We start from the raw sequence: 56,310 nt of genomic DNA, 5'->3' as shown, positions 1-56,310 counted from the left end.
CGGGATCGCCGCGCCCGCGAGCCGGTCGTCCTCGTTATAGAGCACCCCGACATGCCACGGCCGCGCCTGATCGGGATGCGCCGCGAGCGACGGGGTGAAGCTGTGCAGCGACAGGATCGTCGCGGGCCGCGCCGCCGCGATCGTCGCCGCGATATGGTCGTGATAGGGCCGAAAGAAGCGCGCCAGCCGCGCCTCGCGCGCATCGTCGTTCAGCGCATTGCCCGGCACCGCATGGCCGTCGCTCGCGATCGGGAGCACCCCCGGCGCATCCTCCTCGCGGTTGCAGTCGACGACGAGCCGCGACACGCCGCCAAGGATCGCCGCATCGACCGCGCCCGCTTCGACGAGCCGCGCCGCGACCTCGGCAACGCCGATGTCGATCGCGATATGGTTCGACAGCAGCGCCGGCTCGATACCCAGATCGATATCCTCGGGCACGAACGCCGAAGCATGATCGGCGATAAGCAAGATACCGCCCGCGCGCGCTTCGCCGATCTGCCGCCACGCTTCGCTCACCTTAATGCTCCCGCCATCGTCCACCAGCCCGGATGCCGCTCCGCGAGCAAGGCGGCCGCCGCGTCGCGCTCGGCCGCCGCATCGAACAGCGCGAAGCAGGTCGCCCCCGAACCCGACATGCGCGCCAGCCAGGGCCTGAGCGCGCCGAGTTCGAGCAATATGTCCGCAATCGCCGGGCACTGGGCGATCGCCGGGCGCTGCAAATCGTTGCGCGCGCTGAGCAACCCCGCGCGCGGCTCGGCGCCCGTGAACAGCGGCCCACGATCGATCCCGTCCCATGCGGCGAACACCGGCCCCGTCGCGACCGGCTGGCGCGGATTGACCAGCAGCACCGGCGTTCCGCCGAGCCGCAGTCCGGGCACGACGCTCAATTCTTCGCCCGTGCCGACACCGAGGCAGGTCTCGCTCGCCACGCAAGCGGCGACATCGGCGCCGAGCGGGCTCATAATCCGCGCCAGCGCCCTATCGCCGATCTCGCGCAGAAAGTGACGCCGCACCAGCCGCGCCATCGCCGCGGCATCGGCCGACCCGCCGCCGATCCCCGCCGCAACGGGCAGCGCCTTGGTCAGCGTCACCGCGAGCGGTGGCACGCGGTCCGCGCCATGGCGGTCGCGAAGCAGCGCCAGCGCCCGCATCACCAGATTGTCGCCGTCAGCGCTCAATCCTTCGGCGAACTCGCCGTCGATCGTCAGGCTGTCGGCATCGGCGAACTCCGCCGCGATCGCATCGCCGCCGTCGACAAAGGCGAACAGTGTCTCGATCGCATGATAGCCGTCGGGACGCCGCGCCCGGACATGCAGCGCGAGGTTGATTTTGGCCCAGCCGGTCTCGCGAAACGCCGTCACGGCGCCGTCGTGGCGGGAGTCAACCCGTCGCGCAGCTTTGCCGTCAGCCGCGTCGCCATCTCGGCCTCGGCGAGCAGCGCCGCGGCGCGCCAATTATAGCGCGCGCGAAACTTCTGTCCCGCCTTCCAATAGGCGTCGCCCAGATGTTCGACGATCACCGGATTGTCAGGTTCGCCGCGCTGGGCTTTTTCGAGCAGATCCACGGCATCGCCGGTGCGTCCGGTCAGGAAATAGGCCCAGCCGAGCGAATCGCTGATGCTCGCATTCCGCGGCTCGCGGCGCCATGCCGCCTCGATCCGCGCCAGCGATTGCGTGATATCCTTGCGCCGTTCGAGCGCCGAATAACCGGCGAAATTCAATATCGACGCGTCGCCGGGCCGCAGCGCAACCGCTCGCTCCATCAGCGCTTGCGCCTCGTCCCACCGCCCCGACTGCAATAGCAATTCCGCCCGCGCAATCAGCAAGGTGCCGCGTAAAGCCCGGTCGTTTTCGCCGTCGCCGAGCGATGCCTCGAGCCGCTCATAGGCGCGCGCTGCCGCCGCGGGGTCGCCCGATCGCCGCGCGATGTCGGCAAGCCGGACGAGCAGACCGCGCGCAGGGCTGGCATTGGCGGCGGCTTCGGCAAGCTGCGCTGCGCCCGCGAGATCGCCCGCGTCGGCCATCAGTTCGGCGCGCCGCATCGTCAGCGCGGCGGGCAGTTCCTGACGCCCGCTATCGAGCAAGGCCATCGCGTCCCGGGACTGGCCGTTGCGGTCGAGGGCCTCCACCAGCGTCGCCCGCACTGCCCAATCGTCCTCGTTGAGCCAATAGGCCGCACGCGCGAACAGCAACGGCAGCTTCGCGCTGCCGTTCGGCGTCCGGGCAAGACCGTCGGCCAAAATGCCGAGCCATTGCGCCACGCCCGCGCGCGGTGTCGAAACCGGCTGGTCGGGAAGCAGCAGCATGGGATCTTCGCGTTGCCCCGACGCAAGTGCGATCCGCCCTCGCAGACGCTCGGCCGCGTCGCTTTTACCCGCCTTGTCCAGCGTCGCAGCAACCCGCACTCCCATGAGCTGGCTCGTCCGGTCGGTCAGTGTGATGCTGTCGGTCAGCGACGCGGCCGAATCGGCGCGCTTCGCCGCGATCTGGACGAGCACGACCTGCAGCGTCAGCGCCGGCTCGGGCCGGGTCGCGCTGTTCACCGCGAGCAGATGCTGTTCGGGAAATTTCTTGCGCGCGCCGATGTCGATCCACGCACTCACCGTCGGCAGGATCAACCGCGCGATCGTGTCGGCGCCCGTCTTGTCCGCCCGCCCCGCCATATAGGTACGGGCGGCGTTCCAATCCGACCGGCGCATCGCGTCGACCATCAGCACCAGCTGCGCATCGAAACGCCGGTCGCCCGCCGTCCACAGGCTCTGCGCGGCGGAGCGCGCGGCATCGAGATCGCCCGCCTCGATCGCCTGTTCGAGCATCCGTCCGCGGATACCGGGCAGCCCAGGCGCCGCGCTCGCCACCGCAGCCAGCGCCGACAGCGCCGCCGCCGGCGCTCCGCCCTCTTCCGCCAATCGCGCCCGTACGAGCGCATTGAGGACTTCGCCGCTGTCCTCGGCGGCATGCACGGGCGCCGCCGCCGCAACGGCGGCGGAGATCAAAAGGAAGCGCGCGGGCTTACATGTTCGGATAATTGGGGCCTCCGCCGCCTTCGGGGGTGACCCAGTTGATGTTCTGGGTCGGGTCCTTGATATCGCACGTCTTGCAGTGAACGCAATTCTGCGCGTTGATCACGAATTTCGGATCGCCTTCTTCCTCGCCGACGATCTCGTAAACCCCCGCAGGGCAATAACGCTGCGCGGGCTCGTCATAGAGCGGCAGATTATAGGCGACCGGGATCGACGGATCCTTGAGCTGGAGGTGAACCGGCTGATCTTCCTCGTGATTTGTGTTCGAAATGAACACCGACGACAGGCGGTCGAAGGTCAGCACACCGTCGGGTTTGGGATAGTCCGGTTTCGGCATGATGTCGGCGCGATAGAGGCTCTCATTGTCGGGATGATGCTTCATCGTGAACGGGACTTTGATCTTGAACGTTTCGAGCCACATCGTCATGCCCGACAGGATCGTGCCCGCAAGGTCGCCATATTTCTCGACGAGCGGCAGCACGTTGCGCACGACGCTGAGTTCCTTCTTGACCCAGCTGCCGTCATAGGCCGCTTGATAGGCGTCGAGCGTGTCGCTCGACCGGCCAGCGGTCACCGCCGCGAAGGCCGCTTCGGCCGCCATCATCCCCGATTTCATCGAGGTGTGCGTGCCCTTGATGCGCGGTACGTTGAGAAAACCGGCGCTGTCGCCGATCAGCGCGCCGCCCGGGAAGGCGAGCTTCGGCACCGACTGGAGCCCGCCATCGCTGATCGCGCGCGCGCCATAGGAGACGCGCTTGCCGCCCTTCAGGATTTTAGCGATCTCGGGATGCGTCTTCCACTTCTGCATCTCCTGAAAGGGGGAGATGTGCGGGTTGCGATAGTTGAGCCAGGTCACGAAGCCGAGCGCCACCTGTCCGTTCGCCTGATGATAGAGGAAGCCGCCGCCATTGGCGTTCTGGTCGAGCGGCCAGCCCTGCGTATGAATGACGCGGCCCGCGGCATGGTTCGCGGGGTCGATATCCCACAATTCCTTGACGCCGAGGCCATAGACCTGCGGCTCGCAATCGGCGTCGAGCGCGAATTGCGGCTTGAGCATCTTGGTCAGATGGCCGCGCACGCCTTCGGCGAAGAAAGTGTATTTCGCGTGGAGTTCGAGCCCCGGTGCGTAATCGGCCTTGTGGCTGCCGTCGCGCGCGACGCCCATGTCGCCGGTCGCGACGCCTTTGACCGAACCATCCTCATTGTAGAGGATTTCCGCAGCCGGAAATCCGGGGAAGATTTCGACGCCCAGCCCTTCGGCCTGCTCGGCGAGCCAGCGGCAAAGATTGCCGAGGCTGCCCGTATAGGTGCCCTCATTGTGCATGAAACCGGGCGAGATGAATTCGGGAAGGCCGAATTTCTTGTTCTTGGTCAAAATCCAGTGCTGATTGTCGTTCACCGGCACTTCGGCGAGCGGGCAGCCCTGATCGCGCCATTCGGGCAAAAGTTCGTCGAGCGCCCTGGGATCGATGACCGCGCCCGACAGGATGTGCGCGCCGACTTCGGACCCCTTTTCGAGGATGCACACCGATAATTCGCTGCCGGCCTCATTCGCCATCTGTTTCAGGCGGATCGCCGCCGAAAGCCCCGCCGGACCCGCGCCGACGATGACCACGTCATAGGGCATCGATTCCCGTTCGCTCACCGCAAATACCTTTCTGCCGTCCCCGCGCCGATCATTCATCGTGTCCGGCGCTCATTCTGTCACGAATTGCGATGCCCGCCAATTGACGCGCCCGTCAACTGTCTGTTTCAAACAATTTCATGGGAGGGCAAAACTCTGCGTTGCTGGCGGAAAGCATCCGCGACTGGTGGTCGCTGGCGGGTGTCGATGCGCTCGTCGGCGAGGAACCTGCGGGCTGGCTCGTCGTGCCGCCGGCGAATGACGCTGCGGCCGCCAAGGCGAAACGCGCCCCCGATAACGATCCCGAGCCGCTCCCGCTCCCCGCTGCGCTCCAGCGGCAGGAAGCGCCCGAGGCACTCGAACCGAAGGGCCCGGTCGTATTTCCCGACGACTGGACCGAATTTCAAAACTGGCTGGCGACCGGCGCCGACGTGCCCGGCAGCCAATGGGACGCGCGCCGCGTGCTTCCCGTCGGCGAAGCGGGCGCGCCGCTGATGCTGCTCACCGCCTGGCCCGAAATCGACGATCAGCAGGACGGCACGCTCTTTGCCGGACCCGCCGGAAAATTGCTCGACGCGATGCTGCGCGCGATCGGCGTGGCGCGCGGCGACTGCTACACCGCGAGCCTTGCCGTGACGCGCCCCGCGGGCGGTCGCTGCGACGGCCCGGATGCGGCCGAACTCGACCGTCTGCTATGGCATCATTTGCGGCTCGCCAAACCCGAACGCTTGCTGCTGATCGGAAGCGACATCACGCGCATGGCCGCCGCGACGGCGCTTCCCGACGCGCGCGGAAGGTTACTGAATATTAACCAAGATGGCGCCAAGATGGACGCGGTGGCTGTGGCGCATCCCGCGATGTTGCTGGCCCGGCCCGCCCAGAAAGCGGCGGCTTGGGATAGCCTGAAACTGTTCAACCGGGGACGTTGACAGATGGAAAATATGACCAGAATCCTCCTCTCCGGCGCCGCTCTGGCGCTTTCGCTCGCCGCCGCCGCGCCGGCGGTCGCCGCCGATGCCGGCGACCGCGATTTCGCCTCGGCGCCGCAAACGGTGCCCGATATCCTGTCATCGAAGCAAAAGCAGCTTTACACGCAGGTCCTCACAGCGATCCGCGGCCAGCGTTGGGCCGAAGCCAAATCCCTGCTCGACGGTTCCGATAACGGCCCGCTCACCGATTTCCTGCGCGCCGAACTGCTGACCGCGGCGAACAGCCCGCGCGCCGAAGTCGCCGACATCATGCCGATCCTTTCGCGCTCGCCCTGGTTGCCGCAAGCCGCGCAGCTCGGCCGCCTCGCGACCAGGCGCGGCGCGACCGATCTGCCGACGCTTCCCTTCGAGGCGCGTCTCGCCTGGGCCGGCAGCGCGCCGCGCCGGCTCGGCGCCGACAGCGTCAGCGACCCCGCGGCGGCGCGCCTCGCGGCGACGATCCCCGACCGGATCAAGAATGACGACCCCGCAGGCGCCGAAGCCCTGCTCAACGCCGTCATCGACCAGCTGAGCCCCCCGGCACGCGCCGAATGGACGCAAAAGGTCGCATGGTCCTATTATATAGAAAATGACGATCAGAATGCGCTGCGCCTGTCGCTCGCCTGCACGGCCGCCGGCGGAGCCTGGGCGACGCAGGGCGCCTGGGTTCAGGGTCTCGCTTCGTGGCGGCTTCGCGATTACCGCACCGCGCTCGCCGCGTTCGACCGCGTCGCCAAGGAAGCGCCCGACAGCGAACAGCGTGCCGCCGCTTATTATTGGGCATCGCGCGCCGCCGTCGCCGCGGGCCAGCCCGCCCTCGTACAGCCGCGCCTGCGCGCTGCGGCCGCCAATCAGGAAACCTTCTACGGCCTGCTCGCCGCCGAATCGCTCGGCGTCGAGGCGGCGGTCCAGCGCGAAAATATCCGCGCCGACCGGAGCGCGTGGCGCGCGCTCGAGAAGCTGCCCAACGTCCGCATCGCGATGGCGCTCGCCGAGATCGGCGAGGATGTCTACGCGGGTCAGGCGCTGCGCCATCAGGCCCAGATCGGCAATTCCGACCAGCATGCGCAGCTGATCGCGATGGCGGGCGCGCTCAGCCTGCCCGAAACCCAGCTCTATCTCGCGCACAATACGCCGCACGGCCGCAAGCCCGCTGTGCAGGCCCGCTATCCGCAACCCAAATGGGAACCGAATGGTGGCTGGCGTGTCGATCCGGCGCTCGTCTTCGCCCACACCTTGCAGGAATCCCGCTTCCAGCGCGGCGTCGTGAGCCCCGCGGGCGCGACCGGGCTGATGCAGGTGCGCCCGGGCACCGCGCGCGACATTGTGCGCTGGGAAGGCGCGGTCGCGGCGCTCGGCGATCTCAAGACGCCCGCGGTGAACATGGATCTCGGCCAGCGTTATCTGCAATATCTGAGCCGCGATCCCGCGACGGGCGGCCAGCTGCCCAAGGTCATCGCCGCCTATAACGCCGGCCCCGCGCCGATCGCGCGCTGGCAGACCGAGATCCGCGACAATGGCGACCCGCTGCTCTATATGGAATCGATCCCCTATTGGGAAACGCGCGGCTATGTCGGCATCGTGCTGCGCAACTACTGGATGTACGAAGCGCAGCAGGGCAAGCCGTCGGTCAGCCGCGCCGCGCTCGCGCAGGGGAAATGGCCGCGCTTCCCCGACGGGAAGGACCGCACGCGCCTGACCTATGCCGGCGATTTCGCGAATGCCGATTGACGAGAGCCTGGCGTTCAGGCCCGTCCGCATCGCGCTCCTGACGATTTCGGACAGCCGCAGCGCCGCCGACGACCGGTCGGGCGACAAGCTCGAGGACCTCTTGACCGGCGCCGGCCATATCCTCGCCGCGCGCGCGCTCATCAAGGACGAGACCGACCTGATCGTCTCGCGCCTCCACAACTGGATCGACGACCCCGAGGTCGATGTCGTCATCACCACCGGCGGCACCGGCCTCACGGGCCGCGACGTCACGCCCGAAGCGCTGCACCGGCTCGACGGCAAGGATATTCCGGGTTTCGGCGAGCTGTTCCGCTGGCTCAGCTATAAGACGATCGGCACCTCGACGATCCAGTCGCGCGCCTGCGCCGTGGTTGCGCGCGGCACCTATATCTTCGCGCTCCCCGGTTCGACCGGCGCGGTGACCGACGCGTGGGAAGGCATTCTCTCGACCCAGCTCGACAGCCGCCACAAGCCGTGCAACTTCGTCGAGCTGATGCCGCGGCTGACCGAATAGTCATTTCGTCATCCCGGCGAAGGCCGGGATCTCGCCTTATCGCTTTCACGCCGAGATCGGGATTCCGGCCTTCGCCGGAATGACGAAACTAGATTTGTTCTTTATATGTTCTCATTGCCGAGCTAAGCTCGACCAATGGACTCACCGAAGCCCCTGCCCCCGATTGCGGGCCGCGGAGCCCCGACCAACTTGCGCCCGACCCGCACCGGATCGCTCGACCGCGAGGCCGATGGCGACTGGCTCGACGCTGCTAATGAAATCGATGGCGAAGCGCCCAAATTGCGTACGACGGTGACCGTCGAGCATCCCAGGACCATCATTGCGCGCAACAAATCTCCCGACATCAGCTTCGATCGCTCGATCAACCCTTATCGCGGCTGCGAGCACGGCTGCATCTACTGCTTCGCACGCCCGACCCACGCCTTTCACGACCTCTCGCCTGGGCTCGACTTCGAAAGCAGGCTCTTCGCCAAGCCCGACGCCGCGAAGCTGCTCCGCGCCGAACTCGCGAAACGCAATTACAAGGTCGCGCCGCTCGCGATCGGCACCAACACCGACGGTTACCAACCGATCGAACGCGAATGGGGCATCACCCGCTCGGTCGTCGAGGTCCTCGCCGAAACGCGCCATCCGCTGATCATTACCACCAAGTCCGACCGCGTGCTGCGCGACATCGACCTGCTCGCCGACATGGCGCGCGACAATCTGGTCGGTGTTGCGGTGTCGGTGACCTCGCTCGATCCCGCCATCGCGCGCACGCTCGAGCCCCGCGCGCCGCACCCCAAACGCCGCCTCGCCGCGATCGCCAGGCTGATCGAAGCGGGCGTGCCGACACAGGTCAACATCTCGCCGATCATTCCCGCGATCACCGACCACGAAATCGAGGCGATCATGGCCGCGGCCGCCGAAGCAGGGGCGATCCGTGCGTCCTACATATTGATGCGCCTCCCCTATGAGGTCGCACCGCTGTTCCGCGCCTGGCTCGACGCGCACTATCCCGACCGCGCCGACAAGGTCATGCACATGGTGCAGGACATTCGCGGCGGTCGCGACAACGACGCCCAGTTCTTTACGCGCATGCGCGGCCACGGCGTCTGGGCGCAGCTCATCCGCACCCGCGTCAAGCGCGCCGCGCGCGAACATGGCATGGACAAAAGCTTCCCGCCGATCCGCAGCGACCTGTTCCGCCCGCCCGAACGCGACGGCCAGATGGAGCTGTTCTAAACACCGTCGCCCCCGCGAAGGCGGGGGCCGCTGGCGTCATGGAGAGACGATGGATGAGGAAGGCCTATGTCTACATCATGACCAACAAGCCGATGGGAATCCTCTACATCGGCGTGACAGACAATTTGCCAGCTCGGATTTTTGCACACCGATCGGGAACGGGATCGGAATTTTGCAAAAGGTGGAGCTTGACCCGGCTAGTGTATGCCGAGCCTTCCGATCGTATCGACGAAGCGATTGTTCGAGAGAAAGCGTTGAAGAAATGGAATCGCGTATGGAAATTGCGGCTGATTTCCGAGGGTAACCCCGAATGGGCCGATCTGTTTGACAGCATCAACGCCTGAGCCAGGGCGCCAGCGGCCCCCGCCTTCGCGGGGGCGATCCCTTTTCTCTCGCCTCACGCTTCCGCCAGCGACTTCAACCTGTAATCCTTGTAATCATCCCGAATTTGCCGCTTCAAAATCTTGCCCGTCGCCGTGTGCGGCAGCTCGTCGACGAAGACGATCTCGTCGGGCAGCCACCATTTGGCGACCTTGTCCGAAAGGTAATCGAGCACGCTCGCCTCGCTCACCTCGGCGCCCGGCTTCTTCACGATCAGCAGGATCGGCCGCTCGTCCCATTTGGGATGATAGACGCCCACCGCTGCGGCTTCCTGCACCCCTGGCGCGCCGACGGCGGCGTTTTCGAGCTCGATCGAGCTGATCCATTCGCCGCCCGACTTGATCACATCCTTGGCGCGGTCGGTGATCTGCATGACCCCGTCGGGGTGCAGCACCGCGACATCGCCGGTATCGAACCAGCCGTCGGCATCGGCGGCGTCGGTATCGGCCTTGAAATAGCGCTGGATGATCCACGGTCCGCGGCATTGCAGCCGCCCGCTCGTCTCGCCGTCGCGCGGCAGTTCCTTGTCCTCGTCGTCGACGACGCGCAGCTCGACCCCGAACGGCGGGCAGCCCTGCCGCGCGACGATGTCGACGCGCTCGTCGAAACTCATTTCGTCCCAATTCCACGGCCGCTTGCCCATCGTCCCGATCGGCGAGGTTTCGGTCATCCCCCAAGCATGGCCGACGTCGATCCCCGCCGTCATGAACCGCTCGATCATCGCGCGCGGGCACGCCGACCCGCCGATGATCACGCGGTGCAGCTTGCCATAGCCGATCCCCGTCGCGTCCATATGCGCGAACATCGCGATCCACACCGTCGGCACGCCCGCGCTGTGGGTGACGCCCTCGTCGTGCATCAGGTCGCACAGTATCTGCGCGTCGTTGGTTGCGGAAAATACCAGCTTCGCGCCGACGGTCGCGGCGGCGAAGGGAATGCCCCAGCTGTTCGCGTGGAACATCGGCACGATCGGCAGGACCACGCTGCGGTTCGACATGTCGAACACGTCGGGCTGGATTTCGGTGATCGCGTGGATGACGTTCGAGCGATGCTCGTAAAGCACGCCCTTCGGATTGCCCGTCGTCCCGCTGGTATAGCAAAGCCCGACTGGATCGCGCTCGTCGAGGGAAACCCACTCGAAGCCGCCGTCTTCGGCATCGATCAGGTCGCGATAGGAAAGATAGCCCTCGCGTGCCGGGGCGTCGAACAGGATGAAATGCTCGACGGCCGGCAATTGCGGGCGCAGCCGTTCGACGATCGGCAGGAACATCGCGTCGAACAGCAGCACGCGGTCCTCGGCATGGTTGATAATGTAGATCAGCTGTTCGTCGAACAGCCGCGGGTTCACGGTGTGCAGCACCCCGCCCATGCCGGCGGTGCCGTACCAGCTGACGAGATGGTGGCCATGGTTCATCGCCAGCGTCGCGATGCGGTCGCCCTTTTTCATCCCGAGCTTCACCATCGCGGCAGCGAAACGGCGCGCGTCGGCGCCGACTTCTCCCCAGTTCGATCGCGTCATGCTGCCGTCGGCCCATCGCGACACAATCTCGCGCCCCGCATGTTCGCGTGCGGCGTGATCGATCAGGCTGGTGACGAGCAGCGGCTGGCCCTGCATTCCCATGGTGCGGCATCCTCAAATATATATCGTTGCCGGCAATGGATAGGGGCGGAAACCTCCGATACGCAAGCGGGAAGGAAGGTCAGCGCACCCGGAACTCGCGCGGCGCGACGAGCGACAGCGCGGGCTCGGTCACGCCCGCGATCATGTCGAGCCGCGATACCGTGTCGGGGCCGAGCGCGAAACCGCGGCCAAGTTCGATGCGGATCTCGTCATCGGTCAGCGGATCGATCGTGGTGACGACCACGCGGCCCTTCGCGTCGTCGCGCTTGACGAGCAGCCGCGCCATGTCCTCGATCGCCGCCGGCGTGTCGACGCGGCAGGTCAGCTGGAGCGCGGCCGTCGCCGCCATATCGGCCAGCGACTGCGCACCGCGCACGGTGACCCGCGGCGTTTCCTCGCCTTCGAGCAGATCGAGTTCGACCGACAGCATCGCGCAGCCGCCCTCGGCCGCCAGCGCCTCGAGCGTCTTGCCGGCGATTTCGTCGAAACAGCTCGACTGGAACTGGCCGCTGCGGTCCGACAGGGTGAGGTTGAGGAAACGGTTGCCGCGCTGCGACACGCGCGGGCGCGCGCTTTCGACCATCGCCGCCATCACCATCGGGATGCGCGTTCCCGCCGTCATTTCGACATTGTCGCAGATGTCGCCATAGGAGCGCGCGCCGCGCGCCGAGACGATCGCTTCATATTGCTCGACCGGATGCGACGAGAAATAGAAGCCGAAGGCGTCCTTCTCGCGCGTCATCCGCTCGGCGAGCGTCCAGGGTTCGGCGGCGGGCAGTTGCAGCGCGGGCGCGATCGCGATGTCGCCGCCGAACAGACCGCCCTGCCCCGTCGAGCGTTCGTGCGCCGAGCTGTTCGCGCAGGCGAGCAGGCTCTCGGCCCCGGCAAAGGCGCGCGGGCGGTCGGGCTCGATACAGTCGAACGCCCCCGCCGCCGCCAGCGCCTCGATCTGGCGCCGGTTGAGCAGCTTGGGGTCGATGCGGCTCGCGAAATCGTCAAGGCTGACGAAATCGCCCTTCGCCCGCTCGGCGACGAGCGCCTCCATCGCCTTCTCACCCACGCCCTTGAGCGCGCCGAGCGCGTAACGGACGGTCAGTCCGTCATCGCCGCGTCCGACCGAAAAATCGGCCTCGCTGTCGTTGACCGAGGGCGGCGCGATGGCGACGTCGAGCCGGCGCATGTCGTCGATGAAGATCGAGAGCTTGTCGGTCTGGTGGCTGTCGAACGACATCGACGCCGCGAAAAATTCGTGCGGATAATGCGCCTTCAGCCACGCGGTCTGGTACGACAGCAGCGCATAGGCCGCGGCGTGGCTCTTGTTGAAGCCGTAGCCCGCGAATTTGTCGATCAAGTCGAACAGCTCGTTCGCGGCCTTCGCGTCGATGCCATTATGCTCGCCGCAGCCCTTGACGAAGGTGTCGCGCTGGGCGTCCATTTCGGCCTGGACCTTCTTGCCCATCGCGCGGCGCAAGAGGTCGGCGCCGCCGAGGCTGTAGCCGGCGAGGATCTGCGCCGCCTGCATCACCTGTTCCTGATAGACGAAGATGCCATAGGTTTCGGCAAGGATGCCTTCGAGCAAAGGGTGCGGATAGGCGATCTTCTCGCGCCCGTTCTTGCGCGCGCCGAACAGCGGGATATTGTCCATCGGCCCCGGCCGATAGAGCGCGACGAGCGCGATGATGTCGCCGAAATTGGTCGGCTTCACCGCCGACAGCGTGCGCCGCATGCCTTCGGATTCCAGCTGGAACACCCCGACGGTCTCGCCGCGCTGGAGCAGCGCATAGACTTCCTCATCGTCCCACGCGAGCGCGTCGAGATCGACGTCGACTCCGCGCAGCGCGAGCAGGCGCCGTGCTTCCTTCAACACCGACAGCGTCTTGAGGCCAAGAAAGTCGAATTTCACGAGGCCCGCGGTCTCGACATATTTCATGTCGAACTGCGTTACCGGCATGTCCGAGCGCGGGTCGCGATAGAGCGGGACGAGCTGGTCGAGGGGGCGGTCGCCGATCACCACGCCCGCGGCGTGGGTCGAGCTGTGCCGCGGCAGGCCTTCCAACTGCCGCGCCATGTCGAACAGGCGCCGCACCCCGTCGTCCTGCTTATACTCGGTCATCAGCTCGGCGACGCCGTTCAGCGCGCGTTCGAGCGTCCAGGGATCGGTCGGATGGTTCGGCACCAGCTTCGCGAGCCGGTCGACCTGACCGTAGCTCATCTGGAGCACGCGGCCCGTGTCCTTGAGCACCGCGCGCGCCTTCAGCTTACCGAAGGTGATGATCTGCGCGACGGTGTCGCGGCCGTATTTCTCCTGCACATAACGGATCACCTCGCCCCGCCGCGTTTCGCAGAAGTCGATGTCGAAGTCGGGCATCGACACGCGTTCGGGATTGAGGAAGCGTTCGAACAGCAGGCCCAGTTTGAGCGGGTCAAGATCGGTGATCGTCAGCGCCCAGGCGACGACGCTGCCCGCGCCCGAACCGCGCCCCGGCCCCACCGGAATGTCATGCGCCTTCGCCCATTTGATGAAGTCGGCAACGATCAGGAAATAGCCGGGGAAACCCATCTGGGTGATGACGTCGACTTCGAAATCGAGCCGCGTGACATAGGCTTCGCGGTCTTCGTCGGAGAGGTCGGGATAATGGGCAAGCCGCGCCGCCAGCCCCGCGTGCGCGTCGGCCTTGAGCTGCGCCGCTTCGCCCTCGCGGTCGCCCGCAAGGCTCGGCAGGATCGGCTTGCGTTTAGGCGCCATGAAGGCGCAGCGCTGCGCGACGACCAGCGTATTGCGGATCGCCTCGGGCAGGTCCGAGAAAGCATCCTCCATCGCCTCGGCGGGCTTCAACCACGCCTCGGGGCTCGATACGCGCCGGTCCTCGCTCTCGACATAGGCCGATTGCGCGATGCACAGCATCGCATCGTGCGCGGGATGGAATTGCGGCTCGACGAAGTTCGCCGGGTTGGTCGCGACGATCGGCAGCGCGCGTGCGTAAGCCAGATCGATCAGCGCATCCTCGGCCGCCTTCTCGACCTCATCGCCGCGCCGCGACAGCTCGATATAGAGCCGCCCGCCGAATAGCGCCTCCAACTGCTCGACATAATCGTCGGCGGCGCTTTTCTGCTCGCCCGCGAGCAGCCGCGCGAGCGCGCCCTCGCCGCCGCCGGTCAGGCAGATCAGCCCGTCGGTCTTGCCCGCTATGTCGGACAGCAGCACGTGCGGATCCTGCTCGACCGGACGGCCGAGATGCGCCGCCGACACCAGCGCGCACAGATTGTCGTATCCCGTGTCGTCCTGCGCATAGAGCGCGAGCCAGTCGATCTGCGGCGCGCCGTTCGCCAGCCGCTGCCCGGGCCGCGCAACGCTGAGCAGCGTGCCGACGATCGGCTGCACCCCCGCCGCCTTGCACGCCTCGCCGAATGCCATGACGCCATAGAGCCCGTTGCGATCGGCCACCGCGATCGCCGGAAACCCGCGCTCGCGCGCGGCTTTCGCAATCGCCTTGGGCTCGATCGCTCCCTCCAGCATGGTGAAACTGGAAAAGACGCGCAGGGGAACGAAGGGGCTGTAGGCCATTGGATGACGCTACAGTGACAGCGGTGATTCTGCCAAGGCTTAACCCAGCAGCGCCTCAATCTCTTTGCGCAATTGTTCGGGCTTCGTCGTCGGCGCGTGCCGCGACACGGTCTTGCCGTCGCGATCGACGAGGAATTTGGTGAAGTTCCACTTGATCCCGCTGCCGAGCAGCCCCGATTTTTCCTTCTTCAAATGCTTGAAGATCGGATCGGCATCGTCGCCGTTGACGTCGATCTTGGCCATCAGAGGGAAGGAAACATCATAGGTCAGCGAGCAGAAATTCTTGATTTCCTCGGCATCGCCCGGCTCCTGCGCGCCGAACTGGTTGCACGGGAAAGCGAGGATTTCGAACCCGCGATCCTTATAATCGCGATACAGTTCCTCCAGCCCTTCATATTGCGGGGTGAAACCGCATTTCGATGCGGTGTTGACGATCAGCAGCACCTTGCCGCGATAGTCCGCAAGCGACTGCGTCCCGCCGCCGGGCAATTTCGCCGAAAGATCGTAAAGCGCCATCGTTGGTCCCCTTTTTTGCCGGCGTCAGCCTACGCCTCGATATGCCCTTCGTGCAAGCGAAGCACGCGGTCCATCTTGGCCGCCAGCCGCTCGTTATGCGTCGCGACCAGCGCCGCCGAACCATGATCGCGCACGAGGCCGACGAACTGGTCGAACACCCGGTCCGCCGTCGCCTCATCCAGATTGCCCGTCGGCTCGTCCGCGAGCACGAGCAGAGGCCGGTTCGCGAGCGCGCGCGCCACCGCGACGCGCTGCTGCTCGCCGCCCGATAGCTTGCTCGGCTTGTGGTGCAATCGCTCGCCCAGCCCCAGCCGTCCGAGCAGATCGGCCGCCCGCTCCTCCGCCTCCGCCTGCCCCGCGCCGCGAATCAACTGCGGCAGCACGACATTCTCGATCGCGTTGAAATCGGGCAGCAAATGATGGAATTGATAGACGAAGCCGATCTTCTCGCGCCGCGTCTTCGTCCGCTCGCCCTGCTCAAAGCGCGTAACGTCCTCGCCGTCGATGCGGATGACGCCCTCGAACCCGCCTTCGAGCAGGCCCACCGCCTGCAGCATCGTCGACTTGCCCGATCCCGAAGGCCCGAGCAGCGCGACGATCTCGCCGCGCCGCAGCGACGCGTTGACGCCGCGCAGCACTTCGATCGTGACGTCGCCTTGGCGGAAGCTGCGCTTCAGCCCGACCAGTTCCAGCGCGACATCATTCATAACGCAGCACCTGTACGGGGTCGGTATTCGCGGCCTTGTACGCCGGATAGAGCGTCGCGAGGAAGCTGAACACGATCACCATGATGACGATAGCGGTGATCTCGACCGGATCGGGCTTCGACGGCAATTCGGTGAGGAAGCGGATCGACGGATCCCACAGCGGCTGGCCGGTCAGAAACTCGACCCCGCGCAGCACACCCTGCCGGAAATAGAGCAAGGAGAAACCGACGATCATCCCGGCGATCGTTCCGGCAACACCGATCGACAGCCCGATCGCCATGAAAATACGCATAACCGCGTCGCGCGGCGCCCCCATCGTGCGCAAAATCGCCATGTCGCGCGTCTTCGCGCGCACGAGCATGATCAGCGAAGAGATGATGTTGAACGAGGCGACAAGGATGATCAGCGACAGGATCACGAACATCGCGACGCGTTCGATCGACAACGCCTCGAACAGGCTCGCGTTCATCGATCGCCAGTCGGAGACGACCGCGCGCGCCGCGAGCTTTTCGGCGAGCGGCTGCATGATCTCGCCGACGCGGTCGGGGTCCTCGGTCTTGACCTCGATCATCTGCACAGCATCGCCGGTGAGCAGCAGCAGCTGCGCATCCTCCATCGGCATCACGATATAGGCCTTGTCGAAATCATAGACGCCGATCTCGAAAATCGCGGAGACGCGGTAGCTGATCTCGCGCGGCACCGTCCCGAACGGCGTCGAGCGGCCCTGCGGGTTGATGATCGTGACGTTCGACCCGACCTGCGCGCCCAGATTGCGCGCCAGCTCGCTGCCGATAGCGACATTGCCCGAACCCGCGGTCAGCGTCGTGAGGCTGCCCTGCAGCACCTTTCCGCCCAGCGTCTTGTTGCTGCGGATGTCGGGAACGGTCATGCCGCGCACCAGCACGCCTTCGACCCGCCCGCTGAAGGTTGCGAGCAAGGGCTGTTCGATCAGCGGCGTCGCCGAAACGACCCCCGGCGTCGCCTTCGCCTCTTTCAACACGCCCTGCCAATCGTCGATCCGCCCGCCGAATCCCTGAACGACCGCGTGGCCGTTCAGCCCGACGATCTTGTCGAACAGGTCGCTGCGCACGCCGTTCATCACGCTCATCACCACGACCAGCGCCGCGACCCCCAGCATCACCGCGGTGAAGCTGAACGCCGCCGCGACGAAGATGAACCCCTCGCCGCGCTGCGGAAGCAAATAGCGTTTGAAAATGGTGCGCTCGTACGGACGCAGGATCATGAAGCGATCGGCCTTTGCGGCGCATGTATAGTGACACGCATACCGCCGCTTTAGGCAGGTCAAACACCGCTGGCAATGGGCGCCAGCAAAGCGCCAAACCCCAAATGATTATAGGAATGTGTTGCCCATAGGTCACAGCGGCCCGCAAAATCGGGGCCAACGGGCCGTGAGAGGGTGACAAAGCGGCCCCCAAGACCTACCCCAAGGCTTCTGGTTCAACGCGGCCCAAAGGCCCGGCTCCAGGGAGTGCAGGCCTTTCGCCAGGCCTGCAACAAGGGGGATGGCGATGTTCGTCACAGGCGCCCGGGTCTCGCAAAACGAGGCCCGGGCGTTGTGATTCTCCCGCAACGTTGCGGAAACGACAGCTTAGGGGTGGGGAGCGGACGTTTAGTCCTCCCTGTCGCGAAGCGATGGGGAGGGGGACCACCGCCGCAGGCGGCGGTGGAGGGGCCGCGACGTTGCTCCATTAGCCCCTCCGTCAGCGCTTCGCGCTGCCACCTCCCCATGCCTGCGGCACTGGGAGGATCCAACGGCAACTAACGGTCGGAAGCCGCCTATCCCTCGCTCTCGCTGATATCCTCGAGCATCTCCGCATCGAGCACGCGCACCCGCCCCTGCTCGAGCGAGATCACGCCCGACTCCTCCCAGCTTTTCAGCTGGCGGTTGATATGCTCGCGGCTCATTCCGGCGAAATTGCCCAGTTCGGTCTGGCTCAGCTCGACACGCTGTGATGCGTCGACATCCTTGCGAATCAGCCGTTTCAGATAGCGCGCGAGCCGCGGGCCCGAGGCATAGGCGCGGTCACTCTCGATCGTCTGGTCGGCGGTGCGCAAGCGCCGCGCGAGCTGCTGCATCAGCGACCAGGCGAATTCGGGATGGCTCGCGGCGAAATCCTTGAGCGCGTTGCGGCCGAGCTGGAGCGCGCTCCCCGCGCTCGTCGCGGTCACCGACGCGGTGCGCTCGCCGCCATCGAGGAGCGCGATCTCGCCGAGCACCGCGCCCGGTTCGGCATAAGCGAGCACGATTTCGCGGCCGCCCGAGGTCAGCATCGATACCCGCGCGGTGCCTTCGGTCAGGATCAGCATCATGTCGCCCGGGTCGCCCTGGACGAGCAATTCCTTGCCCTTGACGAAATTGACCTGCACCGCGCGCCGCGCGATTTCGGCCCAATCCTCGATCGTCAGGCCGGAAAAGATGCTGTCGGGGCCCTGCAATTCGGCGAGTTTCGCGTGATCCATCTGCCCCTGCACCCCTTTTACGTCGTTCTAAACCAGCCGGCTCTGCTTCACCGCCGCTTCGATGAATCCCGCGAACAAAGGATGCGGGTCGAACGGCTTCGATTTGAGTTCCGGGTGGAACTGCACCCCGATAAACCACGGATGGTCCGGGCGCTCAACGATTTCCGGCAACATGCCGTCGGGCGACATGCCCGAAAAGACGAGCCCGCCCTTTTCGAGTTGCTCGCGATAGGCGCCGTTGACCTCGTAACGATGACGGTGGCGCTCGCTGATGTCGTTGGCGCCATAGACGCTCGCGACATGGCTGTTCGGCGACAGCTTCGCTTCATAGGCGCCGAGCCGCATCGTGCCGCCCAGATCGGTGTCGGCGCCGCGCTTCTGCAGGCCTTCGTCGCTCATCCATTCAGTGATCATCCCGACGACGGGCTCGTCCGTTGGCCCGAATTCGGTGCTCGACGCGTCCTTGATGCCGCTCGTGTTCCGCGCGCCCTCGATGCACGCCATCTGCATGCCGAGGCAGATGCCGAAGAAGGGCACGCCGCGTTCGCGCGCGAAGCGCACGCTCGAAATCTTGCCTTCGGACCCGCGCTCGCCAAAACCGCCGGGGACGAGAATGCCGTGCATCGGTTCGAGATTGGCGGCGAGATCCTCGTCACGCTCGAACATTTCGGCGTCGAGCCAGCGGATGTTGACCTTGACCCGGTGCGCCATGCCGCCATGGACCAGTGCTTCGTTGAGCGATTTATAGGCGTCGGGCAGCGACACATATTTGCCTACGACGCCGATCGTGACCTCGCCCTCGGGATGCTGCTTGCGGTCCATGATGTCGTACCAGCGCGTCAGATCGGGCGCGGGCGCGTCGTGGATACCGAAGGCGTGCAGTACCTCGGAATCGAGGCCCTCGCCATGATATTGGACGGGCACCGAATAGATGCTGTCAGCGTCGAGGGCGGGGATCACCGCTTCCTTGCGGACGTTGCAGAATTGCGCGATTTTCGCGCGTTCGGTCTCGGGCAGCGGCTTTTCGCAGCGGCAGAGCAGGATGTCGGGCTGGACGCCCAAGGACGCGAGCTCGCGCACGCTGTGCTGCGTCGGCTTGGTCTTCAGTTCGCCAGCGGCGGCGATGTACGGCACCAGCGTGACGTGGACCGAGATCGCATTTTCGCGCCCGACCTCGTTCTTGAGCTGGCGGATCGCCTCGATGAAGGGAAGCGATTCGATGTCGCCGACCGTGCCGCCGATTTCGCACAGCACGAAGTCCAGGTCGTCGGTCTCGGCGCGCGCGAATTCCTTGATCGCGTCGGTGACGTGCGGGACGACCTGCACCGTCGCGCCCAGATAGTCGCCGCGGCGTTCCTTGGCGATGATGCCCTGATAGATGCGGCCCGAGGTGACATTGTCGCTCTGCCGCGCCGCAACGCCCGTAAAACGCTCGTAATGGCCGAGGTCGAGGTCGGTCTCGGCCCCGTCGTCGGTCACATAGACCTCGCCGTGCTGATAGGGCGACATCGTGCCCGGGTCGACGTTCAGATAGGGATCGAACTTGCGAATACGGACGCGATAGCCGCGCGCCTGCAACAAGGCTGCGAGGCTAGCCGCCATCAAACCTTTGCCAAGCGAGGAGACCACGCCGCCGGTGATAAAAATGAACCGCGCCATGGGAGGAAAGACTTACTCAACGGGAGGGGGACGGCGCAAGCCGTCGAATCGCTTGCCGCGGAAAATATTTCCGCCGGGCGGGTCTGGTCGGAGGCCGAAGCCGCCGGTTATTTCTTGGCGGGGGGCGCCTGCGCGGGAGCCGGAGCGGCTTCCTGACTTGCCGCCGCGGCGGCCGCAGCCGCCAGCGGATCGTCGCTCGCCGGGGCCGGCGCCGCATTTGCGGGCGCAGTGCCTTGGGCGGACTGCGCCGGGCCGGTCAGCGACGAGGACGGCGCCGCGCCGCTCGTCTGCGCCGATTTCGACAGTGAGGTGTCGATCGTCGAACCGCTGCGGCCGACCGAGGCCATCGCCGCGAGCAGGATCGACAGTGCGACAAAGGCGGTCGCAAGGACCGTCGTCGCACGGGTCATGAAGTCCGCCGCGCCGCGCGCCGACAGCAGGCCCGCCGGGCTGCCGCCGACACCCAGACCGCCACCTTCCGACTTCTGCATCAGGATGACGCCGATCATCGCCGCGGCAACGAGCGCCTGGACGACAAGCAGGAAGGTGAAAAGGCTGGACATCATGATTTCCCGAACTCGCACGGCCTCACACGGACCGCGCCCGCGGCGCACATAGAGACGAAGCGGCTTCGCTTCAACCCATACCTAATCGTCGCCCCCGCGAAGGCGGGGGCCGCTGGAGAGGTTGCGCTAGGTCGATTGCGGCCCCCGCCGTCGCGGGGGCGACGGAATTGATCAACCCAACTCCGTTGCAGCCGCCACGATCGGCACGAACTTCGCCGCCGTCAGGCTCGCTCCACCGACCAGCGCGCCGTCGACATCGCCCGCGCCGAGCAGTTCGGCCGCATTGTCGCCGTTGACCGATCCGCCATAAAGAATGCGCATTTGTCCGGCGGCGCCGCCGAACCGCGCCGCGAGTGCAACGCGGATCGCGCCGTGCATCGCCGCCACATCGGCCACGGTGGGAACAAGCCCCGTTCCGATCGCCCAGATCGGCTCATAAGCGATGGCAAGGCGCTGCGCATCGAAAGCGTCGGGCACCGAGCCCGCGATCTGCGCCAGCACATAGTCGATCGCCCCGCCCGATTCGCGCACTTCGCGCGGCTCACCGACGCAAAGGATCACCGACAATCCGGCAGCCAGCCCGGCTTCGGCCTTGGCGCGCACGTCGGCGTCGCTTTCGCCGAAGCCTTCGCGCCGCTCGCTATGCCCGACGATCACGACGCGCGCGCCGATGTCTGCGAGCATCGGCGCCGCGACCGATCCGGTGAAGGCGCCCGAGGCCGCGCTGTGGCAATCCTGCCCGCCGACCGCGCCGCCTGGCGCCGCGGCAACCATCGGACCGATCAGCGTGAAGGGCGGACAAATGGCGACATCGACGCCGTCATGCTCCGCCGCCGCAGCGAAGATCGCCTGCGCCTCGGGAACGGCATCCGACAATCCGTTCATCTTCCAGTTGCCGACCACATATTTGCGCCGCGCCATCTGCTCGCCTCTCCGACTGTTCAAACCTTGCCATCGCCCCTAGCGGCGCGCGGGCGACATAGGCAAGGCGTGTCGCACGCCACAAAACCCCATCCAGCCTTGATACCGCACCGCCTCGCGCCTAAAGCAGCGCGCAATCGCGCGTACCCGCGCCCTGCCGGAAAGAATGCCCGCTTCATGATCACCGCCATTCGCGCCATGTTTTCCTCGACGATCGGCAAATTCCTCGCGCTCGCCTTCGTCGTGCTTGTCGGGGTCGCCTTTGCGCTCAGCGACGTCACCGGCAACTCGACCTTCGGCGGGATCGGCGGCGCCAATGTCGCGAAGGTCGGCAGCGAGAATATCGGCGTCGGCGAACTGCGCGAGCGCGTGCGTCAGACCTATAATCAGGCGCGGCAGGACCAGCCCGGGCTGACGATGGCCGCCTTCGTCGAATCGGGCGGGCTCGACCAGGTGCTCGATCAGCTCGTCGAAGGATCGGCGTTCGACCAGTTCGCGACCGAGCTGGGCTTCGGCGTCAGCAAGCGGCTGATCGACGGCCGCATCGCCGACCTGCCCGCTTTCGCCGGCGTGTCGGGCAAGTTCGACCAGACGGTGTTCGAAAACTTCCTGCGGCAGAACGGCATCAGCGAGGCGCAGCTGCGCCGCGACCTGCGCCAGCAGCTCCTCGTCGAACAGCTCGCCGCGCCGATCGCGCAAATGCCGCGCATCGCGCTCGGCATGGCGCAGCCCTATGCCGCGCTGCTCCTCGAACAGCGCCGCGGTCAGGCGACCTTCATTCCGTCCAGCCCCTTCGCGCCGACCGCCGACCCCGGCGACGCGGCGCTCCAGACCTTCCTGTCGCAGAACAAGGCGAAGTTCACCGTGCCCGAACGCCGCGTGATCCAGTACGCCTTGTTCGACCGCGCCACGGTTCCCGTTCCCGCGGTCACCGACGCCGAAATCGCCAAGGTCTATAAGGACAATGCCGCGCAATATGCCGCGAGCGAAACGCGCCGCTTCGCGCAGGTGATCCTCCCCGATCAGGCGGCAGCAAACGCGCTCGCCGCGAAGGTTCGCGGCGGCACCTCGCTCGCCGCGGCGGCGCAGGCGGCGGGCCTGTCGGCCTCGACCACCGGCGACCTGACCGAATCGGCCTATGCAGCAACGACCACCGCCGCCGCGGCGAAGGCCGCTTTCGCTGCGCAGCGCGGCGACCTCGTCGGCCCGACGCAGACCGGCCTCGGCTGGACCGTCGCGCGCGTCGAGGACGTCACCGCCAAGCCCGCGCGCACTCTGGCGCAGGCGAGCGAAGAGATCCGCACCGAACTCGCGAAGAACAAGGCGAACGAAGCGATCGTCGATTATTACAACGCGATTCAGGATGCCGTGAACGGCGGCGCCTCGGTCGAGGAAGTCGCCGCCGACCGCAAGCTCCAGCTTGTCGAAACCCCCGCGTTGCTGCCGAGCGGCCGTGCGCCGCAGCAGCCCGCCTTCGTGCCCGCGCCCGAACTCGCCCCGCTCGTCGCGCAGGCCTTCCAGGCCGCGGGCGAAGGCGAGGGTCACATCGCGACGATCGTCGAGAATGAGAAATTCGCCGTTTACGCGGTGAAGTCGATCGTCGCCGCCGCACCGCCCCCCTTCGCGCAGATCCGCGCCGACCTGCTCAGCGAATGGCGCTTCGCCGAGGGGCAGAAGGTCGCCCGCGACAAGGCGCGCGCGATCGTGAAGGCGGTCGAGGGCGGCAAGAGCCTCAATGAAGCGGTCGCCGCCGCCGGTCCGAACATCGGCAGCGTGCAGGCGATCGGCGGCCGCCGCGCCGAGCTTGGCGCCGACGGCAAGCCCGTTCCGCCCGAACTCGCCCTCCTTTTCTCGATGGCGAAGAACAGCGTCAAGACGCTCGAAATCCCGGGCAATCGCGGCTGGATGGTCATCGCGCTCAACGATGTGCAGCGCCCCGATCCGAAAGCGATCGAGCCGCAGCGCGTCGCCGCGATCGCCCGGCCGCTAGCCCCCGCCTTCGGCAACGAGCTGATCGAACAGCTCGCCGCCGAAGCCAAGCGCCGCGTCGGCGTGACGATCAACAAGGATCTCGTCGCCCAGCTGCGCGCCGAACTCACCGGCAACGCGCCGGTCGTCGAATAAGAGTGAGCCTCGAAGGAAGAGCCGCAGCGCTCGAAGCGCTGGCGCGGGGCCGCGGCGCGGTCGTCTGGCAGCGCTTCATCGCGGACGTCGAAACCCCCGTCTCGGCCGCGCTCAAGCTCATCGAGCCGGGCCGCGGCGACTGGGTGCTCGAATCGGTCGAAAGCGGCGAGACGCGCGGGCGCTACAGCCTGATCGGACTCGACCCCGACCTGATGTTCGAGGTCACCGGCGACGCCGCGCGGATCAACCGCGACTGGCGCCGCGATCGCGATGCGTTCCAGCCCCTCGAAACCGGCGCGCTGCAGGCGCTTCGCGACCTCGTCGCCGAATGCCGCTTCGACGTGCCCGAGGGGCTGCCGAAGGCGCTCGCGACGCTCGTCGGCTTCTTCGCCTATGAAACGATCGGCCTCGTTGAACGCATCCCGCGCGCGCCGGGCGCCGGCCTCGGCCTGCCCGACATGATCTTCGTGCGCCCGGCGGTGATCCTCGTCTTCGACCGCCTCGCCGACGAACTCTTCCTCATCGCGCCGATCTGGCCCGACGCGAAGGGCGCGATCGACCGGATGATCGACGCCGCGCAGGATCGTCTCGACACCATCGCCGCGCGCCTGTCGAGCGCCAGCGCGCACGCCGATCGTGCGACGACCGACGCGCTGCCGACCGATATCGCCGCGACCCCCGCAACGACCCCCGCGCATTTCGCCAAGATGGTGGCAACAGCGAAAGACTATATCGCCGCGGGCGACATTTTTCAGGTCGTGCTGTCGCAGCGCTTCTCGACCCCGTTCGATCTGCCGCCGTTCGACCTCTATCGCGCGCTGCGGCGGATAAATCCCTCGCCCTTCCTCTATTTCCTCGACCTGCCCGGCTTCGCGCTGATCGGCTCGTCGCCCGAAATCCTCGTTCGGGTGCGCGACGGCGAGATCACGATCCGCCCGATCGCGGGCACCCGCCCGCGCGGCCGCACGAGCGCCGAGGATGTCGAGAATCGCGACAGCCTGCTCGCCGATCCCAAGGAGCGCGCCGAGCATCTGATGCTGCTCGACCTCGGCCGCAACGACGTCGGCCGCGCGGCGGTCGGCGGCAGCGTGACCGTCACCGACAGCTATACGGTCGAATATTACAGCCACGTCATGCACATCGTCTCGAACGTCATCGGCCGCATCGCGCCCGGCAAGGATGCGATCGATGCGTTGTTCGCCGGCTTTCCTGCGGGCACGGTCAGCGGCGCTCCCAAAGTGCGCGCCTGCCAGATCATCGCCGAACTCGAAGCCGACGCGCGCGGGCCTTACGCGGGCGGCGTCGGCTATTTCGCCCCCGACGGCAATATGGACAGCTGCATCGTGCTGCGCACCGCGATCGTCAAGGATGGCGAAATGCACGTTCAGGCCGGCGCGGGCATCGTCGCCGACAGCGACCCCGCCTATGAACAGCGCGAGTGCGAAGCCAAGGCCGGCGCGCTCTTCGCGGCCGCGCGCGAAGCCGTGCGTTTGGCGGGAACGCCGGGTTACGGGCAATAGGGCGCGGGTTAGGATGCGTTGATCCGTAGGACACGGGCTTACGACCGGTTGCTGACGTCCCTTGTATCGTCATCCCGCACCGGCAGGCTCAAGGTGAACCGCGCTCCCTGCCCCGGCGCGCTGTCGACGGTCAGGTCGCCGTCCATCGCACGCGCCAGACGGCGCGCGATATAGAGGCCCAGTCCCGATCCGCCGCTGTCGGTGCGCCCGAGCCGCTCGAACTTTTCGAACACCACCGCCTGCTGCTCGGCGTCGATGCCCTGCCCCTGGTCGGCGACGGTCACCGTCGCGCGGTCTTCTTCGCGGTCGACGCGAATCCATATCTGCGAATTGTCGGGCGAGTAACGGATCGCGTTGCCGAGCAGGTTGAGCAGCACCTGCAGAACGCGACGAAACTCGCCATAGGCTGGCGCCCGGTCGTCGGTGCGCGGCGCGTCGATGCGGATGCCCTTTTCCTCGGCCTTCATGGCGAGCAGGCCCACGGCGCGGCGGGCCAGATCGCCGAGGTCGATCTCGTCGCGTGCCGCCTTGAAACCGGGGCGCTCGATATTCTGGAGGTCGGCAAGGTCGTCGACGAGGCCGAGCAGGTGCCGCCCGGCGTGCGCGATATCGCCGGCGTAGCGCGCATAATCAGCGCGGATCGGCCCGTCGAACTGGCCCGAAATCGTCTCGGCCGTCGCGATGATGCGGCTCAATGGTCCGCGTAGCGCGCCGTCGATGCGGCGCCCGAACTGCGGGTCCGAAAGCGGTAGCGATCCAAAGGCCGGATCGACGAGCGCGCCGGGATTCCTTTGCTGAGCCGCGGGCTGCTCCTCGGCGGCGACCGCGTTGCCCCGAAAGCCGGTGAAGCGTCCGGTCGCGTCGAACAAGGCCTCGCCGGCGAGCGTCATCATCATCTGCCCCGTCCGGACGCGCTGGCCGTCGAAGCGCGCCTGCCGCGCCAGCGCGCGCAGCACCGGAAAACGGCCGTCATCGTCGGGCTGCAACTCGAACAATTCGGAAAGCGAGCGCCCTTCCCAGCCTTCGGGAACCGGCGGGGCATCGGCCGCCGCGCGCAGCGCGACGATACGCAATTGCTGGTCGCATTCCCATGCCCAGCTTTGCGGAACCACGGCGCCCTCGGCAATCGGCGGCGTCTGGGGTTGGCTCAGCGGCCGGGTACGCCAGTCGGTGATCTCGAGGCTTGCACCGTCGGCGTCGGGGGTGATGCGGACGAGCGCGTGGATGTCGCTATGGTCGTCGGCCGCATACAGCGGCCGACTGATGTCGCGATGCAGCCGCTGCGCCAGCGTGACGAGGCGCGCGAGGTGCGGCAGCGCGAGCGGCTTGTCGAGTCCCGCGCCCGCGCGCTGTTGCAGGCGCAGCAGCGGCGCGTCGGCGCTTACCAGCGCGCCCGACCGGTCGATCCGGCCCCGGATGACGCGCTCGTTCACCGTACGCGCTCCGTGCTTCGACATTCGTTATGGTCGTCGTCGCCCACCGCGCGTGCCGGCAGCATCGCCAGCGATGCCTCGATCGGCGCCAGCGCCAGCCGATCGAGCCGCAGCGGCGCGAAAAGCGACGGCAGCGCCGCGCTCTCGGCGGTCAGCAGCGCCAGCGCCATGTCGTCATAGCTGCGGCGATGCGCCGCCGCCGCGAGCGCGATCAGCACGGGCCAATCGTGCCGTGCGATCGCGGCGGCCGCCGCATCGGCGGCATCGGCGCCCAGTGCTTCGTGGTAGGCGCGTCCCGCGTCCGCGATCCCGCTTTCGGTCGCGTGGCGGTCTGTTTCGGCGCGCACGGCGTCGCCCAGCTTGGCGGCGCGCTTCGCGTCCTTGCTCACCTCGGCCAACCGCCACGCCGCGATATCGAGCAGCAGCGCCCGGAAGGTCTCGCTATCGAGGTCGGCGATCGCGATCGCCGGATTGCCAAGCGCGTCGAACCGCCGGCGGTCGGCGATCTGCAACGCCAGATAGGCTTGGTCGACGTCGGACAGCGCTTCGCCGACGGGAGGCGCCTCGTCGTTCGCCGCTTCGGGTTCGGACAGCAGCGGCGGCGGGCTGCTGCGCTGTGTCGATTGCTCGCGCCAGCGATGTTCCTCGACGCGCGCGAAACAGACGCCCGCGAGCCGGGGTGCGGAGGGCAGTCCGCCGCGAAGCCACTCATTCCATAGAGCTGCGGGATCGATCGCGGGATCGAGCCGCGCAGCGATGTCCATGACCATCCGCCGCGCGATGCCCAGCGCCAACGCGCGCTGTTCTTCGGTCAACCGGCCCACCGCGGGCGCGGTCAGATAATCCGCCAGCTCGTGCAGGCGCGCCGACAGCGTCGGCGACGGCGGGTCGATGCCGGGGGAGAGGACCGATTCACTCATGCGCGTCCGCCAATATCAGCATGACGTTAATAGGCCTTAAACCTTGAAGACTGTTGTTTACCGCGCCTCGGGACGACGTGCGAGACGGAGCCACAGCAGGATCTGGAGCAGCGCGAGCAGTGGCAGGATCGCGAACATCAGCGGGGCAAAGCCGAACAGCAGCGCGGGGGCGAGCAAGATCCAAGCCTCGTCCGCATCGGGCAGCAGCCAGTGAAAGCGCCGCCGCTCGCCCGAATCCTCATAGAGCGCGCGCGCCAGCAGGATCGCCGCGGCGAGGCATGGCGCGAGCGCGGCTTCCGAAAAGAGCGGCATCTTGTGCCCCGGCCCGGCGAGCGACAGCAGCCAGGGAAAGACCGCGAGCAACACCCATGCAAAAGAGCGGATGACGTCGCGCGCCCGGTCCTGAGCGGCGCTTTCGGCGCGAAACGCCGACAGGAAGCGCATCGCCGCCAGCCCCAGCCCGCCGAGGACCGCGACGAGCGCGCCCGCCGCCGCGAGGCCGCTCGCGGCGAGCAGCGCGACCGCCACCCACAAGAGCGCGGTGACATGCGGCAGATAGCGTGCGGTTGTCGGCGATTTGACGAGCAGCGGCCCCGCGAGCCGGATCACCGGCATCATGATCGCCGACCGCCCGAGCCCCATGCCGCCATATTCGACCTGTTGCAGGCTCGATCGCTCGATCAGCGCCGCGGTCGGGCGATCGGCGACGATCGCGATCTCGCCCTGCTCGAACAGGGCGGGCTCGCAATAGAGCCGCCGAGCGCCCGCCTGCACCGCGAGTCGCAGCAGGGTCAGCATCATGTCCCATTCGCCCGGCATGCCCGCGAGTTCGGCGACCATCGGCTGGGAGATCGAGGCGAGGCCGCCCCAGCGCCGCGTCGCGTCGATCCGCTCGAAACCCTGCGTCAGCATCGTGTCGCCGGTGACGAGGATCGCGGGAGATCCGGGCTTTGCGATTGCCGCGTAATGCGTGCCACCGGCGCGGAGGCCGTCGGCGACGAGGATGATCCGGTCGTCGGCCTCGACCAGCGGGACGAGGTCGCTCGCCGCGCGCACCGGAGTCACCTTGATCCCGCGACGGCGAATGCGGTCGCAGGTCGCGAGCAGTTCGGCAGGGACCGCGGCGACCGCGACTGCGATATGCGTCACCCCGACGTCGGCCAGACGCGCCGCCTGACGCTCGAACAGCGTCTCGCCGGCGACGGTGACGAGCGCGCGCAGCGACCCGTCGGGCAGCGTTTCGGAAGCGCCGACCAGCGCGATCAGGGCCATCGGCGCCAGCTTTTTTCGGCAGCGGTCATCGCGGTGAAGCTTTAGGACCGGTGAAGCGATTGGCAAGCCCCGCGATGCGCCGCGATGACGTCACGCCTTCACCTTGTTTTCCCGCACCTTCGCCGCCGTTTTCGCAGGTAAAAAAATCCCGGCAAAGCGACCGAATCGCTGGTCTTTCCCGCACCCATGGGCTAGACCAAATCCATCTCCCGAAAGAGCAGAAAAAGGCCGGGTCTTGACCGAAGAAAATACGCCTATGCAGCCGTCCGACGACGGCGTTTCGCCGATCAATATCGTCGACGAAATGAAGACGTCCTACCTCGATTACGCGATGAGCGTGATCGTCAGCCGCGCGCTCCCCGACGTGCGCGACGGGCTGAAGCCGGTCCACCGCCGCATCCTCTACGCGGCGCAGGAAGGCGGCTTCGTTCCGGGCCGTCCGTACAAGAAATCGGCAAAAATCGTCGGCGACGTCATGGGTAACTATCACCCGCACGGCGACAGCGCGATTTACGACGCGCTCGCACGCATGACGCAGGACTGGTCGCTGCGCGTTCCGCTGATCGACGGTCAGGGCAATTTCGGCTCGATGGACCCCGATCCGCCGGCGTCGATGCGCTACACCGAAGCGCGCCTTGCCAAGACCGCGATGGTGCTGCTGAACGATCTCGACAAGGACACCGTCGACTTCCAGCCCAATTATGACGCGAGCCGCGACGAGCCCACCGTGCTCCCGGCGCGTTTCCCCAACCTGCTCGTCAACGGCGCGGGCGGCATCGCGGTCGGCATGGCGACCAACATCCCGCCGCACAACCTCGGTGAGGTGATCGACGCGACGCTCGCGATGATCGACCGCCAGCTCGAAGGCGGGCCGCCGGTCACGCTCGAGGAGCTGATGGCGATCGTCCCCGGCCCCGACTTCCCGACCGGCGCGATGATGCTCGGCCAGGGCGGCGCACGGAGCGCCTATGCCACCGGACGCGGCTCGATCATGATGCGCGCGACGCACATCATCGAGGAAGGCAGGAACGACCGCCAATCGATTGTATTGACGTCGATTCCTTTTCAGGTCGGCAAGTCGGGCCTCGTCGAGAAAATCGCCGAGGCGGCGCGCGACAAGCGGATCGAGGGTGTCGCCGACATCCGCGACGAATCGAACCGCGAGGGCGTGCGCGTCGTTATCGAGCTGAAGCGCGACGCGACCGCCGAAGTCGTCCTGAACCAGCTCTGGCGTCACACCCCGGCGCAGTCGAGCTTCCCCGCGAACATGCTCGCGATCCGCGGCGGCCGTCCCGAGATGCTCGGGCTGCAGGATATCCTCTCCGCCTTCATCGCCTTCCGCGAGGAGGTGATCACCCGCCGCTGCAAGTTCGAACTCGCCAAGGCGCGCGACCGCGCGCACATCTTGCTCGGCCTCGTCGTCGCGGTCAGCAATCTCGACGAGGTCGTCCGCATCATCCGCGGCTCGCCCTCGCCCGCCGCCGCTCGCGAAGCCCTGCTCGCGCGCGAATGGCCGATCGGCGAGATCGCGCCCTATATCCGCCTCGTCGAAGCGATCGAGGGCGAGATGGAGGAAAGCGCCACCTATCGCCTGTCCGAAGTGCAAGTGAAAGCGATCCTCGACCTCCGCCTCCACCGCCTCACCGCGCTTGGCCGTGACGAAATCGGTAAGGAACTCGGGGAGTTGGCGTCCGAGATTGAGGAACTGCTTTCGATCCTTGCCGACCGCGTCAAGCTCTATGGCGTGATGCGCGAGGAGCTCGTCGCGGTGCGCGACGAATTTGCGACCCCGCGCAAGACGCTCGTCGCTCCCGCCGCCGACGGCATCGACGACGAGGATCTGATCGAGCGCGAGGAGATGGTCGTCACGGTCACCCTCGACGGCTATATCAAGCGCACCCCGCTCGACACGTTCCGGGCTCAAAGACGCGGCGGCAAGGGCCGCGCCGGCATGGCGACCAAGGACGAGGATGTCGTTACCGAGCTGTTCGTCACCTCGACGCACACCCCCGTCCTCTTCTTCTCGACCGCGGGCAAGGTCTATCGCATGAAAGTATGGCGCCTGCCCGAGGGCGGGCCGGCGACGCGCGGCCGCCCGATGATCAACCTGCTGCCACTCGCGCAGGGCGAGACGATCTCGACCGTCCTCCCGCTACCCGAGGATGAGGCCGAATGGGGCAAGCTGCACGTCATGTTCGCAACCGCGAAGGGCAGCGTGCGTCGGAACAGCATGGACGCTTTCACCAACGTGCCCTCGAACGGCAAGATCGCGATGAAGTTCGAGGGCGACGACGAGGACGACCGCCTGATCGGCGTCGCGCTGCTCGACGAAAGCGACGATGTGCTGCTCGCGACGCGCCAGGGCAAGGCGATCCGCTTCGCCGGCGACGATGTCCGCGAATTCCAGAGCCGCAATTCGACCGGTGTCCGCGGCATGCGCCTCGCCGACGGCGACGCGGTGATCTCGCTTTCGATCCTCCACCGCGTCGGAACCAGCAGCGAGGAGCGCGAAGCCTATCTCCGCGCCGCGCCGTGGAAGGATAACGAAAACGAACCGACGCTGCCCGGCGACCGCATGGCCGAACTCGCGACACGCGAACAATTCATCCTCACCGTCTGCGCCAACGGTTATGGCAAGATCTCGTCGGCCTATGAATATCGCCGCACCGGCCGCGGCGGTCAGGGTATCACCAACATCGACAATATCGGCCGCAACGGGCCCGTCGTTGCCAGCTTCCCCGCCACCAAGGCGCACCAGCTGATGCTCGTCACCGATCAGGCGAAGCTCATCCGCATGGGGCTCGATTCGATGCGCGTCATCGGTCGCGGCAGTGCCGGCGTGCGCCTGTTCGACGTTGCGAAGGACGAGCATGTCGTCTCGGCGGCGCTGATCGAGGAAGGCGACGAAGCAGAGGGCGAAGACGCGGACACCGCGACCGAAAACCCCGCGAGCGAGGCGCCGTCCGAATGACGACGCCCGCCACGGCCTTCAAGGTGCTGACCGCGCAGCAATGGGCGGATTTCGAGCGCGAACGCGTCTTCCGAGGCGCACCGGTGGATATCGCCGACGGCTATATCCACCTGTCGACCGCCGGGCAGCTCGAGACGACGATCGCCAAATATTTCGCGGGCGAAACCGGGCTGATGATCGCCGAGGTCGACCTTGTCCTCCTCGGCGACGCCATCCGCTGGGAACCCGCGCGCGGCGGCGACCTCTTCCCGCACATCTACGCCGAACTGCCGATCCATGCGGTCGTGAGCCTCCAGAAGCGCGACTGCTGACAGCCGCATCTTGCTTCGTGCGCTGAAATTCCCCACCATCGTCGGACCTTACGCCGTCCGTTCTTTGGGGAAGAGAGAAGATGCGCCTCCTGTTGATCGCCGCCCTGCTGGCCTCCGCCGCGCCCGTTGCCGTCCACGCCCATGAAGCGCCCGCCCCCGCCGCGCAGTCGAAGCCCGTCCCCAAAGAGGAATTGCTGAAGCCCCCCGCCGATGCGGTGCGCTATTCGGTCGTCTCCGAAGCCGGGCAGCACGGCAATCAGTGGCGCTGGCAGCTTCCCGATGGCCGCACCGCCTATCGCTGGTCGCAGGAACTGCGCGGCTGGATCACCGAGATGGACCAGGTCACGACCTTCGCACCCGACGGCACGATCGCGGCGGTGACCGTCCGCGGCGTCACCATGTCGGGCGACGCGGCCGAGGAGTTTCGCGTCGCAAACGGCCGCGCGAGCTGGAAAACCGCCAATGATGCGGGCGAAGCCGCCGCCGGCGGCTGGTACATCCCGGCGGGCGGCGTCGGCATCGCCAACGCCCCGCTGATCGACGCGCTCGCGGCCGCGGGCGACGCCGGGCTCGCCTTCCTGCCGAGCGGCAAAGGCCATATGACCTTCGGCCCGACCGAGGTCATTCAGGGGCCCGGTGGCCCCAAGACGGTCCAGCTCGCTTTCATCAGCGGCATCCTGCCCTCGCCGCTCCCCGTCTGGCTCGACGAAAACAAGCGCCATTTCGCCGACATCAGCTATATCTCGGTCATTCCGGCGGGCTATGAGGGCGCGCTCAAGCAACTCCGCGACGTTCAGGAAAAGGCGACGGCCGAAGCGGTCGCCGGCGTCGCTAGCCGTTTCCTGACCCCCGCCGCCAAGGCCCCCGTGCTGTTCGACAATGTCCAGCTGTTCGACGCCGACAAGGGTACTTTCCTCACGTCGCGCGCGGTGCTCGCGCAGGATGGCAGGATCGCCGCGATCGGCGCCGCCGGATCGCTGAAAGCGCCCGCCGGGACGCGTGTCATCGACGGGCGCGGCAAGACGCTGGTGCCGGGCATCTGGGACAGCCACCTTCATATCGGCGACGATTGGGACGTGCTCTCGAACATGGCGAACGGGATCACCAGCTTCCGCAGCCCCGGCACGACCTTCGACCGCGCGGTCGACGCGACCAAGCGCCGCGCCGAGGGCAGTTTGCTGATGGGCGAGCCCTTCATCTCGGTCATCATCGACAAGAAGGACCCGCTCGCGGCGCAGGGCGCCGAGGTGGTCGGCAGCGCCGAAGAAGCGATCGCGGCCGTGCGCCGGGTCAAGGAAGCGGGCCTCTGGGGCGTCAAATTCTATACCTCGATGAATCCCGCGTGGATCGCCCCCGCCGCCGCCGAAGCACACAGGCTCGGCCTCCACGTCCACGGCCATGTCCCTGCAACGATGAAGCCGAGCGAGGCGGTCGCCGCGGGCTATGACGAACTCACGCACCTCAATTTCGTCGTGATGGAATCGATGCCGCGCGAGGTGATCGACAAATCGAACACAAGGGCGCGGATGGAAGGGCCCGCGCGCTATTTCAAGGACGTCGACCTCGACGCCCCGCTGATGAAGGGCTTCATCGCCGATCTCGCGGCGAAAAAGACGATCGTCGACCCGACAATCGTGATCTTCGAGGGCATGCTGACGCAGGACGGCGGCAAGCCGCATCCGGCTTATGCCCCCTATATGGGCATCATCTCGCCCGTTATCGAACGGTCCGCGTTCACGGCGGGCGGTTATCCGCTCGTCGAGGGGCTGACACGCGACGACTATCGCAAAAGCTATGCGAAGATGGTCGAGCTCGTGCGCCGGCTGCACAAGGCGGGCGTGCCGATCGTCGCCGGCACCGATGGTTGGGGGATCGAACTGATCCGCGAACTCGAAATCTACCGGCAGGCGGGCTTCACCCCCGCCGAAGCGATCCAGAGCGCGACGATCCTTCCGGCACACGTCGTCGGCGCCGACAAACGCACCGGCTCGATCGCGGTGGGCAAAGAAGCCGACATGGTTCTCGTCGACGGCGACGCCGCGACCGACCTCGGCGCGCTCCGCCGCGTCGTGACCGTGGTCAGCGACGGCTATGTCATGGACGCCGACGCGCTGCGGAAAGCGGCGGGGTATAGCGGCGCTCCGAAATAGCCCGATAGCGGCTTTGGGGTGGGGAGCGGACATTCCACAACCGTCGCCCCCGCGAAGGCGGGGGCCGCTGTCGGTTTGCGCAACAGCGCTGAATAAAGGCCGCTAGCGGCCCCCGCCTTCGCGGGGGCGACGGTAGGTTCCGGCCATTACCGCCTCAGCTCCCGATCAGCGTCGCCGCGCCTTCCACGCCCTTACCGCCGCCATCGTCTTTTCGACATGCGCCTGCGGCTTGCTGTCGGTGTAGCTGAGCAGGATCGTCCCGTTGGGGGCGATGACATAGGATGTCCGGTTCGACAGCATCGTCCCGTCGGGGCGCCGCATCGTCGAATCATATTTCGCCGCGACCTTCGCGCCCGGATCGGCCGCGACCGCGAATTTGTCGCGACACTCGGACTTCGAAAATTCGGCGACGCGATCGATATTGCCCGCGGTGACGCCGACGACGCGCGCGCCCAGCTTGTTGAAATCGTCGCTCGCCTCGGCGAACAGATGCGCCTCGAGCGTGCAGCCCGGCGTAAAGGCGGCGGGGAAGAAATAGAGCACCACCGGCCCCTTCTTCAGCGTCTGTTTCAGCGACAGGTTGAACGGCTTGCCGCCCTGCGCCGCGCTCAGTGTAAAATCAGGCGCCTTCGCGCCTTGCTGAAGCGCCGCGATGCCCTGTGGCGCGATGACCGCCAGCGACAGGCCGAGACCGGCCGCCATCGTCAGTTTTGCCAGAAATTTCATCAGCGGCCTCCATGGGGAACAGCGGGACGATCCCCGCCGGGACAGCCACTCTACCGCCATATTCGCAGACAGCAAATGAACCTGTGCGGCCGACCGGCAGACGTCGCGCCGCGCGGCCCTTGGGTGCGCGCGGCGCGAGCGCCAGCCGGCGGTCATCCGCCGATCAGCAGCGGCGACCGCCGCGATCGATCTCGCGCCCGATCAGCGCGCCCGCGGCGCCGCCGATGATCGTGCCGGGCAGGCGGTCGCCGTAGCGATCGACTTCGCGGCCGAGCAGGGCGCCCGCGGCACCGCCGACGATCAGGCCAGTGGCGCCGCTGCCGCGGCGGCAATAATAGCGGCGGTCGCGATAGTGGCTGCGCCGGTAATCGCGCCTGTAATCGCGTCGGTAATCGCGACGATAGTCGCGGCGGTAATCGCGATAATCACCGCGATCGCCGTAATAGCCATGGCGGTGATGGCGATCGCGCGCCTCCGCCTCGGCGGGCAGTGCCGCGACGGTGCTCGCGCCGATCAACGCCGCCAACGCCAGTTTCTTGAACAGGAACATCTGTCTTCTCCGTCTTGCCCCCGCGGATCAGATTAGGACGGCAAAGATGGCGCCTGGCTGAACTGCCGGCGCCTCACCGTCCCGACCCCCATCGGTTCGGCGATCTTTCGGGGCGCTTTGCCGCTGCCGATTGACCGCACGCAGCAATCGGCGCAGCATCCTTGCCATGACGCTCACCATCATCCCCAGCGGCCAGGCGTGCGGCGCGCGCGTGACCGGCGTCGACCTCACGCAGCCGCTCGACGCCGGAACGATCGCCGACATCCGCGCCGCATGGCTCGATCATCATGTCCTCGCCTTCCCCGACCAGAAAATGAGCGAGACGGATCTCGAGCGTTTCACCCGTTATTTCGGCGGCTTCGGCGACGATCCCTTCATTCGCCCGATCCCCGGCCACGACCATATCATCGCGGTGAAGCGCAAAGCCGACGAAACCGCGCCGCTTTTCGCCGAAAACTGGCACAGCGACTGGAGCTTTCAAGCCCGCCCGCCTGCCGGCACCTGCCTCTTCGGCATCACCATACCGCCCGTCGGCGGCAGCACCGAATTCGCCAACCAGCACGCCGCGCTCGACGCGATGCCCGCCGACTTTCGCGCGCGCGTCGAAGGGTTGCAGGCGATCCACAGCGCCCGTGCGGGCTACGCGCCGCAGGGCATGTACGGCGCAAACGACAAGAACCGCAGCATGGATATCCGCTCGGGCGACGAGGCGCTCGAAACGCAGTTGCATCCCTTCGTCCGCGCTCATCCCGAAACGGGCCGCAAGGGCCTGTTCGGCTGCGCGGGCTATATCATCGGCTTCGACGGGCTCGACGATGCCGAGGGGCTGCCGCTGCTTTACGAACTGATCCAGTGGCAGGGCCGCGAGGCGTTTCGCTATACCCATGTCTGGGAGCCCGACATGCTGGTCATGTGGGACAATCGCTCGGTCCTCCACCGCGCGACCGGCGGCTATGACGGCCACGACCGCCTCCTCCACCGCACGACGATCGCGGCATGGGACGGGCTGGCCTGACGACTGTTGGGGAGAGGGAAGCGGACGGTCCTCCCCCTTGGGGGAGGGGGACCATGCGAAGCATGGTGGAGGGGCACGCGAGGTGTTTCCTGCCCTTTATTCGTCGCGCGACTCCGCCCGTGCCCCTCCACCACCTTCGGTGGTCCCCCTCCCCGTGCCGGGGAGGATCGAGGTAGCTCCCGACCGAAACCCGTCCAACCGCCTCGCCGTCCCGACACGTCGCGAAACCCTGCCTACCCCCCACGCGTTGCTCCCGTCAGAAGGAGCAACTACCATGACCCTCCCCAACAACGCCCTCATCCTCGTCGCCGACGGCCGCAAGGCACTGTTCCTGCGCAATCAGGGCGACGAGCTGCGAATCGACTTGCGCATGTCTTCACACCGCGAGCGCGGGGATCGCAAGGATAGCGATATCAAGACCGACGCCGCGGGCCGGTCGAGCCGCCCCGCCGGTGCCGGCGGCTTTCAGGACACGATGGAGGAAGCCGATTTCCACCAGCAGGAAGAGGACCGCTTCGCGCGCGACCTCGCCGAAAAGGTGAATGCGATGGCGCTATCTGGAAAATTCGATGCGCTCGTCGTCGTCGCGCCCGCGCGCACGATGGGCGAGCTGCGCCCGCTATGGCATAAGGAGGTCAGTGCAAGGATCGTTGGCGAGCATGTCAAGGAAATGACCGACCGCCCGATCCCCGACATCGAGGCGTTGCTCGTCGGCGAAGCCGCGCCGCCTTCCTGATCAGGCGCGCGCCTCCTTGGACAAGGTGCTGACCACGCCCCACGCGATCAGCGCCTGCCCCCCGAAATAGAGCGGCCAGACGAGCCACATCGTGACGTCCTTGGACAAAACAGCGCCCTCGCCCGCGAAGATGAACAGGTCGCTCGCGAGGAAGAGCATCGCGCCCACCCCCGTGCGATAGCGCGGGAAACGGCTGGTCCACGCCGCCGCCGCCATCGCGGCGACGAACAGCGAATAGACGGCGGCGTGCCACCAGCCGGGTGCGGGGCTCAGCATGCCCCACACGATCGCCAGCGTCGCGGGCATGGTCAGCCATCCGAGCAGGCGCTGCGACGGCGTCATCGCGGCCCGCCGGTTGGTCAGATACAGGATGATCGCGATGATGTGCCCGACCACGAATGCGACCGCGCCTGTCTCGAGTCCCTTCGCATCGAGCAGCCAGTCGCCGAGCGCCCCGAAACCGAGCGCCGCCGCGATCAGCCAGCCGCTCCTTTCGCGCGCATTGGCGGCCGCCCACAGCGCCAGGAAGCCAACCCCCGTCGCCTTCCACGCCCAGATTGCAGGACCATCGAGCCGCTGGAACACCGCGACCAAGAATCCGACGCCGCCGGCCAGCGCCAGCCACCACAGCCACCGCGCCCGATCCCAACCCTGTTCGCTGCTCATCGCCCGCCCCTTTGCATCTTGCCGTCAATGGGCCTAGTGCGCGGCGGACCAACTGCAAGTCAATGTTTAGGGTAAATAGTGGCGCACGACATTCACATCATCGGCGGCGGCCTCGCGGGCTCCGAGGCGGCGTGGCAGCTCGCCGAGGCCGGCTATCGCGTGCGCCTCTCCGAAATGCGCGGCGGCGGGGATATGACCCCGGCGCATCAGGGTGACGCGCTCGCCGAGATGGTGTGCTCGAACAGCTTTCGCAGCGACGACGGCGACAGCAACGCCGTCGGCCTGCTCCACCGCGAGATGCGGTCGCTCGGCTCGATCATCATGCGCGAAGCCGACGCGACGAAGGTCCCCGCGGGCTCGGCGCTCGCGGTCGACCGCGACCTCTTCTCGGGCGGCGTCACCAAGGCGCTGTCGGAGCACCCCAATATCACCATCGTCCGCGAACGCATCGACACGCTGCCCGCCGAAGGCCCGACGATCGTCGCCACCGGCCCGCTCACCGCCGCCGGCCTCGCCGCGAGCATCGGCACCGCGACCGGCAAGGACGCGCTCGCCTTTTTCGACGCGATCGCCCCCATCGTCTACCGCGACAGCATCGACATGGACGTCGCGTGGATGGCGAGCCGCTGGGACAAGGTCGGGCCGATCGGCGACGGCAAGGACTATATCAACTGCCCGATGGACAAGGAGCAATATCACGCCTTCGTCCAGGGGCTGGTCGACGGCGAAAAGACCGATTTCAAGGACTGGGAAAAGGACACCCCCTATTTCGAAGGCTGCATGCCGATCGAGGTCATGGCCGAGCGCGGCCCCGAAACGCTCCGCTTCGGCCCGATGAAGGGGGTCGGTCTCGACAATCCGCGCACCGGGCGCTGGCCCTATGCGGTGGTCCAGCTGCGGCAGGATAATGCGCTCGGCACGCTCTGGAACATGGTCGGCTTCCAGACCAAGCTCAAACACGGCGCACAGGTCGAGCTGTTCCGCACCATCCCCGGCCTCGAAAAGGCCGAGTTCGCGCGCCTCGGCGGTCTCCACCGCAACAGCTTCATCCGCTCGCCCGAACTGCTCGACGCCCAGCTCCGCCTCAAATCCGCCCCGCATATCCGCTTCGCCGGCCAGATCACCGGCTGCGAGGGCTATGTCGAAAGCGCCGCGATCGGCCTCGTCGCCGCGCGTTTCGCCATTGCCGAGCTCGGCGGCCGCACCTTGCCCCCGCCGCCGCCCGAAACCGCGCTCGGCGCGCTGCTCGGCCATATAACCGGTGGCGCCGATGCGTCCTCCTACCAGCCGATGAACGTCAATTTCGGCCTCTTCCCGCCGCTCGCCGAGGATGTGCGCAAGAAGGACCGCAAGCTCGGCTATACGCAGCGCGCGGGCGCGAAGCTCGCGGAGTGGATGAAGCAGGCGGAGGGCGTCGCGGCCTGACCGCCGGCTTCAGCAACTACACTTCGGTTTCGCCGCTCGCTTCGGCGCCGTCGTTGCAAATTCCGCGCGCGTCAGATCGCCCGACTTGTCGGCATCGGCGCTGGCAAAGCGCGCACCCGTCGTCACCGCCCATTCCTCGAAGGTCAGCAGATTGTTGCCGTCCTTGTCGAGCTTGCGGAACGCCGCGGTGCGCGACGACATCAGTTCGACGCGGCTGATCTTGTCGTTGCGGTCGCGATCGAAGCGGTTGAAGCGCCGCTCCTCGCGCGACGCCTCTTTCGCGGCGGGCAGCGCCGGCGGCGCCGGGCCGCGTTTCGGCGCATTCGCCGCCGCGACCGGAATTGCGGGCAAGGCGGGCGGCGGATCGGGCAGCACCTCGACCTCCGCGATCTGCGTATAGCCCTTCCACATGAACAGCCCGCCGGTCAGCAGCAGCGCGCTCGCCACGCCGCCGATCAGAAATCGGGAAATCGCCATCCGCCCCTCCGCGCCGGTTGATCGGCCCTTGCTATCACGGCGCGCGTGCGGGCGCCAACGGACGACGCCATAATGGCGGCGAATTTTAATCGACAGGCTTGTTCAAAAGCCCAGCGTCAATTGCTATATCCGATCAATGCACAATTACCTCCCCTCGCTGAAGCAGATGCAATATCTTGTCGCGCTCCACGAGCACGGCCATTTCGGCCGCGCCGCCGACGCGTGCAACGTCACCCAGTCGACGCTGTCGGCGGGCATCCGCGAGCTCGAGACTTTGCTCGGCCAGACGCTCGTCGAGCGCACCCGCCGCGTCGTCCGCTTCACCATGCTCGGCAACGCGATCGTCGAAAAGGCGCACCGCGTGCTGCGCGAGGCCGAGGAGCTCGCCGATATGGCGGCCGCCGCGTCCGCGCCGCTCGTCGGCGAACTGCGCATGAGCGTCATCCCCACGATCGCGCCCTTCCTCCTTCCCGGTCTGCTGCCGCGGCTGCGCAAGGAACGCCCGTCGTTGAAGCTCTTCCTGCGCGAGGAACCGAGCGCGCAGGCATGCGAATCGCTCCATCACGGCACCGTCGACTGCGTGCTGCTCGCGCTCCCCTATGCGTGCGGCGACGTCGAGAGCGAGAAACTGTTCGACGACGCGCTCTTCGTCGCCTTCCCCGGCGAGCAGAGCGAAGACCTGCCCGCCATGGTCAGCGCCGACCAGCTCGACCCCGCGCAGATGCTGATGCTCGAGGACGGGCACTGTCTGAAGGATCATGTCCTGGCCGCATGCAACCGCCCCGAATTGCGCGCCGGGGCGCGGATGATGGGCACCTCGCTCCACACGCTCGTCCAGATGGTCGACAACGGCCTCGGCATCACGATGCTGCCGCAAATGGCGATCGAGGCCGGCATCCTCGACCACACCGACATCGACACGCGCCCGCTCGATTCGGAGCATGACTGGCGCACGATCGCGCTCGTCTGGCGCAAGGGCAGCCCCCGCGCCGACGAGTTCCGCCTGCTCGCGGATATTTTCCGCAAACATCAGGTGAACTAGCGTCCCGAATATTCGTTAGAAAACGACCGAACTTAGCCGTCGCCCCCGCGAAGGCGGGGGCCGCTAGCGGCCTTACTCAGCGGCATTGTGTAAACCGACAGCGGCCCCCGCCTTCGCGGGGGCGACGGTTATGGAATGTCCGATTCCCACCGCTCCGCGCGACTCTGGTCGCCCTCGCGCTCCTCGACCCACGCCACCCGCCCATCGGTGAAGCTTTCGCGCTTCCACAGCATCACATCGGTTTTCAGCCGGTCGATCAGAAACTCGCAAGCCGCCAGCGCCTCGGCGCGGTGTGCGCTGCTCGCGAGCACGAGCACGATCGTCTCGCCCGGCGCCATCGCGCCGATGCGGTGGATCAATGTCAGCGCCGACAGCTTCCAGCGGTCCGCCGCCGCATGGGCCAGATTGCCCAGTCCGGCCTCGGTCATGACGGGATGATGCTCAAGGAACAGCTCGGCCAATCCGTGGTCGCCGCGCACGCGCCCGATAAAGCTCGCGCTCGCGCCATGCCCGCCCGCATCGTGCAGGTCGAACTCGGCGGCGACCTCGATCGCCGACGACTGAACCAATACGCGGATCATCCCCCGGTCACCGGCGGAAACAGCGCAAGCTCGCGCGCACCCGACAGCGGCGCATCGGGGCCCATCATCACCCCGTCGATCGCGGCGCGGATACGCTGCGGCTCGGCAAAGGCCAGCGCGCCGCGCGCGTCGCGCGCCGCGAGCCAGGCGATCAGCGCGCCGACGTCGCCGACGCCCGCGGGCACATCGACCGTCTCGTCGGCCACCCCCATCCTTTCGCGGACCCACGAAAAATAAGCGATGTTCAGCGCCATCGGCCGACCTCAATCCATATGCTTCAGGCCGACGCGCAGATAATCCCAGCCGGTGATCAGCGTCAGCACCGCGGCGCCCCACAGCGAGACGAGCCCGACCGTCTTGATCCACCCTATTGCGGGCAAGGCGCCCGCAAGGATCAGCGCGCCGAACGCAACGAGCTGGAAGGTCGTCTTCCACTTCGCAAGCTGCGTCACCGGCATCGACACCTGCAATGTCGCGAGGAACTCGCGCAGCCCCGACACGATGATCTCGCGCAGCAGGATCATCAGCGCGGCGATGACATGCCAACCCGCGATGTCGCGCGTGAAGACGAGCAGCAATATCACCGCCGCGATCATGATCTTGTCGGCGATCGGGTCGAGGAAGGCGCCCAGCCGCGACACGATCCCGCGCGAGCGTGCAACATAGCCGTCAAAATAGTCGGTAATGCCCATCAGGCAGTAAAGGCCGAAGGCGAGCGCATAGTCGATCGGCTTCGGCTGGTGCGATCCCTCCACCACCCCGGGCCACAGAAGGAAAAGCAGGATGGGGACCGCAAGGATTCGCGAAAGGGTCAGGATGTTGGGAAGGCTCAGCATGATCCCCGTCGATATAGGCGGTCCAAAATGACCTTTGACCCTGTCCGCCCTAGCCGATAAGCCCCCCGGGCGACAACCAAATTGCCCGCGATTTGCGTGGTGACCGAACAAGATTGAAAAGATTGGACCACGCATGACCGGCTCCTTCGCGCTATTGAAGCAACGCCGGTTCCTGCCCCTTTTCGTCACCCAGCTCCTCGGCGCGTTCAACGACAATCTGTTCAAGAACGCGATGGTGCTCTTCGTCGTTTACGGCGTGTTCAACGACGAAGCCTCGGAAACATTGTTCAGTGCGGTCGCGACGGGGCTCTTCATCCTGCCCTTCTTCCTGCTTTCCGCGCTCGCGGGCCAGCTCGCCGACACGCGCGACAAGGCGCGGATCATCCGCATCGTCAAATTCTGCGAAATTCTGATCATGCTCGTCGGCGGGCTCGGGCTCGTCCTCGCGTGGATGGGCTTTGCGGTGCATCTGATCGCGATCCCGCTCATGATGCTCGCGCTCTTCGCGATGGGCATCCACTCGACCTTTTTCGGCCCGATCAAATATGCGATCCTGCCGCAGCACCTGCAAAGCGACGAGGTGCTGGCCGGCACCGGGCTCGTCGAGGCGGGCACCTATATCGCGATTCTCGCGGGCACGATCCTCGCGGGCGTGATCGACGTCGAATGGGCGGCGCTCGGCGTCGTCCTTGTCGCGGGGATCGGTTACTGGACCGGACGCAAAGTGCCCCCCGCCCCGCCCGAGCATGAGGAAACGGGCATCGACTGGCACATCATCCGCTCGTCGATCGCACTCGTCCGCGGCACGATGCACATCCCGCGCCTCTATCTCGCGATCCTCTCGATCAGCTTTTTCTGGACGATCGGCGCGGTGCTGTTCATCCAGTTTCCGCCGCTCGTGAAGAATATCCTCCACGCCGACAAGAGCGTCGCCAGCCTCTTCCTCGCGATCTTCTCGATCGGCATCGCGATCGGGTCGGTCGCGGTGAACCGCCTGCTCAAGGGGCAGGTATCGGCGCGCTACAGCCCCGCCAGCGTCATCGTCATGGGTGTTTTCGTCGTCGCCTTCTATTGGGTGTGCCGCAACTGGGAACATGACCCGTCGGGCGTGATGTACGGGATCGAAGGCTTCCTCGGCCACCCCGACGTCATCCCGCTCCTCGCCGCGCTGCTCGGCATCGCGATCAGCGGCGGCATGTTCGTCGTGCCGCTCTACGCCTTCCTGACCACCACGGTCCCCAAGGACCAGACCGCGCGAACCGTCGCCGCGAACAACATCGTCAATTCGGGCGCAATGGTCGCGGGCTCGCTCCTCGCAATGGGCCTCGGCTTCGCCGGAATCGGCGTCGTCGACCAACTGCTGATGAGCGCCGCCATGTGCCTGATCTCCGCTTGGCTCGCGGTCAAACTGCACCGGGCTTGCGACTGACCGGAAGCGGCGACGGCTAGTTCCGCTCGAAACCCGTCCTCAAATCAAGAACATCATCGTCGCGGTAAAGAAAACCGCAAAGCTCTGCAGAAACAGCCGCAAGTCATTGTTCGACCAGATCGTGACCGGTTCGCGGTGCGCCGCGAGCGCCGCGCGCAATTCGCCCTGCCAGTCCGCCGGTGCGTTGAGCCGTGCGATCGCCAGTTGCCGCACGCCATGCGCCCGCACGCGCTCGCGAATGTCGATATGATCGTCCGAGTCCATGCCCCGAAGCTAGGGCGATGTTAACGGATCGGTAAGGTTAAAAGAGTGTTAACGTCCGGGCCGTCCCATGGCGGGACGCTTTTCCCTCGCGGCTTAACCTCCGGCCATCGGCCGCACGCGCACGCGGCGCCCCTCTTTCGCCCCCGCCTGGAACGGCTTGCACCGCGCGGGCTTCATGCGCGGTCCCAGGCAAAGCCGCACTTCGTCGAGCCAACCCTCGCGGCCGACCGACACCGCAATCATCGGCGCCGTCACGCCGCGATTGGCGGCGGCAAAGGCGCGGCGGATGCTGCCCGCGGTCTGCGGTTTCGCGGCGAGCGCCTTCATGTCGGGAAAGCGCACCGCACCGAACAATATTTCGGCCGAGCGGAAATAGGCCGCGGGGTGCGGGCTCATGCACGTCCCGTGCTTCGCCCATTCGTGCTGGAGAAGCTGCGCCGACGGCGTCATGCACAGATGCTTCCTCAGCACCGGCTGCGGCACGATCTTCGCCGGGCGGCACCATTGCGGATAGCCGCGACTGTCGGTCTCGGGCCACAGCCCATGGAGCACCCAGCCGAAACGGCCGTTCTCGCCCGAACATTGGAAAGCATCGCGCGCGCCCTTGGGATTGCGCACGTCGGCGCAATGTTGCGGCGACCAGCTCATGGCCAGCAGATAGCCGGTGATCGGGGGTTTGCGCACCGGCTCGCCCCGGCGCGGCTGTTCGAGCCGCGGGACCGGGATGCGGTCGGGCACCGAGCAGGACAGCGCCTGCGCCTGCGCCGCGACCGGCATCAGCGCCAGCGCGGCGGCGCTAAGCCAGCGCAAAGTCGAGGCCGATGTCCGCCGCGGGCGCCGACTGCGTCAGTCGCCCGACCGAGACATAGGTCACTCCCGTCGCGCCGATATCGTGGATCGTGTCGAGCCGCACGCCGCCTGACGCCTCGGTCGGGACCTTGCCGCCGACGAGCGCGACGCACTGGCGGAGTTCGTCGAGCCCCATATTGTCGAGCAACAGATGCGTCGCGCCGGCGTTCAGCGCGGGTTCGACCTGCGCGACGCGATCGACCTCGACGATGATGTCGGCGATTCCCGCGTCGACCGCGCGCCGCACGGCCTCCTCGACCGATCCCGCGACCGCGACATGATTGTCCTTGATCATCGCGGCATCCCACAGACCCATGCGATGATTCTTCGCGCCGCCCATCCGCGTCGCATATTTCTCGAGCACGCGAAGCCCCGGGATCGTCTTGCGCGTGTCGAGCAAGGTCGCGCCGGTACCCGTCAGCGCATCGACATATTGGCGCGTCATCGTCGCGATCCCCGACAGATGCTGCACCGTGTTGAGCGCCGACCGCTCGGCGGTCAGCATCGCGCGCGCATTGCCCGACAAGCGCATCAGGTCGCTTCCCGCGGCAACTTCGGCGCCTTCTTCGACCAGTATCGCGATCTCCATGCCGGGTTCGAGCGCGCGAAAGAATCGCTCGGCGATCGGCAGCCCCGCCACGATGATCGCATCGCGGCTGTCCATCACTCCGCCGAAGCGCGCGTCGGCGGGGATCGTCGCCATCGAGGTAATGTCGCCCCCCGCGCCCAGATCCTCGGCCAAAGTGGCGCGGACAAAGGCATCAAGGTCGAAATCGGGGAGCGTGAACTGGGTCATGTCCCCCGCGATAATCCGCCCGCCGAGCAAATCAACTTGACGTTTACGTCAACTGGCGCTGACATGCACGCCACGCGGCAACTTTGCCAACTTCGGAGAGGTCCCATGCAATCCCCCATCTGCGCGATGCTCGCCATCGAATTCCCCCTCCTCGCCTTCTCGCACTGCCGCGACGTCGTCGTCGCCGTGTCGAAAGCGGGCGGCATGGGCGTCTTCGGCGCCGCCGCACTACCGCCCGAACGGCTCGAAGAGGAACTCGCATGGATCGACGAGCATATCGGCGGTCGCCCCTATGGCGTCGACCTGATCGTCCCCAACAGCTTCGCGGGCAAAGGCGACGCCCCCTCGTCGGGCGTCGCGAAGGTGCCCGAAACCCATCTGCAATTCGCCGCCGACCTGCTCGGCAAGTTCGACGTCGATGCCGCGGGGCTCGAGGCAGCGATGGAAACGCGCCAAAGCTTCGGCGACAATATGCACGAAGACGGCGCGGCCAGACTTCTCGAAGTCGCCTTCCGCCACCCGATCAAGCTGATCGCCAATGCGCTCGGCGTCCCGCCACCGCTGATGCTCGAGCTCGGCAAGCGCCACAATGTCCCGGTCGCCGCGCTCGTCGGGACGCGCGACCATGCGCTGGCGCAGGTTCGCGCGGGCGTCGACATCCTTGTCGTCGCGGGCGGCGAAGCGGGCGGCCATTGCGGCGAGGTCGCGACGATGGTGCTCGTGCCTGAAGTGGCGGCGGCGGTCGAGGCGATCGGCGCGAGCACGCCGATCCTCGCCGCGGGCGGCATCGTCACCGGGCGCCAGATGGCGGCGGCGATGGCGATGGGCGCGCACGGCGCTTGGTGCGGATCGGTGTGGCTCACCACTGCCGAGGCCGAAACCAACCCGGTCGTGAAGGAAAAGATGCTCGCCGCCTCGGCGCGCGACACCGTGCGCTCGAAAAGCCGCACCGGCAAGACGTCACGCCAGCTCCGCTCGCCATGGACCGACGCGTGGGAGGCCGAGGGGGCGCCCAAACCCTTGCCGATGCCGCTCCAGTCGCTGGTCAGCGAACCCGCGCTGCGCAAGGTCGATAAATTGTCCGAAGGCGGCCACGAAGGCGCCAAGGCGCTCGCGACCTATTGGGTCGGTCAGGGTGTCGGCCTGATGAACGAGGCGATGGGCGCCGGGCAGGTCGTGCAGGCATTCAAGGAAGACTGGGTCGCGGCCTGCGAACGACTCAACGGCTTTATCGGCGACTAGCTCGCGTCGTTGATCCTCCCTGTCGCGCAGCGATGGGGAGGTGGCAGCCGTATCGCGGCTGACGGAGGGGCAGAGCGCGAAGCGCTCGCGATGCTCGCAGCCCCTCCACCATCCTCCCGATGGTCCCCCTCCCCATACCTGCGGCACAGGGAGGATTGCGGTCGTCGATTACGAAACGGTCGCCTTGACGATCTTGCCGGGCTCGCGCGGCGGCTCGCCCTTGGGCAGCGCATCGACATTTTCCATGCCTTCGGTGACTTCGCCCCAGACGGTATACTGGTTGTCGAGGAAACGCGCATCTTCGAAGCAGATGAAGAACTGGCTGTTGGCGCTGTTCGGATTCTGCGCGCGCGCCATCGAGCAAACGCCACGGACATGCGGCTCGCTGCTAAATTCCTGCGGCAGGTCCGGCAGCTTGCTCCCACCCATGCCGGTGCCCGTCGGGTCGCCGCCCTGGGCCATGAAGCCGGGGATCACGCGGTGGAACACGACGCCGTCGTAAAAGCCTTCCTTCGCAAGGCTGGTGATGCGCTCGACATGCTGCGGGGCGAGGTCGGGACGCAAGCGGATGACGACATCGCCGGTCGACAGCGAAAGCGTGAGGGTTTCGGACATATTGTTACTCCTATGGTCGGGTTTGGCGGTGCCATAGACGGACGCGGCGCCCAAGGCCACGCTCTAAATGCCGAAAGGGTCCGTCACGGCGTTGCCATCGGAGCATGGCCGCTCTAGGGGAAGGCTCGGACGCCGCAAGACCAGGGAGGACCGCGCGATGGACAAACGCGAAGATTCCCTGCCGCCTGATGATATGGCGATTGTTGACGATGCCCTCAGCCGCGAGCCCGAAACCGAACTCGACGAGGATGATCGGCTGAAACCCGAATTCGTCCGCGACGTGATCGAACTTGCCGAGGCCGGCGAGGGAGAGGCCGCGCGCGAGCGCGTGGGCCGCCTCCATCCCGCCGACATCGCCGATCTGTTCGAACTCGCGCGCACCGACGAGCGTCCGATGCTCGCCGCGGTGCTTGGCGACATGCTTTCCGCCGACGTGCTCGCGGAAATGAACGATTATGTTCGCGAAGAATTGATCGATCTTCTCGCGCCGGAGCAAGTGGCCGAACTCGCCTCCGAACTCGACACCGACGACGCGGTCGCGATCATCGAGGATATGGAGGAGGACGAGCAGCAGGCCGTCCTTCAGGCGATGGAGCCCGAGGATCGCGCCGCGATCGAGGACGCGCTGTCCTTCCCCGAGGAATCGGCGGGCCGCCTGATGCAGCGCGACCTGGTCGCAGTGCCCGAACATGTGACCGTCGGCGATGTCATCGACCGCCTTCGTGAAGATACTGAGCTTGCCAGCGATTTCTGGGAAATCTTCGTCGTCGATCCGATGCACCGCCCGGTCGGCACCTGCCAGCTGAGCTGGATATTGCGCACTCCGCGCGACATCGCGATCGGTGACGTGATGAAGCGCGAACAGACGCTGATCCCGGTCGATATGGATCAGGAAGAGGTCGCGCTACGCTTTCAGAAATATGCGCTGATCTCGGCCGCCGTCGTCGACAAGGCGGGGCGCCTCGTCGGCATGATCACGGTCGACGATGTTGTCCACATCATCCAGGAAGAGGCGGGCGAGGATATTCTCCGCCTGTCGGGCGCCGGCGACGGCGACATCAACGAGCCGATCCGCGAGACGTACAGCGCGCGCGTGCGCTGGCTCGTCGCCAACCTCGGCACCGCACTCGTCGCCTCGACGATCGTCGGCCTGTTCGGCGGCGCGATCGAACATATGGTCGCGCTCGCGGCGCTGATGCCGATTGTCGCGGGGGTTGGCGGCAACGCCGGGACGCAGACACTGGCGGTGACGGTGCGCGCCCTCGCGATGAACCAGCTCACCGATTCGAACAGCTGGCGCGCGATCTGGCGCGAAATGAAGATCGCGCTGCTCAACGGCGGCACGATTGCGCTCATCGCCGGCACTGCGACGGCGCTCTGGTTCGGCAACCCGATGCTCGGCGGCGTGATCGCCGCGGCAATGATCGTGAATATCTTCGTCGCCGGGGTCGCGGGGGTCGCAATCCCCCTGCTGCTCGACCGTGTCGATCAGGATCCCGCGGTCGCCAGCTCGATATTCGTGACGATGACGACCGATTCCATGGGTTTCCTGGCCTTTCTGGGCCTCGCCGTGCTCAGCGGACTCACCACGCTTTGAAGCCAAGCCGCTGAAATCCGAGCGATTCAAAAGCGGCGAAAAAAATTTCATGCCTGCGATTTTTTTCGGGAACTTATCGGCCGCATCGGTCGTTTCCTATTCGAGCAGCGGTCATCGCCCCCCCGCAGCGCTGCTCAGCAACATTGGCCCGGCTCGCATTCCCTCCCCCCCCTCGAAGCGTGCCGGGCCATTTTGCGCTCAATTCTGATGAGGTGAAGAATGTCGAGTGTTCGTATTATCCTTCTTACCCTGCTTGCCAGCTTTCTGGTCGCTGGTTGCAACACGGTGAAGGGTGTCGGCCGGGATATCGAATCGGTCGGTCAGGCCGGCAGCGACGCGATCGACTGATCTGAAGGATCTTACCCTAAGCCTCTTCGAGAGGCTCGACAGGCGCCTCTTCGGCGCCTGTTTTGCGTCGGCGCTGGGTAAACCAGATCGCAAAGAGCGACATTTCGTAGAGAAATACGAGCGGCACCGCCAGTAACAGCTGACTGAGGATGTCGGGCGGTGTGAACACCGCGGCGATCGCAAAGGCCGCGACGATCATATAACGGCGCGCCGACACGAGCTGCTCGCGCGTCACCAGCCCCGACCGTTCGATCAGCATCAACAGGATCGGCAGCAGGAAGGCGATGCCGAACGCCATGATGAACTGCATCGTAAAGCTCAGATAATTGCCGACCGACGGCAGCGCTTCCTGCGTAATTCCGCCGATGTCGCCCTGATATCCGAGCAGGAATTTGAGCGCGATCGGAATGGTGATGAAATAGGCGAAGCTCGCACCGATCGCAAACAGCACCGGGGTCGCGAGCAGGAAAGGCAGCAGCGCGCGCTTTTCCTTGCGATAAAGCCCCGGCGCGACGAATTTCCAGAGCTGGTTGGCGATCACCGGAAAGGCGATCATTGTCGCCGCGAACAAAGCGACCTTGATCTCGACGAAAAAGGCCTCGAACAGCTGGGTGTATATCAGCTTGCCCTGCCCCGCGCGCACGAGCGGCTGGACCAGAATGCCGAAGATCGGCTTCGCATAATAGAGGCAAACCCCGAAGGCGAGACCGATTGCCAGAAGCGACTTCAACAGGCGCGAGCGCAGTTCGATCAGATGATCGAGGAGCGGCATCTTGCCGCCGCCGCCATCCTCGTCCCCGGCAGTAGACGCCGTTTCCTCGGTCATGGCAACGGGCCGTCCTTGGGCGGCACCGCATGCGTTTCGGGAGGGTTGGCGGCAGCCGCCCCGTCGGTATCGATCTCGGTTGGGGGCTTGGCCTCCACCGCCGGCGTCGAGGCGGGCGTTGGCGTTGGAGATACGTTCACATCGTCGATGCGCGGAAACTCGCGCATAATCGCCTCATTCTGCTCGCGCCACTGCTTCTCGAGTTCCTCGAGTTCGGCCTCGCGCATCATCGTGTCGAGCCCGGCACGGAAATGGCGCGCCATCCCGCGCGCCTTCCCCATCCATTTGCCGACGAAACGCATCGCCTTGGGAAGGTCCTTGGGGCCGATAACGACCAGGGCCACCACCACGACGAGCAGCAACTCGGTGGGCGCAACATCGAACATGACCTAAAACTTCCCCCGCAAGCGGACTGCGATCAGAGCTTGTCGCGCTCGGCCGTCGGGGTCGAAACCGGGGTGGCGTCGGGCGCGCGCTGGCCCTCGATCTGCTTCGGCGCGGGGGTCGGCGTATCGTCTTCCGACATGCCCTTCTTGAAGCTTTTGATGCCCTTGGCGACGTCGCCCATCATGTCGGAAAAGCGGCCCTTGCCGAACAGCAGCAGGACAAGAATCCCGACCACGAGCCAGTGCCAGATGCTGAAGCTACCCATCTCAAATTCTCCTTGAAGGGCTCATCTAAGCCTCTTCACCGTCTTTTACTAGGTCCAGTTCGCCCATCGCTTCCTCGAAAGCGAGATCGACCGGGTCGAGCAGACCCGCCGCACGCAAATCCTCGATTCCCGGCAGGTCCTTGCGGCTGGTGAGGCCGAAATGTTGCAGGAAAGCGTCGGTCGTCTTGTAGATCAGCGGCCGCCCCGGAACTTCGCGGCGCCCGGCGGGCATGACCCATTCGGCCTCCATCAGCACGTCGAGCGTTCCCTTGGAGGTCTGAACGCCCCGGATCGCCTCGATTTCGGCGCGGCTGACGGGCTCGTGATAGGCGATGATCGCCAGCACCTCGGCGGCGGCACGCGACAATTTTCGCGGATCGTCGCGTTCGCGGCGCAAAAGATGCGCAAGGTCGGCGGGCGTCTGAAAATGCCAATGGCCACCGCGCTCGACGAGCTCGATCCCGCTTCCCGCATGGCGCTGCGCGATGGTTTCGATGATCGCCTTCACCTGTCCGGGCGTCATTTGGTCGCCAAGCCGCCCGGCGACCTGCCGCGCATCGAGCGGTTCGTCGCTGGCGAAAATCATCGCTTCTATCGCGCGTTCAAGATCGTCGATCATACCCCTGCGGCTTTCAAATAAAGTGGTTCGAAGGCGCCTTCCTGTTTCAGCTCGACCCGCCCCTGCCGCGCCAGTTCGAGCGCGGCGACGAAACTCGACGCGATCGCCGACCGGCGCAGCGGGCCGTCATAGTCGGGCGGCAGGAAATCGGCGAGTTCGGCCCAGTCAAGCTTTACCCCCAGCATCCGCTGCAGATGGTGCAGCGCGGCGTCGAGTGTGATCACCGGGCGACGCGACACCATATGCACGACGGGTTCGGCGCGCAGCTTGACCTGCCCATAGGCAGCGAGAAGGTCATAAAGGCTCGCATCCCAGCGGCGCACCTTGATGTCGCGCAGCCCCTCCGGCTTTGCGCGCAGAAAGACGTCGCGGCCGATCCGGTCGCGCGCGAGCAGCCGCGCGGCCGCGTCGCGCATCGCCGCGAGCCGCTGCAGGCGCAGTTGCAGGCGCAGCGCCAGCTCGTCCGGCGACGGATCCTCGAGCGGATCTTTGGGCAGCAACAGCGCCGACTTGAGGTAGGCAAGCCACGCCGCCATCACCAGATAGTCGGCCGCGACTTCCAGCTTGAGTTCGCGCGCCTCGGCGATGAAGGTCAGATATTGTTCGACCAGCGCAAGGATCGAAATCTGCTTGAGGTCGACCTTCTGGCTCCGCGCGAGCGCCAGAAGCAGATCGAGCGGCCCCTCCCAGCTTTCCAGCGAAAGCTGCAACGCATCCTCGCGCTCGGGCGCCGCCGGTACGATCTCGAAATCCAGCGGCAACGCCTCCACCGGCGATCAGGCCGTCGCCAGCAGCGCGTCGCGCTGATCGACCAGCATCGCGAATTCGCGGCCGTCGCTGTCGCCCGAAATTCGGTCCATCGCGCCCTCCAGCCGCGCGAGCGACACCGTGCTGATCGGGTCGAGCGCATTCGCTATGCCAATCATGTCGTCCATTCTCGCCCAGCAATTGAGCGCGATGTCGCAGCCTGCGGCGATCGCATCGGCGGCGCGCGACGGCACGTCGCCCGACAGCGCTTTCATGTCGAGGTCGTCGGTCATCAGCAAACCGTGGAAACCGATGCGCTGACGAATGATATTGTCGATGACGATAGGCGACAGCGTCGCGGGCCGGTCGGGGTCCCAGGCTTCGAAAATGACGTGGCAGGTCATCGCCATCGCGGCGTCGCGGAGCGCCGCGAACGGCGCGAGATCGGTCTGCAGGTCGCGATCCGACGCGGTCACCGTCGGCAGCGCCTCATGGGTGTCGAGCAGCGCGCGGCCGTGGCCGGGGATATGCTTGACGATGCCGACGACGCCGCCCGCCTGCAATCCGCCGAGGATCGCGCGGCCAAGCGCGGCGACGCGCATCGGTTCGCTGCCGAGCGCGCGATCGCCGATGACATCGCTGGCCCCCGGCTGGCGGACGTCGAGCAGCGGCAGGCAGTCGACGGTAATGCCCACCTCGGAAAGCATGGCAGCGAGCGCCATCGCGTTGAGCCGCGCCGCTTCGATCGCGCTGGCGGGGGCGCGGTCATACAGGGCGTCGAACGCCGCGCCGCTCGGGAAAGGCGGCCATTCAGGCGACTTCATCCGCGCCACGCGCCCGCCTTCCTGATCGATCAGGATCGGCAGGTTGGCGCGGCCGTCGAGACTACGAAGCTCGTCGGTCAGGCGCCGCAACTGGTCGCGATTTTCGATGTTGCGCCCGAACAGAATATATCCTGCCGGGTCGCTGTCGCGGAAAAAGGCGCGCTCATCGTCGGTGAGGGCCAAGCCCGACAGGCCGAAAATAGCCGGTATCATCGTCCATCAAACTCCATCGGCAGCCGCCCCCTCAGGCAGCAGCCAAGACAAGAATATGCCATAAGGACCGGGGCGCACCAACGGAGTCTGCGGCCAAGCGGGCCGAATCAGCGGACGACGACGCAATTTTCACCGGCAACGCGTAATTTTCCGCATAAATTCGCCGCATTGGCGGCCGTTCCTGCCGACACGCGCAAGCGATAGACGGTATCGTCGCCGACCTTGGCGGGTAAAATCGATCTATTGAGTTCGGCCAGATAGGCGAAACGTTTCGACAGGTTGGTCCATGCCTTGGCGGCGGCGCCCTCGCTGCTGAAGGCGCCGATCTGGATCATCGCCGAACCCGACGCCGAAGGCTTGGCTTCGGCGGTTTTGGCCAGCGCGACCCGCTTCGCTTTCTCCTGAGGAGCGGCCTTGGTCAGGGCCGGGGCCGCTTTCTTGGCGGCCGCCTGACGCTTTGCCGGCGTCACGGCAGGCTCTTCGGGCATGCGCGCCGGATCGACCTTGCCCGCGGGTTCCGCCCCCTCGCTGGCGGAAAAAGCTGCGTCGCCTTCGCCCTCGAAGGTCTTTGCGCCGTCAGTCTCGGGCGCGACCTTGTAATCGCCCTGCTGCGCCGCGATCAGCTCGCCGTTGCCGCGCGCGCCGCCATTCTGGATCCACCACAGGCCGCCGAGAACCGCTCCGATCAGAAGCAGCCCGCCGAGCACCATGACGAGCAGGCGCACCGGCGAAACCTCGCCATCTTCCTCGAACCCGTCGGCCGCTTCAAGCCAGGGGAGCCGGTCTTCATCATCGAGACCCAGCCCCGCGTCGCCCTGCCCCGCATCCTTTCCCTCGACCATCAATTCATCTCCTCGAGCGCCTCGACCCCCATCAGGAAGAGCCCGTTGCGGATAACCTGCCCTATTCCGTCGGCCAAATAAAGGCGCGTCGCGGTCAGTTCGGGGTCATTGTCGACCACGATCCGCGCTGACGGGTCGTCATTGCCCAGATTATACCAAGCGTGGAACGCCGCGGCGACGTCGGCCAGATAGAAAGCGATCCGGTGCGGCTCACGCGCCGACGCGGCCGCCTCAACAGTGCGCGGGAATTGGGCGAGCAGCTTGATCAGCCCCAATTCGTGCGCGCCAAGCCGTGCCGGAGCCGGCGCTGGCAGGTCGATCCCCGCCTCGGCCGCCTTCTTGCGCAGGCGCGAAATCCGGGCGTTGGCATATTGCAGATACCAGACCGGATTGTCGCGCGATGCCTCGACCACCTTGGCAAAGTCGAAGTCCATCTGCGCGTCGGCCTTGCGCGTCAGCATGGTGAAACGCACCGCATCCTTGCCGACTTCGTCGACGACATCGGCGAGCGTGACGAAATTGCCCGCGCGTTTCGACATCTTGAACGGTTCGCCATTTTTGAGCAGGCGGACCATCTGCACCAGCTTGACGTCGAAACGGGTCTTACCGTCCGTCAGCGCGGCGACCGCGGCCTTGATCCGCTTGACCGTGCCGGCATGGTCTGCGCCCCATATGTCGATTAGCTCGTCGGCATTCCGGCTCTTCTCGTAGTGATAGGCGAGATCGGCGCCGAAATAGGTCCAGCTGCCATCGGACTTTTTGATCGGACGATCCTGATCGTCGCCGAAGCGCGTGGAGCGGAACAGCGGCAGTTCGACCGGCTCCCAATCCTCGGGCGTTTCGCCCTTCGGCGCTTCGAGCAGGCCGTCGTAGACGAGATCATGGTCGCGCAGCCATTTTTCGGCGGCGGCGGGCTTGCCCTCGGCCTGGAGCTCCGCTTCCGAAGAGAAGAGGTCGTGATGGATGCCGAGCTTGGCGAGATCGGCGCGGATCATGTCCATCATCGCGCTGACTGCCTCGGCGCGGAACAGGCCGAGCCACGCGCTTTCGGGCGCATCGACGAAGCGGTCGCCATATTCGGCCGCCAGCTTGCCCGCGACAGGTTTCAGATAATCGCCGGGGTAAAGTCCCTCGGGGATCGCGCCGACATCCTCGCCGAGCGCCTCGCGATAGCGCATGTGAACCGAGCGCGCGAGCACGTCGACCTGCGCCCCGGCGTCGTTGACATAATATTCCCGGATCACCTCGTGCCCCGCATATTCGAGCAACGCGGCGAGCGCGTCGCCGACCACGGCGCCACGGCAGTGGCCGACGTGCATCGGGCCCGTGGGGTTCGCCGAAACATATTCGACATTGACGCGCCGCCCCTGCCCCATCGCCGACCGCCCGTAATCGCGACCTTCGCTGAAGATCAGCGCCAGCTCGTCGCGCCAACTGTCGTCGGCGAGGCGCAGATTGATGAAGCCGGGGCCGGCGACGCTTGCTTCGGTCACCTCGTCAAGCTTGCCGAGTTCGGCAACAAGCAGGTCGGCGAGCGCGCGCGGATTCATTCCCGCAGGCTTCGCGAGCACCATGGCGGCATTGGTGGCGACATCGCCATGCGCGGGATCGCGCGGCGGTTCGACGCTGATCGCACCGCGATCGAGGCCGTCCGGCAGGGCACCTTGGGCAACAAGCGCGTCGAGCGCGGCGCCTATATGATCGGAAAAACGGCTGAACAGGGTCACGGGACTGGCCTATCTTGGATCGGAGAAACGCTTGCGCGCGCCCTAACCCAGCTTGGCGCACGCGAAAAGCCCTGCGTCACCGGGCGGCGCGCAGGGCGTGAAGAAGCGAACGGCGCCACCGCGCCGCCGCGAGATTATCGTCGGACGTTATATTCAAGCTGGTCCTGCGTCAGCTGGAAGCCGACCAGCAGTTCGAAACTCGCGCGCTGCACCGCGGCGCGCACTTCGGGCAGGCTCAGCGGATCGATCGCCGCGTCCTGATCCCCCGGCTTGCGCTTGCGCATGATGCGTTCCTGAATATCGGCGGGAAGCGTGGCGGCGGCGCGGTCGACATAGGCCGAAGCCTGCCCGCGCCCCGTGCCGCGCACCTGCCCCTCGGCGAAGGTCACGGCGACATTGCCGAGGCGCTTCGCGACCACCGCGGTCCCGCCTTGGAGCACCGTGGCGTAATAGGGCAGCGTCACG

The 56,310-nt window shown here is 66.4% G+C and carries 54 protein-coding genes (2 of these 54 running past the window's edge); 18 read left to right on the top strand and 36 right to left on the bottom strand.

Going from position 1 to position 56,310, the window contains the following annotated elements; all coding sequences use genetic code 11:
- The 4 genes in view from FG95_RS10430 to FG95_RS10415 are tightly spaced (at most 16 nt apart) and all read right to left on the bottom strand, a layout consistent with a single transcriptional unit that may run on beyond the window.
- Window positions 1-516, bottom strand: the 5' portion of a protein-coding gene (locus FG95_RS10430) for an N-formylglutamate amidohydrolase (protein WP_037555716.1). 216 nt of this gene lie to the left of the window's left edge; only the first 516 of its 732 coding nucleotides appear in the window; the start codon lies at window positions 514-516; its stop codon lies off the left edge, out of view.
- Complete coding sequence (locus tag FG95_RS10425; protein ID WP_037555715.1) at window positions 513-1,361, bottom strand: 4-(cytidine 5'-diphospho)-2-C-methyl-D-erythritol kinase; 849 nt, start codon at window positions 1,359-1,361, stop codon at window positions 513-515. The genes FG95_RS10430 and FG95_RS10425 overlap by 4 nt, the downstream gene beginning before the upstream one ends.
- Window positions 1,358-2,995: a tetratricopeptide repeat protein gene (locus FG95_RS10420; protein WP_235211529.1), complete on the bottom strand. Its 1,638-nt coding sequence runs from the start codon at window positions 2,993-2,995 to the stop codon at window positions 1,358-1,360. Before FG95_RS10420 ends, FG95_RS10425 begins: the two co-directional genes overlap by 4 nt.
- Window positions 2,996-3,011: 16 nt before the next feature.
- Window positions 3,012-4,667: an electron transfer flavoprotein-ubiquinone oxidoreductase gene (locus FG95_RS10415; RefSeq protein ID WP_037555840.1), complete on the bottom strand. Its 1,656-nt coding sequence runs from the start codon at window positions 4,665-4,667 to the stop codon at window positions 3,012-3,014.
- A 140-nt stretch (window positions 4,668-4,807) separates the two neighbouring features.
- On the opposite strand from FG95_RS10415, the gene FG95_RS10410 reads away from it, so the two are divergent.
- The 5 genes from FG95_RS10410 to FG95_RS10390 all read left to right on the top strand — a co-directional run bounded on the left by FG95_RS10410 (window position 4,808) and on the right by FG95_RS10390 (window position 9,427).
- Window positions 4,808-5,575, top strand: a complete 768-nt coding sequence (locus tag FG95_RS10410) for a uracil-DNA glycosylase family protein (RefSeq protein ID WP_235211528.1) — start codon at window positions 4,808-4,810, stop codon at window positions 5,573-5,575.
- A gap of 12 nt (window positions 5,576-5,587) precedes the next feature.
- Complete coding sequence (locus FG95_RS10405; protein WP_037555838.1) at window positions 5,588-7,345, top strand: lytic transglycosylase domain-containing protein; 1,758 nt, start codon at window positions 5,588-5,590, stop codon at window positions 7,343-7,345.
- Entirely contained in the window at window positions 7,335-7,859 is a 525-nt protein-coding gene (moaB, locus tag FG95_RS10400; protein WP_037555711.1) for a molybdenum cofactor biosynthesis protein B, read from the top strand. Before FG95_RS10405 ends, moaB begins: the two co-directional genes overlap by 11 nt.
- Before the next feature lie 135 nt (window positions 7,860-7,994).
- Window positions 7,995-9,083: a PA0069 family radical SAM protein gene (locus FG95_RS10395; protein ID WP_037555710.1), complete on the top strand. Its 1,089-nt coding sequence runs from the start codon at window positions 7,995-7,997 to the stop codon at window positions 9,081-9,083.
- Between the two features lie 53 nt (window positions 9,084-9,136).
- The gene (locus tag FG95_RS10390) at window positions 9,137-9,427 is read left to right on the top strand and encodes a GIY-YIG nuclease family protein (RefSeq protein ID WP_037555708.1); all 291 of its coding nucleotides are present in this window, start codon (window positions 9,137-9,139) and stop codon (window positions 9,425-9,427) included.
- Window positions 9,428-9,480: 53 nt separating this feature from the next.
- On the opposite strand, the gene FG95_RS10385 is transcribed toward FG95_RS10390, so the two are convergent.
- The 9 genes from FG95_RS10385 to tpiA form a co-directional block, all read right to left on the bottom strand.
- Window positions 9,481-11,085, bottom strand: a complete 1,605-nt coding sequence (locus FG95_RS10385) for a long-chain fatty acid--CoA ligase (RefSeq protein ID WP_037555707.1) — start codon at window positions 11,083-11,085, stop codon at window positions 9,481-9,483.
- 79 nt (window positions 11,086-11,164) lie between these two features.
- Window positions 11,165-14,650, bottom strand: a complete 3,486-nt coding sequence (dnaE, locus tag FG95_RS10380; protein WP_037555706.1) for a DNA polymerase III subunit alpha — start codon at window positions 14,648-14,650, stop codon at window positions 11,165-11,167.
- Between the two features lie 39 nt (window positions 14,651-14,689).
- Complete coding sequence (locus tag FG95_RS10375; RefSeq protein WP_037555704.1) at window positions 14,690-15,166, bottom strand: glutathione peroxidase; 477 nt, start codon at window positions 15,164-15,166, stop codon at window positions 14,690-14,692.
- A gap of 29 nt (window positions 15,167-15,195) precedes the next feature.
- Window positions 15,196-15,873 (bottom strand): ABC transporter ATP-binding protein, encoded by a 678-nt coding sequence (locus FG95_RS10370; RefSeq protein ID WP_037555703.1) that lies wholly within the window; start codon window positions 15,871-15,873, stop codon window positions 15,196-15,198.
- Window positions 15,866-17,116: a lipoprotein-releasing ABC transporter permease subunit gene (locus FG95_RS10365; RefSeq protein WP_037555701.1), complete on the bottom strand. Its 1,251-nt coding sequence runs from the start codon at window positions 17,114-17,116 to the stop codon at window positions 15,866-15,868. Before FG95_RS10365 ends, FG95_RS10370 begins: the two co-directional genes overlap by 8 nt.
- Window positions 17,117-17,670: 554 nt before the next feature.
- Entirely contained in the window at window positions 17,671-18,354 is a 684-nt protein-coding gene (locus tag FG95_RS10360; protein WP_037555700.1) for a Crp/Fnr family transcriptional regulator, read from the bottom strand.
- Window positions 18,355-18,381: 27 nt separating this feature from the next.
- Window positions 18,382-20,013 (bottom strand): CTP synthase, encoded by a 1,632-nt coding sequence (locus FG95_RS10355; protein ID WP_037555698.1) that lies wholly within the window; start codon window positions 20,011-20,013, stop codon window positions 18,382-18,384.
- Between the two features lie 107 nt (window positions 20,014-20,120).
- Entirely contained in the window at window positions 20,121-20,579 is a 459-nt protein-coding gene (gene secG, locus FG95_RS10350; RefSeq protein ID WP_037555697.1) for a preprotein translocase subunit SecG, read from the bottom strand.
- A gap of 171 nt (window positions 20,580-20,750) precedes the next feature.
- Complete coding sequence (gene tpiA, locus FG95_RS10345) at window positions 20,751-21,500, bottom strand: triose-phosphate isomerase (protein ID WP_037555694.1); 750 nt, start codon at window positions 21,498-21,500, stop codon at window positions 20,751-20,753.
- Window positions 21,501-21,677: 177 nt separating this feature from the next.
- Between tpiA and FG95_RS10340 the strand changes: the two genes are divergently transcribed.
- Together FG95_RS10340 and trpE are read left to right on the top strand one after the other, a co-directional pair.
- Complete coding sequence (locus tag FG95_RS10340) at window positions 21,678-23,624, top strand: peptidylprolyl isomerase (RefSeq protein WP_037555693.1); 1,947 nt, start codon at window positions 21,678-21,680, stop codon at window positions 23,622-23,624.
- Between the two features lie 2 nt (window positions 23,625-23,626).
- Complete coding sequence (trpE, locus tag FG95_RS10335) at window positions 23,627-25,144, top strand: anthranilate synthase component I (protein ID WP_037555691.1); 1,518 nt, start codon at window positions 23,627-23,629, stop codon at window positions 25,142-25,144.
- A gap of 38 nt (window positions 25,145-25,182) precedes the next feature.
- Here the strand turns inward: trpE and FG95_RS10330 are convergent, their stop codons facing one another.
- Genes FG95_RS10330 through FG95_RS10320 form a run of 3 tightly spaced genes read right to left on the bottom strand, consistent with a single transcriptional unit; the run spans window position 25,183 to window position 28,769 of the window.
- Window positions 25,183-26,577 carry a sensor histidine kinase gene (locus tag FG95_RS10330; protein ID WP_037555690.1) on the bottom strand — a complete coding sequence of 465 codons (1,395 nt, stop codon included), beginning with the start codon at window positions 26,575-26,577 and terminating at the stop codon, window positions 25,183-25,185.
- Window positions 26,574-27,497: a hypothetical protein gene (locus FG95_RS10325; RefSeq protein WP_052182278.1), complete on the bottom strand. Its 924-nt coding sequence runs from the start codon at window positions 27,495-27,497 to the stop codon at window positions 26,574-26,576. The genes FG95_RS10330 and FG95_RS10325 overlap by 4 nt, the downstream gene beginning before the upstream one ends.
- Window positions 27,498-27,554: 57 nt before the next feature.
- Window positions 27,555-28,769, bottom strand: a complete 1,215-nt coding sequence (locus FG95_RS10320) for a hypothetical protein (RefSeq protein ID WP_037555689.1) — start codon at window positions 28,767-28,769, stop codon at window positions 27,555-27,557.
- Between the two features lie 256 nt (window positions 28,770-29,025).
- Between FG95_RS10320 and gyrA the strand changes: the two genes are divergently transcribed.
- The 3 genes from gyrA (at window position 29,026) to FG95_RS10305 (ending at window position 34,201) form a co-directional block, all read left to right on the top strand.
- A complete protein-coding gene (gyrA, locus tag FG95_RS10315) occupies window positions 29,026-31,740 on the top strand; it encodes a DNA gyrase subunit A (RefSeq protein WP_152567623.1) in 2,715 nt (904 codons plus the stop codon).
- Complete coding sequence (locus FG95_RS10310) at window positions 31,737-32,051, top strand: DUF952 domain-containing protein (protein ID WP_037555686.1); 315 nt, start codon at window positions 31,737-31,739, stop codon at window positions 32,049-32,051. The genes gyrA and FG95_RS10310 overlap by 4 nt, the downstream gene beginning before the upstream one ends.
- Window positions 32,052-32,131: 80 nt before the next feature.
- On the top strand, window positions 32,132-34,201 hold the full coding sequence (locus tag FG95_RS10305; protein ID WP_037555685.1) for an amidohydrolase family protein: 2,070 nt from the start codon (window positions 32,132-32,134) through the stop codon (window positions 34,199-34,201).
- Window positions 34,202-34,366: 165 nt separating this feature from the next.
- Here FG95_RS10305 and FG95_RS10300 read toward each other — a convergent pair whose 3' ends face one another.
- Both FG95_RS10300 and FG95_RS10295 read right to left on the bottom strand, forming a co-directional pair.
- Window positions 34,367-34,927, bottom strand: a complete 561-nt coding sequence (locus tag FG95_RS10300) for a peroxiredoxin (RefSeq protein WP_037555683.1) — start codon at window positions 34,925-34,927, stop codon at window positions 34,367-34,369.
- Window positions 34,928-35,090: 163 nt separating this feature from the next.
- A complete protein-coding gene (locus FG95_RS10295; protein WP_037555678.1) occupies window positions 35,091-35,477 on the bottom strand; it encodes a glycine zipper 2TM domain-containing protein in 387 nt (128 codons plus the stop codon).
- Between the two features lie 130 nt (window positions 35,478-35,607).
- On the opposite strand from FG95_RS10295, the gene FG95_RS10290 reads away from it, so the two are divergent.
- Both FG95_RS10290 and FG95_RS10285 read left to right on the top strand, forming a co-directional pair.
- On the top strand, window positions 35,608-36,492 hold the full coding sequence (locus tag FG95_RS10290; protein WP_235211527.1) for a TauD/TfdA dioxygenase family protein: 885 nt from the start codon (window positions 35,608-35,610) through the stop codon (window positions 36,490-36,492).
- Window positions 36,493-36,766: 274 nt separating this feature from the next.
- Complete coding sequence (locus tag FG95_RS10285) at window positions 36,767-37,228, top strand: host attachment family protein (protein ID WP_037555677.1); 462 nt, start codon at window positions 36,767-36,769, stop codon at window positions 37,226-37,228.
- On the opposite strand, the gene FG95_RS10280 is transcribed toward FG95_RS10285, so the two are convergent.
- On the bottom strand, window positions 37,229-37,894 hold the full coding sequence (locus tag FG95_RS10280; RefSeq protein ID WP_037555674.1) for a lysoplasmalogenase: 666 nt from the start codon (window positions 37,892-37,894) through the stop codon (window positions 37,229-37,231).
- Window positions 37,895-37,969: 75 nt separating this feature from the next.
- On the opposite strand from FG95_RS10280, the gene trmFO reads away from it, so the two are divergent.
- The gene (gene trmFO, locus FG95_RS10275; protein ID WP_152567620.1) at window positions 37,970-39,319 is read left to right on the top strand and encodes a methylenetetrahydrofolate--tRNA-(uracil(54)-C(5))-methyltransferase (FADH(2)-oxidizing) TrmFO; all 1,350 of its coding nucleotides are present in this window, start codon (window positions 37,970-37,972) and stop codon (window positions 39,317-39,319) included.
- A 9-nt stretch (window positions 39,320-39,328) separates the two neighbouring features.
- Here trmFO and FG95_RS10270 read toward each other — a convergent pair whose 3' ends face one another.
- Entirely contained in the window at window positions 39,329-39,796 is a 468-nt protein-coding gene (locus FG95_RS10270; protein ID WP_200880185.1) for a hypothetical protein, read from the bottom strand.
- A 136-nt stretch (window positions 39,797-39,932) separates the two neighbouring features.
- On the opposite strand from FG95_RS10270, the gene FG95_RS10265 reads away from it, so the two are divergent.
- Entirely contained in the window at window positions 39,933-40,838 is a 906-nt protein-coding gene (locus tag FG95_RS10265; protein WP_037555670.1) for a hydrogen peroxide-inducible genes activator, read from the top strand.
- A gap of 128 nt (window positions 40,839-40,966) precedes the next feature.
- Here the strand turns inward: FG95_RS10265 and FG95_RS10260 are convergent, their stop codons facing one another.
- From FG95_RS10260 to pgsA, 3 genes are read right to left on the bottom strand one after another with little or no spacing between them, the layout of a single operon-like run.
- Complete coding sequence (locus FG95_RS10260) at window positions 40,967-41,419, bottom strand: molybdenum cofactor biosynthesis protein MoaE (protein WP_037555669.1); 453 nt, start codon at window positions 41,417-41,419, stop codon at window positions 40,967-40,969.
- The gene (locus tag FG95_RS10255; protein WP_327195730.1) at window positions 41,416-41,631 is read right to left on the bottom strand and encodes a MoaD/ThiS family protein; all 216 of its coding nucleotides are present in this window, start codon (window positions 41,629-41,631) and stop codon (window positions 41,416-41,418) included. Before FG95_RS10255 ends, FG95_RS10260 begins: the two co-directional genes overlap by 4 nt.
- Window positions 41,632-41,682: 51 nt before the next feature.
- Window positions 41,683-42,255, bottom strand: coding sequence for a CDP-diacylglycerol--glycerol-3-phosphate 3-phosphatidyltransferase (gene pgsA / locus FG95_RS10250; RefSeq protein ID WP_037555668.1), 573 nt, complete (start codon window positions 42,253-42,255; stop codon window positions 41,683-41,685).
- Window positions 42,256-42,388: 133 nt separating this feature from the next.
- Between pgsA and FG95_RS10245 the strand changes: the two genes are divergently transcribed.
- A complete protein-coding gene (locus tag FG95_RS10245; RefSeq protein WP_037555667.1) occupies window positions 42,389-43,684 on the top strand; it encodes an MFS transporter in 1,296 nt (431 codons plus the stop codon).
- 39 nt (window positions 43,685-43,723) lie between these two features.
- On the opposite strand, the gene FG95_RS10240 is transcribed toward FG95_RS10245, so the two are convergent.
- The 3 genes from FG95_RS10240 to nadC all read right to left on the bottom strand — a co-directional run bounded on the left by FG95_RS10240 (window position 43,724) and on the right by nadC (window position 45,593).
- On the bottom strand, window positions 43,724-43,948 hold the full coding sequence (locus tag FG95_RS10240; protein ID WP_037555664.1) for a hypothetical protein: 225 nt from the start codon (window positions 43,946-43,948) through the stop codon (window positions 43,724-43,726).
- 93 nt (window positions 43,949-44,041) lie between these two features.
- On the bottom strand, window positions 44,042-44,758 hold the full coding sequence (locus tag FG95_RS10235; protein ID WP_037555662.1) for a ribonuclease T2 family protein: 717 nt from the start codon (window positions 44,756-44,758) through the stop codon (window positions 44,042-44,044).
- Window positions 44,745-45,593, bottom strand: a complete 849-nt coding sequence (gene nadC / locus FG95_RS10230; protein WP_037555660.1) for a carboxylating nicotinate-nucleotide diphosphorylase — start codon at window positions 45,591-45,593, stop codon at window positions 44,745-44,747. Before nadC ends, FG95_RS10235 begins: the two co-directional genes overlap by 14 nt.
- A gap of 105 nt (window positions 45,594-45,698) precedes the next feature.
- Between nadC and FG95_RS10225 the strand changes: the two genes are divergently transcribed.
- Complete coding sequence (locus FG95_RS10225) at window positions 45,699-46,835, top strand: NAD(P)H-dependent flavin oxidoreductase (protein WP_037555659.1); 1,137 nt, start codon at window positions 45,699-45,701, stop codon at window positions 46,833-46,835.
- A 168-nt stretch (window positions 46,836-47,003) separates the two neighbouring features.
- Here FG95_RS10225 and FG95_RS10220 read toward each other — a convergent pair whose 3' ends face one another.
- Window positions 47,004-47,450: a peptidylprolyl isomerase gene (locus FG95_RS10220; protein WP_037555827.1), complete on the bottom strand. Its 447-nt coding sequence runs from the start codon at window positions 47,448-47,450 to the stop codon at window positions 47,004-47,006.
- 157 nt (window positions 47,451-47,607) lie between these two features.
- On the opposite strand from FG95_RS10220, the gene mgtE reads away from it, so the two are divergent.
- On the top strand, window positions 47,608-49,047 hold the full coding sequence (gene mgtE, locus FG95_RS10215) for a magnesium transporter (RefSeq protein ID WP_037555658.1): 1,440 nt from the start codon (window positions 47,608-47,610) through the stop codon (window positions 49,045-49,047).
- A 219-nt stretch (window positions 49,048-49,266) separates the two neighbouring features.
- Complete coding sequence (locus FG95_RS10210; RefSeq protein WP_037555657.1) at window positions 49,267-49,395, top strand: entericidin A/B family lipoprotein; 129 nt, start codon at window positions 49,267-49,269, stop codon at window positions 49,393-49,395.
- A gap of 16 nt (window positions 49,396-49,411) precedes the next feature.
- On the opposite strand, the gene tatC is transcribed toward FG95_RS10210, so the two are convergent.
- The 9 genes from tatC to FG95_RS10165 all read right to left on the bottom strand — a co-directional run.
- The gene (tatC, locus tag FG95_RS10205; protein WP_052182277.1) at window positions 49,412-50,221 is read right to left on the bottom strand and encodes a twin-arginine translocase subunit TatC; all 810 of its coding nucleotides are present in this window, start codon (window positions 50,219-50,221) and stop codon (window positions 49,412-49,414) included.
- Window positions 50,218-50,607: a Sec-independent protein translocase protein TatB gene (gene tatB, locus FG95_RS10200; RefSeq protein WP_037555656.1), complete on the bottom strand. Its 390-nt coding sequence runs from the start codon at window positions 50,605-50,607 to the stop codon at window positions 50,218-50,220. Before tatB ends, tatC begins: the two co-directional genes overlap by 4 nt.
- Window positions 50,608-50,639: 32 nt before the next feature.
- Window positions 50,640-50,873 (bottom strand): twin-arginine translocase TatA/TatE family subunit, encoded by a 234-nt coding sequence (locus FG95_RS10195; protein WP_037555655.1) that lies wholly within the window; start codon window positions 50,871-50,873, stop codon window positions 50,640-50,642.
- 25 nt (window positions 50,874-50,898) lie between these two features.
- Complete coding sequence (gene scpB / locus FG95_RS10190; protein ID WP_037555654.1) at window positions 50,899-51,492, bottom strand: SMC-Scp complex subunit ScpB; 594 nt, start codon at window positions 51,490-51,492, stop codon at window positions 50,899-50,901.
- A complete protein-coding gene (locus FG95_RS10185) occupies window positions 51,489-52,247 on the bottom strand; it encodes a segregation and condensation protein A (protein WP_037555823.1) in 759 nt (252 codons plus the stop codon). Before FG95_RS10185 ends, scpB begins: the two co-directional genes overlap by 4 nt.
- Before the next feature lie 21 nt (window positions 52,248-52,268).
- On the bottom strand, window positions 52,269-53,276 hold the full coding sequence (gene nagZ / locus FG95_RS10180) for a beta-N-acetylhexosaminidase (protein WP_037555653.1): 1,008 nt from the start codon (window positions 53,274-53,276) through the stop codon (window positions 52,269-52,271).
- Between the two features lie 107 nt (window positions 53,277-53,383).
- Complete coding sequence (locus tag FG95_RS10175) at window positions 53,384-54,118, bottom strand: SPOR domain-containing protein (RefSeq protein WP_052182276.1); 735 nt, start codon at window positions 54,116-54,118, stop codon at window positions 53,384-53,386.
- Window positions 54,118-55,845, bottom strand: a complete 1,728-nt coding sequence (argS, locus tag FG95_RS10170) for an arginine--tRNA ligase (protein ID WP_037555651.1) — start codon at window positions 55,843-55,845, stop codon at window positions 54,118-54,120. The genes FG95_RS10175 and argS overlap by 1 nt, the downstream gene beginning before the upstream one ends.
- A 134-nt stretch (window positions 55,846-55,979) precedes the next feature.
- Window positions 55,980-56,310: the 3' end of a hypothetical protein gene (locus FG95_RS10165; RefSeq protein WP_052182275.1), read on the bottom strand. It continues 341 nt past the right edge of the window; the window shows 331 of its 672 coding nt (coding positions 342-672); its start codon lies beyond the right edge, outside the window — the gene reads right to left on this strand; the stop codon is at window positions 55,980-55,982.

The sequence above is a fragment of the Sphingopyxis sp. LC363 genome, from assembly GCF_000756385.1.
GTDB lineage: Bacteria > Pseudomonadota > Alphaproteobacteria > Sphingomonadales > Sphingomonadaceae > Sphingopyxis.
The sequence above is the reverse complement of the archived record's forward strand: the minus strand, read 5'-3'. Positions and strand labels throughout refer to the sequence as shown.

Bases quoted from the DNA above. Each gene is read 5' to 3' on its own strand.
- FG95_RS10245 (WP_037555667.1), top strand. From the start codon at position 42,389: ATGACCGGCTCCTTCGCGCTATTGAAGCAACGCCGGTTCCTGCCCCTT.
- FG95_RS10310 (WP_037555686.1), top strand. From the start codon at position 31,737: ATGACGACGCCCGCCACGGCCTTCAAGGTGCTGACCGCGCAGCAATGG.
- FG95_RS10285 (WP_037555677.1), top strand. From the start codon at position 36,767: ATGACCCTCCCCAACAACGCCCTCATCCTCGTCGCCGACGGCCGCAAG.
- FG95_RS10340 (WP_037555693.1), top strand. From the start codon at position 21,678: ATGATCACCGCCATTCGCGCCATGTTTTCCTCGACGATCGGCAAATTC.
- FG95_RS10360 (WP_037555700.1), bottom strand. From the start codon at position 18,354: ATGGATCACGCGAAACTCGCCGAATTGCAGGGCCCCGACAGCATCTTT.
- FG95_RS10295 (WP_037555678.1), bottom strand. From the start codon at position 35,477: ATGTTCCTGTTCAAGAAACTGGCGTTGGCGGCGTTGATCGGCGCGAGC.
- FG95_RS10395 (WP_037555710.1), top strand. From the start codon at position 7,995: ATGGACTCACCGAAGCCCCTGCCCCCGATTGCGGGCCGCGGAGCCCCG.
- mgtE (WP_037555658.1), top strand. From the start codon at position 47,608: ATGGACAAACGCGAAGATTCCCTGCCGCCTGATGATATGGCGATTGTT.
- tatC (WP_052182277.1), bottom strand. From the start codon at position 50,221: ATGACCGAGGAAACGGCGTCTACTGCCGGGGACGAGGATGGCGGCGGC.
- FG95_RS10195 (WP_037555655.1), bottom strand. From the start codon at position 50,873: ATGGGTAGCTTCAGCATCTGGCACTGGCTCGTGGTCGGGATTCTTGTC.
- FG95_RS10365 (WP_037555701.1), bottom strand. From the start codon at position 17,116: ATGATCCTGCGTCCGTACGAGCGCACCATTTTCAAACGCTATTTGCTT.
- FG95_RS10355 (WP_037555698.1), bottom strand. From the start codon at position 20,013: ATGGCGCGGTTCATTTTTATCACCGGCGGCGTGGTCTCCTCGCTTGGC.
- FG95_RS10390 (WP_037555708.1), top strand. From the start codon at position 9,137: ATGAGGAAGGCCTATGTCTACATCATGACCAACAAGCCGATGGGAATC.
- FG95_RS10220 (WP_037555827.1), bottom strand. From the start codon at position 47,450: ATGTCCGAAACCCTCACGCTTTCGCTGTCGACCGGCGATGTCGTCATC.
- dnaE (WP_037555706.1), bottom strand. From the start codon at position 14,650: ATGGCCTACAGCCCCTTCGTTCCCCTGCGCGTCTTTTCCAGTTTCACC.
- FG95_RS10270 (WP_200880185.1), bottom strand. From the start codon at position 39,796: ATGGCGATTTCCCGATTTCTGATCGGCGGCGTGGCGAGCGCGCTGCTG.
- scpB (WP_037555654.1), bottom strand. From the start codon at position 51,492: ATGATCGACGATCTTGAACGCGCGATAGAAGCGATGATTTTCGCCAGC.
- FG95_RS10305 (WP_037555685.1), top strand. From the start codon at position 32,132: ATGCGCCTCCTGTTGATCGCCGCCCTGCTGGCCTCCGCCGCGCCCGTT.
- nagZ (WP_037555653.1), bottom strand. From the start codon at position 53,276: ATGATACCGGCTATTTTCGGCCTGTCGGGCTTGGCCCTCACCGACGAT.
- gyrA (WP_152567623.1), top strand. From the start codon at position 29,026: ATGCAGCCGTCCGACGACGGCGTTTCGCCGATCAATATCGTCGACGAA.
- FG95_RS10225 (WP_037555659.1), top strand. From the start codon at position 45,699: ATGCAATCCCCCATCTGCGCGATGCTCGCCATCGAATTCCCCCTCCTC.
- tpiA (WP_037555694.1), bottom strand. From the start codon at position 21,500: ATGGCGCGGCGCAAATATGTGGTCGGCAACTGGAAGATGAACGGATTG.
- tatB (WP_037555656.1), bottom strand. From the start codon at position 50,607: ATGTTCGATGTTGCGCCCACCGAGTTGCTGCTCGTCGTGGTGGTGGCC.
- FG95_RS10260 (WP_037555669.1), bottom strand. From the start codon at position 41,419: ATGATCCGCGTATTGGTTCAGTCGTCGGCGATCGAGGTCGCCGCCGAG.
- FG95_RS10405 (WP_037555838.1), top strand. From the start codon at position 5,588: ATGACCAGAATCCTCCTCTCCGGCGCCGCTCTGGCGCTTTCGCTCGCC.
- moaB (WP_037555711.1), top strand. From the start codon at position 7,335: ATGCCGATTGACGAGAGCCTGGCGTTCAGGCCCGTCCGCATCGCGCTC.
- FG95_RS10325 (WP_052182278.1), bottom strand. From the start codon at position 27,497: ATGAGTGAATCGGTCCTCTCCCCCGGCATCGACCCGCCGTCGCCGACG.
- FG95_RS10280 (WP_037555674.1), bottom strand. From the start codon at position 37,894: ATGAGCAGCGAACAGGGTTGGGATCGGGCGCGGTGGCTGTGGTGGCTG.
- FG95_RS10210 (WP_037555657.1), top strand. From the start codon at position 49,267: ATGTCGAGTGTTCGTATTATCCTTCTTACCCTGCTTGCCAGCTTTCTG.
- FG95_RS10320 (WP_037555689.1), bottom strand. From the start codon at position 28,769: ATGGCCCTGATCGCGCTGGTCGGCGCTTCCGAAACGCTGCCCGACGGG.
- pgsA (WP_037555668.1), bottom strand. From the start codon at position 42,255: ATGCTGAGCCTTCCCAACATCCTGACCCTTTCGCGAATCCTTGCGGTC.
- FG95_RS10175 (WP_052182276.1), bottom strand. From the start codon at position 54,118: ATGGTCGAGGGAAAGGATGCGGGGCAGGGCGACGCGGGGCTGGGTCTC.
- FG95_RS10370 (WP_037555703.1), bottom strand. From the start codon at position 15,873: ATGAATGATGTCGCGCTGGAACTGGTCGGGCTGAAGCGCAGCTTCCGC.
- FG95_RS10385 (WP_037555707.1), bottom strand. From the start codon at position 11,085: ATGGGAATGCAGGGCCAGCCGCTGCTCGTCACCAGCCTGATCGATCAC.
- FG95_RS10255 (WP_327195730.1), bottom strand. From the start codon at position 41,631: ATGGGGGTGGCCGACGAGACGGTCGATGTGCCCGCGGGCGTCGGCGAC.
- FG95_RS10300 (WP_037555683.1), bottom strand. From the start codon at position 34,927: ATGAAATTTCTGGCAAAACTGACGATGGCGGCCGGTCTCGGCCTGTCG.
- FG95_RS10240 (WP_037555664.1), bottom strand. From the start codon at position 43,948: ATGGACTCGGACGATCATATCGACATTCGCGAGCGCGTGCGGGCGCAT.
- FG95_RS10265 (WP_037555670.1), top strand. From the start codon at position 39,933: ATGCACAATTACCTCCCCTCGCTGAAGCAGATGCAATATCTTGTCGCG.
- nadC (WP_037555660.1), bottom strand. From the start codon at position 45,593: ATGACCCAGTTCACGCTCCCCGATTTCGACCTTGATGCCTTTGTCCGC.
- secG (WP_037555697.1), bottom strand. From the start codon at position 20,579: ATGATGTCCAGCCTTTTCACCTTCCTGCTTGTCGTCCAGGCGCTCGTT.
- FG95_RS10375 (WP_037555704.1), bottom strand. From the start codon at position 15,166: ATGGCGCTTTACGATCTTTCGGCGAAATTGCCCGGCGGCGGGACGCAG.